Raw genomic sequence first — 57,671 nt, 5'->3', positions numbered from 1 at the left:
GCGGTTATGATGTTGGCCGGCTGTTGTCTTTCAAGGGCATTGCCGAAGGCGTCGAGAACAGCAACTTTCTCGTTCACACGGACAAGGCCTCGTTCATCCTGACGCTTTATGAAAAGCGCGTAAATCCGGACGATCTGCCCTATTTTCTCAATCTCCTGCAACACCTGGCCGGCAAGGGCCTGTCATGCCCGACACCGGTGGCCTCGCGCTCTGGCGACCTGCTTGGCACGCTGGCAGGCCGTCCCGCCGCCCTCGTAACCTTTCTGGAAGGCATGTGGGTCAAACGTCCGCGCGCCGACCATTGCGCCGAACTCGGCAAGGCCATGGCTGAACTCCATATTGACGGTTCGGACTATGATGGCTTCCGCAGGAATGCGCTTGATGTCAGTGGCTGGCGACCGCTGTTCGACCAGTGCGGTGCGCGCAGTGACACGGTGCTTGACGGCCTTGGCGCAGAGATCGGACAGGAACTCGATCATCTGGAGAAGGTCTGGCCGGGCGAGCTGCCCGCCGGTGTCATTCACGCCGATCTTTTTCCGGACAACGTCTTTTTCCTCGGCAACGAGCTGTCCGGCCTGATCGATTTCTATTTCGCCTGCAATGATGCCTTTGCCTATGACGTTGCGATCTGCCTGAACGCCTGGTGTTTCGAACAGGACCTGTCCTTCAATGTCACCAAGGCCAAGGCCCTGCTGAAGGGCTACAGCGCCGTGCGGCCGCTCACACCTGCTGAATATGACGCATTGCCGACCCTGTGCCGCGGGGCGGCGCTGCGCTTCCTGCTGACCCGGCTTTACGACTGGCTGAGCGTGCCGGAAGGTGCACTGGTAACTCCGAAAGACCCCATGGAATACGTCAAGAAGCTGCGCTTTCACCAGAGCGTCCTGTCGGCAGAAGCCTACGGATTGGCCCGATGAGCGACGACAACCGCGTCACGATCTATACAGACGGCGCCTGTTCCGGCAATCCGGGACCGGGCGGCTGGGGCGTCATCCTGCGCTTTGGTGCGCATGAAAAGGAACTCCAGGGCGGCGAAGCGGAAACCACGAACAACCGCATGGAACTGACTGCCGCGATCGAGGCACTCAACGCGCTCAAGCGCCCCTGTGCGATCGACCTCTACACGGACAGCACCTATGTGCGCAGCGGCATTCGCGAGTGGCTCGCGGGCTGGAAACGGAAGAACTGGCGCACCTCGCAGAACAAACCTGTTAAAAACGCTGACCTGTGGCAAGCCCTTGACGCAGCGAGGGAACGCCACGACGTCACCTGGCACTGGGTCAAGGGCCATGCAGGCCATCCGGACAATGAACGCGCAGATGAGCTGGCGCGCGCCGGTATGGCCCCTTATAAGGGCGGCGGATAACCCAAGGATCCTGTCTGCAAGCAGAGGGAACTGAGTGAGACTTTTCTGGCGTTCCGGTCCGGCTTCACCGCGCATGATCATGCCCGATCTTGCGGGCAAGGTGCTGATCATGGCGAACCCCACGTCGGGCGGCTACAACGCCGAGTTTCTGGACGATGTCCGAAAACGTCTGGAAGATCTTGGCTGCAAAACGGAAATCCGGCTGACGCGGCATGCAGGCGAGATCGGCGAACTGTGCTCCGATCCGGACCTGTGCGTGCGGACCCTTGTCATCGCGGGCGGCGACGGCTCGATCAACGAAGCACTGACCGGTTTTCAGGATCACCCCGATCCGCCGCAGCTGGCCGTCATCCCCTTCGGGACTGCCAATGTGCTGGCTCTGGAACTGGGCCTGCCGCGCAATCCAAGAGCGATCGCCGAGTTGATCTTTCAGGGCAAGACCCGGCCGCTTCATTTCGGCCTGGCCAACGGGCGCCCCTTCGTGCTGATGGCCTCAACCGGCTTTGATGCCGAGGTCGTGCATGCCGTGCCGCTGACCCTGAAACGGCGCTTCGGCAAGCTTGCCTATGTCATCACCGCGCTCAAGACCGGTCTCCGCCGCAAGAGTGCCGAGCTCAAGATCGAGCTGGACGGTGCCTGCCTGGCAGGGAAATTCGCCGTTGCCAGCAATGCGCGCCACTATGGCGGACCATTTGTCATCTGTCCGGGCGGCGCCACGGATCCCGGTTTGCACATGCTGGTCCTGGAAAGAGACGATCCGTGGTCGTCCTTCTGTTACGGCATTGCCCTTCTGCTCGGACGGATCCACAAGGCGCGCGGTGCGTCCGTCACGCCATTCCAGCGCGCGCGCATTTCGGCAAAAGATCATGTGGCCGCCCAGGTCGACGGCGACCCCTTCGGCGCCACGCCGCTTGAGATCCGGCAGACGGACAAGACAGTGCCGATCCTGGTGCCCTGAGGGGCAGCCAGTTGCAAGAAATTCGTAATCTCGACTGCATCCGCTCTCCTCGTCATTGCAGGGCTTGCCCCTGCAATCCATGCCGTTGCCTTGCCCCAGCAATGCCCAAGCGATTGAAAGGGAAACGGCATGGATCCCATGGTCAAGCCATGGGATGACGCATAAGAGGTGGTCCTTGTCGGCAGATACGCTGGCTCTCTGGACTACCAGAGCACTTCCCGGTCAGATTGGTTCATTCTGCCGAGGCTGGATTGGTTCAAGGTCAAGGACGTTGGCGAAGATCGTGCTGGCCGCACGCTCGAGGCAACTTCCGCTGGCATTGGGCCAAACCGGCCCGGCCCTTTGGGTTTGTGTCTGGCGGACACCTGCTTTGTCGGGCCGCTTGCCCATAGCCCCGCTATGGACTGCACGTCCCTCCGCGCGGATCGTCTCGCCAGACTTCAAACAGAATGAGCCAATCTGAGCGGGAAGTGCTCTAGAGAGCACCGCTCTCTAACTCAAGCCGTTTCCGCCGCCTCTGCCGGCATCTTGCGCAGGAGCCTTGTGGCCTCGTTGGCGGACATGGCCTCGCCGAAGAAGAAGCCCTGCGCGTATTCGCAGCCGAGCTGGTAGAGCTCCAGCGCGTCGTTTTCGCTCTCCGCGCCTTCCGCCACCACCGACATGCCGAGATCGTGCCCCATGGCCACCATGGTTCTCAAAAGGACAGGCCGCGCGGACGAACTGTTCGGCTTCACAAAGGACTGGTCGATCTTGATCGTGTCGAACGGGAAACGCTGCAGATAGGACAGCGACGAATGACCTGTGCCGAAATCATCCAGCGACAGGCCTGCCCCAAGGCCGCGCAGGCGTTCCAGCACCTTGGCGGAATATTCCGGATTGGACATGACCAGAGATTCGGTCAGTTCCAGCTTCAGCGTGCCCGGCACCACCGATGTGCGGGACAGAACCGCCTTCACATCATTGATCAGGTCCTGTTTCAGGAGCTGACGGGACGACAGGTTGACCGAGGCAAAAAGCGGCCGCGGCAGCGGGAATTCACGCTGCCAGAAGGCCAGCTGCTGCGCGCCCTTATCGAGCATGTACATGCCGAGCTCGTTGATCAGGCCGGACTGTTCCGCGACGGGAATGAATTCCGAGGGGGAAATCTTCCCGCGTTTCGGGTGGTTCCAGCGGGCCAGAACCTCGAACCCGGCAACCGCCTGGTCTTCCAGACGAATGATCGGCTGGAAGAAAACGCCAAGCGTTTCCTTCTTGATCGCCTCGCGCAGGTCGGCTTCCAGGTCGACGATGTTCTTGTCGAGCGGGCGCAGGATCGGCCGGAACACTTCCTGGCGGTCCCCGCCGAGGCGCTTGGCATGGTTCAGTGCGATCTCGGCATTGGTGAGCATGTCCTCCACGCCCTGCTTGCCGCCTTCGTAAAAGGCAATGCCGACGGAGCAGGTCAGGAAGATCTCGCGGTCGCCGAAAGTGATCGGGGCCCTGACGGCCTTGCGCAGGGCATCCGCCAGCGCAACGATCCGGTCCGGTTCCTGTTCAGACAGAAGCACAAGGCCATATTGGTCGCCCGACAGGCGGCCAAGCGTGTCCTGCTGGCCGATCAGGCGGCCGAGACGCCGGGCAACGGTGAGCAGAATACTGTCGCCAGCCGACAGGCCGATGCTGTCATTGACCTGTTTGAACCGGTCGAGATTGAGCACCAGGATCGTCGGCTTGGCCGTCTCTTCCGCCTTGGCGCGCACCACGCTGGTGCGCAGCCGGTCGACGAACAGTTCCCGGTTCGGCAGGCCGGTCAGATTGTCGTGGACGGCATCATGCAGCAGGCGTTCTTCGGCGGTGCGCTCCTCGGTCACGTCGAGCAGCGTGCCGACGCAGCGGATCACTTCGCCATCGGAGCCGATGATCGGCCGGGCACGCAGGCGGAACCAGCGGAAATGCCCGTCTTCGGAGCGCAGGCGGAACGTCTGCATGACCTTGCCGCGCCGCTGGTCGATCACGGCATCGAGCGTCGCCCGGAACCGGTCCCTGTCCTGCGGGTGCAGGATGTCGAGCCAGTCGCGTGCCGGTCCTTCGAGCGTGCCGCGTTTCAGGTTCAGGAGATCCTCGACTTCATTGCCGGTGTAGATGCGGTCGCGGTCGATGTCCCAGTCCCAGATGATGTCACCGGCCCCAGTCAGCGCCAGCGCCTTGCGTTCGATGTCGGAGATCAGGCCTTGTGCGATCGCGCCGCCAGCAAAGGCGTGCTGCATCACCGTGAAGCCGATCAGCAGCACGATCAGAACGAGACCGCCGCCAAGCGCCGGCTGGACGATGTCGTTGGAGAGATAACCGGTAATTGTCATCGCCGCGCCCACCAGCCAGGCGATCAGGAGACACCAGGTCGGGATCAGAAGGATCGCGCGGTCATAGTGCTGGAAGGCCAGGACGGCGATGGTGACGAAACCGAGCAGCCCGATGACGGCAAGCGACAAACGGGCAATGCCGGAGGCAACCGACGGATCCCAGACAGCGACCCCGAGAAGACCCAGGATCAGGATCAGCGTGGTCAGCGCCAGATGGGAATAGTGGATGTTCCAGCGATTGAGGTTCAGATAGGCATAGAGGAAGATGATCAAGCTCGCCGCCAGCATGACCTCGGCGCAGGCCCTTGCCAGCTGACTGCCGCCGCCTTCCAGATTGAAGACCATGCCCCAGAAGCCGAAATCGATGCACAGATAGGCCAGGACCGACCAGGCAAGAGCTGCGGTCGCGGGAAACATCACCGTTCCCTTGACCACGAACAGGATGGTCAGGAACAGCGCCAAGAGGCCGGAGATGCCCAGGATGATGCCCCGGTAAAGCGTATAGGCGTTGACCGTTTCCTCGTAGACATCCGGTTCCCAGATCCGGATTTCCGGCAGATTGGGTGTCGTCAGCTCGGCCACGAAAGTCACAATCGATCCCGGATCGAGCGTCACCAGGAAGACGTCGGCTTCCAGGCTCTTTTGCCGTTCGGGCGCGATGCCCTGGCTGGGCGTGATTGCCGCGATGCGGGAAGAGCCGAGGTCTGGCCAGAACAGATCCGAGCCGGCCAGCTTGTAATTGGGGGCAACGATCAGGCGGTCGATCTGGTTGTCGCTGGTGTTGGCCAGCGCAAAGACCACCCAGTTGGTATTGGCGCCATCGCGCGAGGGCACCTCGATGCGGCGGACGATGCCATCCGCACCGGGGGCTGTGGAGACCTGAAGACGCGTGCCGGCATCCCGGTGAAACTCAACGGAATTGGTGATATCGAGCGCCTCGATATCGATCGGCACGGGGATCGGTTCAAGTGCCCTGGCGGGCAGTGCCGCGGCCAGCGTCACCACCATAAACGACATGGCAATAACGATGTTGGCCAGCACGTTGCGGGCAGTATCCGGTCTCAGAAATGACATGAGGCGAAGAACTACCGGGTTGTGGCGCATGTCACAAGAATTCTTTCAAGATTCCCTCGACGCTCGGAGCGACTTTTGCGGGCCGCGACGCATGGTCTTCCGCCAAACAGGCAAACAGCAGGTGATCCTGCCAGGACCCGTTAATCAACAGATAGTTGCGCGCATAGCCTTCCCGCTGAAACCCGGCATTTTCGAGGAGACGGATGGACGGCATGTTTGTCGGCAAACAGGCCGCCTCGATGCGGTGAAGGTTCAAAACGTCGAAACAAAACGGCAGGATCATGGCGACGGCCGCCGACATGTGCCCTTTTCCCGAATGACGCTCGCCCATCCAGTAGCCAAGTGTCGCAGTCTGGCTGACACCACGGCGGATGTTGCTGAGGGTCAGCCCGCCAAGTATTTCATCCGTCTTCGCCCGGAACAGCAGGAACGACAGGCTCCGACCTTCCTTCCGGTCCCTGGCATACCGGCGCAATCGCCGGCGAAACCCGGTCTTGGTCAGATCGTCGGAGGGCCAAAGCGGCTCCCAGGGTTTGAGAAATGTCCGGCTTTCCTCGCGCAGAGCGGCCCAGGGCTTGAAGTCATACATGATCGGCGGGCGCAGATAATATCCGCCCGCCTCGATCAGCAATTCGGCATCTGGTGATGCTCCCGGACGTAGCAGCGCCATGCCCCCGCTCTCCGCCTTTTCAAGGATCCGTTGCGACGCGCACGGATCTTACATGGATGCTGCCCGCAGAACTGGGCCTTGCTGCAGGCGGTCCGCGAGTTCGCTTCTGGTCATGATACCCTCAACCGGGCCGATCGCAGTCAGGGTCGGCTCGGTTCCCACAAATGTTTCCTGAGCGACCCGACGCAGATCCGCCGCGGTGACGGCTTCGATCTTGCTGGAAATCTCGTCCGGATCAAGCACCCGGCCATGAACAAGGATCTGACGGGCGATCTGACCGGCCCGGGCGGCCGGGCTCTCAAGTGCCATCATCAGGCCAGCACGGATCTGGGCGCGCGAACGGGCGACCTCTTCATCCGTGATCGTTTGCGTCGCCGAGATCAGCTCGCCGACGATCATCGGCATCAGCGCGCCAAGATCTTCCTGGCTGGTGGCCGCGTGCAGACCGAAAAGACCCGTGTCGGAAAATGCCCAGTGGAAGCTGTAGATCGCATAACACAGACCGTGCTTTTCCCGGATTTCCTGGAACAGCCTGGACGACATGCCACCGCCCAGCACGGAGGCAAGGATCTGGATCGCATAATAGTCCTGGGACTTGTAAGGCCGACCTTCGAAACCGATCAGCACCTGGGCTTCCATCAGTTCCTTCGGCCGAAGCGTCTCGCCGCCGCAATAGTTGGCCGCCGCTTCCGTCGCCGCCTGCTCACCGCTGAACCCGCCGAATTTCTCGCGCGCCAGCGCAACGAGATCGTCATGATCGACTGCGCCTGCCGCAGCCAGAACCATGTCGGGCGCCCGGTACCGTTCGCCAAGATAGGTGTTCAGCGCATCCCGGTTGAAGCCCTGGACCGTCTCCGGCGTGCCCAGGATCGGCCGGCCGATGGCCTGATCCGGCCACGCGGTTTCCTGAAAGAGGTCAAACGCCTGATCTTCCGGGGAATCGTTGGCAGCTCCGATCTCCTGAAGGATCACGTGCTGTTCCCGGGTCAGTTCCTGTGCGTCAAAGGTCGAGTTCTGCAGGATATCGGCCAGGATATCGACGGCAAGCGGCGCGTCTTCGGCCAGAATGCGGGCATAATAGTTGGTATGTTCGATGCTGGTGGACGCGTTGAGTTCCCCTCCGACAGCTTCGATCTCTTCCGCAATGCCACGCGCTGTCCGGGTCTTCGTACCCTTGAAAGCCATGTGTTCCAGAAGATGGGTGATGCCGTTCTGGTCGACGGTCTCCGCGCGCGACCCTGTGCGCACCCAGACGCCAAGCGCCGCCGTTTTCAGATAGGGCATCTGGTCGGTCACGACCGTCATCCCGTTTTCCAGGACCGTTGTTTTTACATTCATATAGTTACACCCCAGCGGTGACGGCCCGGGCGTGTTCTTCGATGAAATGTTCCACCACACCCTGCTCGGCAGCCAATACCTGCTGACGCTCCTCCGCAGTCATCATGTCTTTCAAGTTTTCAGGCAGTTCCGGCCGCATCCCGGCGGCTTTTTCCACGGCATCCGGGAATTTCGCCGGATGCGCCGTTCCGAGCACCACCATCGGCGCCGATCCGTCGTCATGAGCCTTGGCGACATGCACCCCGATCGCCGTGTGCGGATCCAAGAGGTAGCCTGCCTCGCGCCAGGTCTCGGCAATGGTTGCCGTCGTCTCGTCCTCGTCGCAGCGGCCGGCTCCAAAGACCGCCCGCATGGCTTCAAGCGGTTCGGCGTCGATGGCAAAGCTGCCCGACTGGTTCAGCTGGTTCATCATGCGCCGGATTGACTCCCCGTCACGGCCACAGACTTCAGACAGGAGCCGTTCGAAATTGGAAGACACCTGGATGTCCATGGACGGGGAAATCGTGGGCTTAACGCCCTTCTTCTCGTAGCGACCGGTCTCCAGCGTGCGCGCCAGGATGTCATTGACATTGGTCGCAACAACGAGCTTTTCGACCGGCAGCCCCATCTGCATGGCGGCATAGCCGGCAAAGATGTCGCCAAAGTTTCCGGTCGGCACCGTGAAGGAGATTTTCCGATGCGGCGCGCCGAGCGCTGCACCAGCCACGAAGTAATAGACGATCTGTGCCAGGATCCGCGCCCAGTTGATCGAGTTGACCCCGGAGAGCGCCACCCGGTCACGGAAGGAGAAATGGTTGAACATGCCTTTGACGATGGCCTGACAATCGTCGAAGTTGCCGGTCAGGGCCAGCGCATGAACATTGTCTTCCGTCGGTGTCGTCATCTGACGCCGCTGGACATTGGAAACACGCCCGTCCGGAAACAGGATGAAGATGTCGCTCCGCTCGCGGCCGCGGAAGGCTTCAATAGCCGCGCCACCCGTATCGCCGGACGTCGCGCCGACAATGGTCGCGCGCAGCCCGCGCTCGCTCAGGACATGGTCCATCATGCGGCCAAGCAGCTGCATGGCAACGTCCTTGAACGCCAGCGTCGGGCCGTGAAACAGTTCGAGGATGAATGTGTTCGCGCCGGTCTGAACCAGCGGCGTCACGGCCGGATGACGGAAGCCGGCATAGGCTTCGTCGATCATGCCTTTCAGCACATCTTCGGCAATCGCGTCACCGACAAACGGGCGGATGACTTCCAGGGCAACGTCCTGGTAGGACTTGCCGGCAAAGGAAGCGATCGTGTCAGCGTCGAATTGCGGCCAGGTTTCAGGAAGATAGAGACCACCGTCGCGCGCAAGTCCCTGTAGCAGGACATCCGAAAATTCCAGAACCGGGGCTTCTCCCCGCGTGCTGCTGTATTTCACCGCGCAACTTCCCTTTGTTTGTTCGTTGCGGGACGCTTGCCGCCCCCTGCCTGTCGGCCAGACCTTCAGACTACTTGAAACCCGGCAGATTTGAAACAATACATGCCATTCATGCGACTTACGCGCCATAACATTCAAGCGCAAGTCGCTTTTGGCTAAAATGATGACCGTATGGGAACAGGAAAGCGCTGCCGCGTCTGGTCCTAGGCGTGGCCCGCGTCCGAGAACAGCATGGCCGGGTCGATGCCGAGCGATCCGAGCGCCCGGTGCCACTTGGAACCTGAATCGGTGTCAAACAGAATGTCCGGGTCAGCGGGCGCCGTCAGCCAGCCGTTGGACTGGATCTCGGTTTCCAGTTGTCCAGGCCCCCAGCCGGCATAACCAAGCGCAAGCATGGCCTGGGCCGGGCCATCCCCCTGTGCCAGAGCACGCAGGATTTCCAGGGTTGCCGTCAGGCAGATGCCGTTGTCGATACTCAGCGTGGACTGGTTGAGCATGAAGTCGTCGCTGTGCAGCACAAAGCCGCGTTCGACCTCGACAGGTCCGCCCTTGTGGACATTCATGTCGCGAATTTGCGGCGGAAGGCGAATGGCACTCTCGTCGTTGACGATATCCAGTTGAATGAGCAGCTCTTCCAGGGAGAGATGTCGCGCCACCTGGTTGACCACCAGGCCCATCGCGCCCTGCTCGGAATGCGAACACATGTAAATCACGGAATGTTCGAACCGGCTGTCTGCCATGCTCGGCATCGCAATCAGAAACTGTCCCTCAAGGGTGTCTGTTGCTTCGGTTCCTGCCATGCGTACCTCGTACTTGGTTGGCGCCCTCTGCCTGCCATCAAGCATAACTCCATTGCCGGGCTTTGTTAACGGCTCTTTGGGGACAAGCGGCCTTTCGTCTTCACATCGCCGTCACAAGGTTATGACCCTCCAGAACCTTCTTGACCGATGACGCTTGCCTGAAACTCGTGTAGCAAGATGACATGAAAAGACTGACCGCCATCTTCGTTGCGTTTGTGAGCTTCCTGCCAGCCGCCGCTCAGGCTGCCATGACCGACTGGACCGAAGTGAAGGGGGGCGCCGTCCGCCTGATCGCCGCCGGTCCATCGGAGGGTGGCCGTTATCTCGCCGGGCTGGAGTTTCTGCTGGAGCCGGGCTGGCACACCTATTGGCGCCACCCCGGCGAATCCGGTATTCCGCCGCAAATCTCGTTTCATGGCAGTTCCAATCTGAAGGCCGTGGAGGTGCTCTACCCGGCTCCCGAGCGCTACAGCGACGGTTTTTCGGAATCGATCGTCTATCACGACGGCATCGTTCTGCCGCTTCGGATCGAAGCGGAAGATGTGGACCGGCCCGTCTCCGTGTCCATCGACCTGTTCTTCGGTGTCTGCAGCGATATCTGCGTCCCTGGCGATGCGACCATGACACTCGAACTTGGTCCGCAAAGCGAACAGGACGCCCTGGCGGAACGCCTGATCGAGCGGGACCTGGACGCTGTCCCCGCCCCTCAGGGCTCAGCTGGACACGAGCAGCTGCAGGTAACTTCGGTCGCCCTGGACCCGTCCGGCTCGCTTCGCATCGAGGCCGAAACCGGCGACATTGCTGGCCCCGATCTCTTCGCGGCCGGGCCGGAAGGATCCTTTATCGGTCTGCCCAAACCGGCCGAAAACGCCAGTGGCACGTCGGTCTGGACGCTCTCCACCAAGGGGCTTGCCACCACACCGGAGGATCAGACCCTCAGGCTCGTCCTGACAGCCGGCGATCAAGCGGTGGAACATCTTGTCCCCATCCACCCGGACTGGGTTCGCTGACCGGCCTCACTCTCCTTTCACGCGCAGAAATTGCCGCTCACTCTCTCGACGCGCCCGGGCAAACGCCCTATCTGTGCTGCGGGCTGCCATTCTCGCGCAGCCGGTCAGACAAGGGACTGTTGCTATGACACTTAAGGTTGGGGACCGCCTTCCGGAGGCCACTTTCAATATCATGACCGGCGACGGGCCCGGCGAACTCAAGACCGGCGACCTGACGGCCGGCAAGACCGTGGTTCTGTTCGGCGTTCCGGGTGCGTTCACCCCGACCTGCCACATGAACCACCTGCCCGGCTTTGTCGAACATGCCGAAACCCTCAAGGGCAAGGGCGTTGACGAGATCGCCGTGGTCTCGGTCAATGACGTCTTTGTCATGGACGCCTGGAAAAAGGCCTCGAATGCCGGCGACAGCGTGACTTTCCTGTCCGACACCGCTGCCGGTTTCGTTGACGCGGCCGGGCTTGGCCTCGGGCCGGCACCGATCTTCGGTCACCTGCGGTCACAGCGGTTCGCCCTGATTGCCAAGGACGGCGAAGTCACGTTCCTTGCCGTGGAAGAAAGCCCGGGCGAAGCCACCAAGACCGGCGCCGCCGCAATCCTGGAAGCACTCGGCTAAGACGCTTTGGCCAGCCTCCTATTGGAAGGGCCCTCAGGGGCCCTTTTTCATGTCGGAAACGACAGCAAGAGCGCCCGGCATCGATCCGAGATAGGCCTGGCCCACTCGGTCTATTGCGCACGCCGACGTGGCCACAAAACGCTTGCGGAGTAGGTCAGGTAGACGCCGATCAGCGTTGCAGCCAGACCGAACCAGGTCAGGGCGTATCCCAGATGGTCGTTCTTGAACTGGACAATGGTCTCTCCGGCCTGCGGGAGGCCTGACGCCGGCGTGAATTCGACATCTAGATCGACGCTGTAGGGGGCAAGCTTTTCCGGTGCGATATCTAGGACCTCGCCCATGGCCTGCGTGTCGCGCGCAAACCAGAGCCCCTCACTCGGTGCCGGCGTCGTCCAGTTTGGTTTTTCGCTCAGGCGCAGCAGGCCCGTAAGACGCAATGTGCCGACTGGTGACTTTGCAAGCCGTTGACCCGCTGCCGGATCGAGATCCTGCGGAATGAACCCGCGGTTGATCAGGACAACCCAGCCGTCCTCCGTCTCGAAAGGTGCGTAGACCAGCCGTCCCGGACCACCGATGGCTCCGACCGGCTTGTTGAGGGCCGTGTAATAATAGACGGCCCCGTCGAGAAAGCGGCCGCTCAGCGCGACGTGCCGATAATCGTCTTCCAGAGCCATGCCAGACCAGGCCACGGGACCTGGGGCGTCCACAGGGGCCGCCGACACCCCGGCTTCCACCTGTTCGATGAGCTTTTCCTTCCAGGCCAGCCGGTCCAGCTGCCAGAAACCCAGATTGAACAGGATGGCGAGCGCCACGGCAGTCGCGAGTGTCGGAAAAAGCAGTTTGCGCATGGGCGCCTTGTCCTGGTTTTCTGAACGGGTCATTCCGAACCGTCGTCCAGACGTCCCTCTTCCGCCTGGTGGCGGAACTGCAGCGCAATCATCAGTCCCTTGAGAGGACGCAGGACGAGGCCCGCCAGCAGAACCGTCAACGGCAGCCAGAGCAACAGGTGCAGCCAGATGGGCGGCTGGAAGGAAAGTTCGACAAAGAGAACCAGGCCAACAACGACAAAACCAACCAGCATGATCACGAAGACGGCCGGACCGTCGCCGCTGTCCGCAAAGGAATAATCCAGACCGCAGGACAGGCAAGACTTCTTCACGCTGAGGAAGCCGTCAAACAGGTTCCCCTGACCACAGCGAGGGCATTTGCCTGACAGCCCCGCGGTAACCGGATTGACCGGCGGGAAATGCGCCTTGTCTTCCATCCTGCGACATCCCTTCTTCAAAAGTGAAAACGCCCGGTCCGTTGTCCGGACCGGGCGTTGATCTGCCGATTGGGCAGGTCCTTAGTGAGCGGCCGGTGTGCCTGCGCCCCAGATGTAGATCGAGACGAACAGGAACAGCCAGACAACGTCAACGAAGTGCCAGTACCAGGCAGCGGCTTCAAAGCCGAAATGCTTCTGGACAGTCATCTGGCCCATCATGGCACGGACCAGGCAGACGACCAGGAAGATCGTGCCGACAATCACGTGGAAGCCGTGGAAACCGGTCGCCATGAAGAAGGTCGCGCCATAGATGTTGCCGCTGAAGTCGAAAGCCGCGTGCGAATACTCGTAGCCCTGGACGAAGGAGAACAGGATGCCGAGCAGGACGGTCAGCGTCAGACCCCATTTCAGGCCTTCGCGGTCATCGTGCAGCAGAGCGTGGTGGGCCCAGGTGACGGTGGTGCCGGAGCAGAGCAGGATCAGGGTGTTGAGCAGCGGCAGGTGCCAGGGATCGAAGGTGGCGATGCCATCCGGCGGCCAGTGACCACCCGTTGCCTCGACGCGGGCAAACTGGATCGCCTCGCCGGCATAGAGCGACGCATCGAAATAGGCCCAGAACCAGGCAACGAAGAACATCACTTCGGAGGCGATGAACAGCAGCATGCCATAGCGCAGGTGCAGGGAGACAACGCGCGTGTGGTGACCGGCAAGCGATTCGCGAACCGTGTCACGCCACCAGCCGAACATCACGTAAAGGACGATCAGCAGGCCGACGGCAAACAGGCCCCAGCCGGTGAGGTTCATGCCGAGCAGCACGAATTCGGTGCCGTTGGCGTATTTCATGAAGCCGATGGCGCCAAGCGCCATGATGAACGCACCAATGGATGCGATGAACGGCCACGGACTTGGATCCACCAGGTGGTAGTCGTGATTAGCGGTATGTGCCTCAGCCATCGGCAAGCTCCCCAAAGACAGTCATTTCATGCACGTTGCCGTGCAAATCGCTTACAAATTCGTTTCAGTCTCGGCCGCGTCGGCCCTTGCTGCAACAGGACGTTCCGGTTGTTCTACCGGGAAGAAGGTGTAGGACAAAGTGATTTCCTTCACTGATTTCAGCTCCGGATCCTTGTCCATTTCCGGGTCGACGAAGAAGACGACCGGCATTTCGACGGTTTCACCGCTTTTCAGCGCCTGCTCGGTGAAGCAGAAGCAGTCCAGCTTGTTGAAGTAGGCGCCGGCGGTTGGCGGCGACACGTTAAACGTGGACGTTCCGACCGTCGTGTTCTCACTGACATTGGTCGCGACATAGGCCAGCTGCGCGGTTTCACCCATCTTGAGCGTCACGGACCGCTGCTCCGGCTTGAAGGACCACGGCAGGCTGTGGTTGACGTTGCCGTCAAAGCGAACGGTGATCTTGCGGTCGATCACGACATCGCTGGCAGCTTCGGCCACCTGGGTCGTGCCACCAAATCCGGTAACGCGGCAGAACAGATCGTAGAGCGGCACAGCGGCGTAGGAAGCCCCGATCATCAGGGAAAAAATGCCGACGCAGGTCACCGCGAGCTTGCGGTTGCGGCGGGCAAGATCCTTGCTGGTATCCATCTCCGTCACGGTATCCTTCCTCAAAGCGCCCGGTCCATCACTTCAGGCCCGAGCTTGATGATGGTGACCACGTAAAAAAGAATGACGAGTGCCGCGAGAGCCAGGGCAATCGCAACAGAGCGCGACCTGCGCTTTTTCTTCTGCTCTTCGGTCAGAGCAATACCCTTGTCGTCTTCCGCCATCATGCAATCACCCCGGCAAGCAGGCTTTCGCCGAGCAGCAAAGCAAACAGCATGAACAGGTAGAAGATCGAGAATTTGAACAGGCGCCAGCAGGCTGCCTTGGCCACGTCGCCCTCACGCTTGCGCCAGATGTCCGCGGCAAGTGCGAGGAAGATCAGACCGAGGACCGTGGAAGCGACGCCATAAAAGGGGCTCGCAAAACCCAGCAGGTAGGGCGCAACGCCAACCGGTGCCAGCAGAACCGAATAGGCGAGAATGTGGTGCCGGGTGCTGGTCTCACCGGCCACCACCGGCAGCATCGGAACCTTGGCAGCCGTATAGTCGCCATTCTTGACGAGCGCGAGCGCCCAGAAATGCGGTGGCGTCCACATGAAGATGATCAGGAAGAGGACAAAACTTTCCAGGCTGACAGTGCCTGTCACGGACGCCCAGCCGATCATCGGAGGAAAGGCGCCAGCAGCGCCGCCGATCACGATGTTCTGCGGTGTCGAACGCTTCAGCCACATCGTGTAGACGATGACGTAGAAGAAGATGGTGAAGGCAAGGAAGGCGCCAGCAAACCAGTTGACCAGAAGGCCCAGGGTGACAACCGAGCCGATGGACAGCGTCACGCCGAAGGCCAGCGCTTCGTCAGGCGTGATCTTGCCGGCCGGGATCGGCCGTTTGCGGGTACGCGACATGATCTCGTCTATGTCGGCGTCGTACCACATGTTGAGCGCACCGGACGCACCGGCACCGATGGCAATACACAGGATCGCGACCGCGCCCAGGACGGGATGCACGGTGCCCGGTGCCAGCATCAGACCGACAAAGGCGGTGAAGATCACCAGGGACATCACACGCGGTTTCAGGAGCGCCACATAGTCGCTCACCGATCCCATTCCGCCGTTCCAGACGGCACTGTCCTGGCTCAAATTGTCCTGGCGCTCAACGAGCGACATGGGCGCGTCCTTCGAATTCTTGTTTCTGTCTGCGGTCTTGCCGCATCCGGGTGCACAGCCCGGCAGAGTTTCTTGAAAGTCTGCACCGCGCCGGTTCCGGCGCGGTGCAAATCAGCAAGGGAGGCATTTCCTCCCGCCACGCATTACTTGATGCGCGGCAGCGTTTCGAACTGGTGGAACGGCGGCGGAGAAGACAGGGTCCACTCCAGGGTCGTCGCTCCTTCGCCCCACGGATTGTTGCCAACCGCGCGCTTCTTGGAGAAGGCTTCAACGATGCCGAACAGGAACACCAGGACCGCGAAGGCCGAGATGTAGGATCCGATCGAAGACACGTAGTTCCAGCCGGCCAGCGCATCCGGGTAGTCGGCATAGCGGCGCGGCATACCGTTCAGGCCCAGGAAGTGCTGTGGGAAGAACACGAGGTTCACGCCGACAAAGGTGATCCAGAAATGGGCCTTGCCGATGGTCTCGTTGTACATGTAACCGAACATTTTCGGGAACCAGTAGTACCAGGCCGCGAAGATCGCGAACACGGCGCCCAGCGACAGCACGTAGTGGAAGTGAGCCACGACGTAGTAGGTGTCGTGGAACGCGCGGTCGAGACCGGCGTTGGCCAGCTGCACACCCGTCACACCACCGACGGTGAACAGGAAGATGAAGCCGATTGCCCAGACCATCGGGGTCTTGAACTCGATGGATCCGCCCCACATCGTCGCGATCCAGGAGAAGATCTTCACCCCGGTCGGAACCGCGATCACCATGGTGGCAGCCACGAAGTAGGCCTGCGTCTCGGAGGACATGCCGACGGTGTACATGTGGTGTGCCCACACGATGAAGCCGACGACGCCAATGGCGACCATGGCATAGGCCATGCCGAGGTAACCGAAGATCGGCTTGCGGGCAAAGGTGGAGATGATGTGGCTGATGATGCCGAAGCCCGGCAGGATCAGGATGTACACTTCCGGGTGACCGAAGAACCAGAACAGGTGCTGGAACAGGATCGGGTCACCGCCGCCGGACGGCGTGAAGAAAGTCGTGCCGAAGTTACGGTCGGTCAGCAGCATGGTGATGGCGCCCGCCAGAACCGGCAGGGACAGCAGCAGCAGGAAGGCGGTGATCAGAACGGACCAGGCGAACAGCGGCATCTTGTGCAGGGTCATGCCCGGCGCACGCATGTTGAAGATGGTCGTGATGAAGTTGATCGCACCCAGGATGGACGATGCACCGGCAACGTGCAGCGCCAGGATCGCCAGATCCATTGCCGGGCCTGGCTGACCGGAGGTGGACAGCGGCGGATAGATAGTCCAGCCACCACCAACACCATAGCCACCCGGAGGGCCTTCAACGAACAGCGACAGCAGCAGCAGCAGGAATGCCGGCGGCAGCAGCCAGAACGAGATGTTGTTCATGCGCGGGAACGCCATGTCCGGCGCACCGATCATGATCGGCACGAAGTAGTTGGCGAAGCCGCCGATCATGGCCGGCATGACCATGAAGAAGATCATGATCAGACCGTGAGCGGTGGTGAACACGTTGAACATGTGTGCATTGGCGAAGATTTGCATCCCCGGCTCCTGCAGCTCCATCCGCATGCCAACGCTGAGCGCGCCGCCAACGATCCCCGCGAAGATCGCGAAGTAGAGATACAACAGGCCAATGTCTTTGTGGTTGGTCGAATAGACCCACCGGCGCCATCCATAGGGATGGTCATGTGCCGCATGTGCTTCGGTCGCAGCCATTTGGGGCTCCCTCTTTCAATCTTTTTCAGCGGCGCTGCGTGTCATCGCGCGCAATCGCCAATCAGGCTCGCCGCCGCGTTATTTCGCGGCGACGGAAATCTGCTCCAGTGCACCGGTGGCAGCGACCTTTTTCGAGGCGGCCACAGCGGCATAGAGTTGCTCGTTGGCGGTGTCCAGGTCGTCCTGTGCGGCCGTGGCCCAGGTCTGGAACTGCTCCTTGGAGACAACGCGCACAGCGATCGGCATGAAGGCGTGGTCCTTGCCGCACAGTTCGGAACACTGCCCGTAATAGACGCCTTCCTCGCGAGCGTGGAACCAGGTCTCGTTGAGGCGGCCCGGGATCGCATCGATCTTGACGCCGAAGGTCGGCATCGCGAAGGCGTGGATGACGTCTTCGGAAGTCACCTGCAGGCGGACGGTGGTGTCAACCGGGATCACCAGGTCGTAGTCGACGGCGAGGAGGCGGGGTACTTCGTTGATGCCGACACCGCGCGCTTCCGCGACAGCCTGACGATCTGCCAGATCAGCCTCGGGATCGGTCGAGCTGCCAACCATGATGGAGTCGAAATAGAGATCGCCCATGCCTTCGTCGGTATACTCGTAACCCCAGTACCACTGGTAGCCGGTGGCCTTGACGGTCATCTCGTATTCCGGAATGTCGAGTTGCTTGTACAGCAGGCGGAAGGACGGGATTGCAATCACGACCAGGATCAGGATCGGCACGACCGTCCAGACAATCTCGATCATCGTGTTGTGCGATGTCCGGGACGGAACCGGGTTGGCCTTGGCGCTGAAGCGCGTCATGCAGATCAGCAACAGCGCCAGAACGAACAGCGTGATGACGGTGATGATGATCAGCGTGAAGCTGTTGAACCACGTGATGTCATCCATCACGTCAGTAGTCGAGGCCTGAAACCCTAGCTGCCAGTCAGTGAAACCGGGTTCTGCTGCCAGGGCCGCCGTGGACGCTCCTGCAAATGTCGCAGCCACACCGGCCATAGTCATGAGACGCTTGAAGATTGCCTTCACGTCCGCGCTCCCTTCCCTCAGCCGCCAGTTCGGCGGCAAATGCATCAAATCCGGACTCAGATCCGGGCCAATCCGGTGCGGCAGTAGCGGGCTTGGCGCGACTGCGCAAGCTCAATCTGCTGCGTCCTGGCTTCTGGCCGGGTCATGAGAATGCCGGACTATAACCACAAACTCACATAAAGGGCGATGGGGACCATCGGGCAGAGCGGCGATGTGCCGCATCATCCCACCAACACCTTCGTGCCGCACAAAAACCACAAGAAACGCCGACCTGCAACGGAATTTCCAACTTTTCACAGGCCCCTGCCGGCCTTTGGCTTTTGACAAGGGTCAAGGACATGCCGATTTTCGACAAGAATTGCAATTAAACGTGGCGATCTTCGCCGGGCCGGACTGGAATCGCACGCCATCATGCGGCAATGTCTGCCCGGATCACATTCATGATTCGCTGAACAGGCCGTTTGCCCTTGGGCCGGCCGTGGCGGACCGGACATCGATTGACTGGAGGATTTCTTGTCAACCCAATTGCTGCAGTCCATTTCTGCCCGCCTGACCGGACGCTCAGGATCTTTCTTGACCAAAGTTGCTGCGCTCGCCGGGATCGCACTCGGAACGCTTGCGCAGGCACAGCTGCCCGCCCTCGCACAGGGAGAAGTGCGTTCGGCCCATGGCGACTGGCAGATGCGCTGTGACACCCCACCCGGCGCTACCGGCGAACAATGCGCGCTCATTCAGAACGTGACCGCCGCCGACCGTGAGAATGTCGGTCTCTCGGTGATCATTCTGAAGACTGCCGATCAGCAGGCCCGCATCCTGCGCGTGCTGGCGCCGCTTGGTGTGCTATTGCCCTCAGGCCTTGGCCTTCGGGTCGACAATGCCGATATCGGACGCGCCGGCTTCGTGCGCTGCCTGCCCAACGGCTGTATCGCGGAAGTCATTCTGGAAGACGATCTCCTGAACAAGCTTCAGTCCGGCGCCCAGGCAACCTTCATCATCTTCCAGACGCCGGAAGAAGGCATCGGCATTCCGATTTCACTGAACGGATTTTCAGCGGGTTTCGACGCCCTGCCCTGAACAATCGACAGATCAGCCCAAAGGAAAAGGCGCCGATCGGCGCCTTTTTTGTACCTGCCGCTATTCGGCGGCGGCGTCGTGCTCCCCCTTGGACACGCCCCTGCGCGGTGTGACCCGATGCAGTTTCTCCGCTCCGGCATACATTCCCTGGGCCAGTTGTTCAGCCAGGCGTTCCTCGTCCCGATAACGCACATCCTCTTCGATCTGGTCAATTCGATCGAGAGGCGTTCCAAGGGCTTCTAGCGCGGCCCGACCGAACACCACGCTCGATTCGAACGTTTCGCGGATCTGGAAATCCACTCCCCGCTTGGTGAGATCCAGAACATGGGCCCTGTCAGTCGCCCGGCAGAAGATCAGTGTTTCAGGAAAGCCTTCCCGGATCAGGTCAATGGCCTTGCCCATGACCTTGTCATTCTCGATGCACATGGCCACCATGGTGGCCTTTCCGGCACCGGCTGCGGCGAGAACATCTGCACGTGTCGCGTCGCCGTAATAAACCTTGTAGCCCTGTTTGCGGGCATATTCGATCCTGTCCGGACGGTTGTCGATGGCAGTGATTTCCAGCCCCTCCGACGTCAGGATCTGGGCAACAACCATGCCGAAGCGGCCAAAGCCGATGACCAACACGGTGGGCGTTGCTTCTTCGAAGGTTTCGATGGAGGGATTTTCAACTCCCTTGGCCTTTGCACGCTCCGCCAGCTTGTCGAGACCGAGGCACGCGAGCGGGGTCAACAACATGGTCAAGATAACAATGGCATTGAGGAGGTTTGCGTCCTCGTAGTCCAAAAGGCGGTTGCTGATAGCGGCCGTGAACAGAACGAATGCAAACTCTCCCCCCTGCGGCAGCGTCACCGCCACGCGCATGGCATCGGAGTTGGGCGACCCGGTGCCACGGGACAGACCCCAGAGAAACCCTCCCTTGACCACCATGACAATGACAACGCCACCCGCCACGAACATCCAGTTGTCCATGACGAGGGCGACGTTGAGCGACATGCCAACGGCGACGAAAAACAGCCCCATCAGCAAGGAGCGAAAAGGTTCGATATCCGCCTCGAGCGTATGACGAAAACTGGATTCGGCGAGCAACACACCCGCCAGGAACGCCCCGAGTGCCATCGACAGGCCAACCGCATGCATGATGCCGGCGCTGCCGAGCGCCACCAGCAGGGCTGCTGTCAGCATGACCTCGCGCGCCCGGCTGGCAGCCAGCAACAGGAAAATGGGTGATATCAGATAACGGCCGGTCAGGATGACGGCGGCAACCGCCGCCGAGACAATCAGGATTTCCCGCGAGACAGCTGCAAAGGTCGACACCTCTTGCCCTGGTGCCAGAATTGCGACCATTGCCAGCAAGGGCACGATGGCAATGTCCTGCAGCAACAAAATCCCGAAGGCGCGCTGTCCGTAGGCAGAAGACAGCTGACCGCGCTCCTGCAGTATCTGCAAGGCAAAGGCCGTGGACGACAGGGCAAGGCCGAATCCGGCCACAAGCGACGTTGAAAAAGAATAGCCGGCCAGGCGGCCGATGCCGAACAGCGTAATCCCCGTCAGAACGACCTGTGCAGTGCCAAGTCCAAAGATATCGCGCTTCATGCGCCAGAGTTTTTGCGGGTCGAGCTCCAGCCCGATCACGAACAGCAGCAACACGACGCCAAGTTCGGCCACATGCAGGACGTCTTCACCGGATCCCAGAAGCTGCAGACCATGCGGACCAATGGCTGCGCCCGCCGCAAGATAGCCCACCACCGAACCAAGCCCCAGGCGCTTGGCGATCGGCACAGCCACGACCGTCGCCGCCAGAAACACGATCGATTCTGCAAAAAACGGAGGGGCTCCTTCTGCGGCCATTCTCGCTCCCTTGCTGCCCGCTGCGGCATTCTCCCACAGAACGCCATCGAAATCGCGGGTTTCAGACTATCAAAGAATACGCGCGATCCCTGCCTGAATTCCAGCACACACGGCACAAAAGTGCTTTGTTTTCAGTCAAAAGGCACTGGAAAGATCAATTTTGAGCAAATTGGCTCAAAGAACGTCACGCATTGAAGCAAAACGCCAGCTCAGCGCATGAAAAAGTCGCAGGATCAAATCAGGTCATGGTGCGCCAGGAAGACCCTGAAACCGCTGATACCTTCGAACACGTGTCCTGTCAGGCCGGCCTTCTCGGCACCGAGAACGTTTTCCGGCTTGTCATCGACAAAGGCGCTCTCCTCTGGTGCATAGCCGTAGGTGTCGCACACAACGCGAAAAAGCTCCGGATCCGGTTTGCGCAACTTGAATTCGGCCGAGACATGGGCCTTGTCGCCAAAGATCTCGATTGTTTCAGGGGCGCAGACCGGCAGTGCTGCTTTCAGCATCATGCCGTTGTTGGTCAGCAGGGCAACATCGGCCGATGCCTTCAGGTCCCGGACAAGATCCAGAACCTCCGGTCTCGCCCGCATCATCTTGCGTCGGATATCGCACCAGGTATCGAAATCGATCGGATAGCCGAGCAACTTACCATACTGGGCAAGATAGGCGTCCGCCGTTGCCGGATCACCGGCCTCGGCGGCTTCTTCATGCGGACCGCCCCAGACAGCCACGTCGATCTCGGCCGCCGGACGTCCCGTCAGCTCTTCAAGAAGACGCAAGCGGACCGCGTGCTCGTAATCATAGAGCACCTGGTCCATGTCGAAGATAACGAACCTGATCCGTGGCATGACCTGGCAACTGCCTCCTGCCAATCAGACCGCCGTGCCGCCAACCGTCACCGCGTTGATACGCATGGAGGGCTGACCGACACCAACCGGAACACCCTGCCCCTGCTTGCCGCAGGTTCCCATGCCCGGATCGAGTTTCATGTCATTGCCGATCATGGAGACCCGCGTCAATGCATCAGGGCCATTGCCGATCAGCATCGCCCCTTTCAGTGGGGCGCCGACCTTGCCGTTCTCGACCTTGTAGGCCTCGGTACAGGAGAAAACGAACTTGCCGGAGGTGATATCCACCTGGCCGCCGCCAAAGGAGACGGCGAAGATACCGTCCTTGACCGAGCTCAGGATTTCCTCCGGCTCCTTGTCGCCCGCCATCATAACCGTATTCGTCATGCGCGGCATCGGGATATGGGCGTAGGACTGGCGCCGGCCGTTTCCGGTGGGCTCCATTCCCATCAGCCGGGCATTCTGCCGGTCCTGCATGTATCCTTTCAGGATGCCGTCCTCGATCAGCACCGTGCGGCTGGCCGGTGTGCCTTCGTCATCGACGCTCAGGGAACCGCGGCGATCCGGAATGGTACCGTCATCGACAATGGTCACCCCGGGAGCCGCCACGCGCTCGCCCATCAAGCCGGCAAAGGCCGAGGTTTTCTTGCGGTTGAAGTCGCCTTCCAGACCGTGTCCGACAGCCTCGTGCAGCAAGATACCGGGCCAGCCCGGTCCGAGCACGACATCGAACGTTCCGGCTGGTGCCGGCACGGCTTCAAGGTTGACCAGCGCCTGGCGCAAGGCCTCATCGACACCGCCCTGCCAGTTCTCCGTGGTGATAAAGCGTTCAAAACCTTCGCGGCCACCACAGCCGAAAGATCCGCTTTCCTGGCGATCGCCCGACCCGGCGACTACGGAAATGCTCAGGCGCACCATCGGACGGACATCCCGCACAAGGTGACCGTCGGCCCGCAGTATTTCGACCACCTGCCAGGAACCGGCCAGCGAAGCAGACACCTGCCGAACCCGCGGATCCTTCGCCCTTGCATAGGCATCGATCTCCTGCAGCAGCTTGACCTTGTCCTCGAAGCTTGGTCCTCCAAGCGGATTGGCATCGCTGTAGAGCGACACATTCGTGCGCGCCGGCGGCGCGGCATAGGTCCCTGAATAGCCCTTCTTGACCGCACTCACCGCGTCGGCAGCCCGTTTCAAGGCGCCTTCGGAAATGTCACCGGCATGGGCATAGCCGGCAGCTTCGCCTGCAACTGCCCTCAGGCCAAACCCTTGTGCCGTATCGTAATTCGCGCCTTTCAGACGTCCGTTGTCGAAAACAAGGCCCTCTGTCTGCCGGTACTCGACAAAGAGTTCGCCGTCATCCGCTCCTGAGAGCGCCTCTCCCGTGATCCGTTTGGCGGCCTCCAGGCCAAGGCCCGAGGATTCGATGAGTTCGTTCGTGGAAAGCGTCATGAGCCTGTCCTGATACTTCTGGCGCCACCGACCCGCCTCGTTTGCCGGTTCGTGCAGCAGCCTGTTCGTCTGATCCTCAACATAGGTGATTTGCTGCACAATTCACCCCAAATCCAGTGAAATCCACTTGCTACTTTTTAAACCTGAACTTAAAACTCATATTAATTGACGGACGCAGCTGCCGCCGTTTGACAGCCTGACCCACCTCTGGTCTCCGCCATCTTTCCCTTTCCAGTCAAAAACAAGCGCCGCCAATCAAGCGTGGGCGCAAGAAAGTACATGCTCATGCCAAACTTGCCACGGCAGCCGATCGCGACCACGTTTTCGGGCTTCCATGACATCGCCGCGAGCCGCGGCGACGGCTTGCACCCGCGTCTGCTTGAGGCGCTTTGCAAGTCCGGAACGGTTTCAGGACCGCCGGCCTCTTCGCAACAAAATTTCGACAATGTCGTGCACCCGGATTTTTCCCGAAAGCAGGAAAAACCTTGCGAAAACAGGAGTGTGCAGACATGAAATCCGTGCTGATCGCAATGCATCTCGTTGCCTGTGAACCGGACCTCCTGATCTGTCGGGACATTTCTTCTACCCTCAGCCGTTGGTCAGACATCGCGGCCTGCCGGCAAGATCAGGCAATCCGGATCGCGGAGGCAGAACGGGCCCTGCCGGAACGGATTGTCGTCATGTCCCGCTGCCGTTACCTGATCGGACGGGACCAGCGGTCGGCCCCGATGTTCTGATAAAGCGAATTTGAAACACGCCGCCCCGTGTGCGGGACTTGCCCGGAACCGGCCGCATGCCGTAAAAGACTGGGACAGAACAATACCAGACAAGGCCCCAGTTCCGCCAATGATGAACCGCTACGAAAACCCGCGCATTCCAAGTGAAGCACGTGTCCGCTATCTGGATGGTGACTATCAGGTGGAGACACCGGGCACCTTCGTGCGCTGTGCCGTTACAGGGACTGCCATTCCGCTTGACGAATTGAAATACTGGTCGGTCGAACGTCAGGAAGCCTATGTCGATGCGCAGGCATCGATGACGCGCTACCTGGAAGGCAAATAACCGGCCGCGTGCAGGCTGTTCAGCCAGCCAGTTTCTTCAGGCGCAGTTTTTCCTTGATCAAACCTGCGAGACGGTCCTCGTTGTCGATCTCCATGCGCACGTCCAGCACTTCGGTGCTGGAGGCAATCCAGTGAAACAGCTCACCGTCTGACGTTTCCAGCCGGGCCATGTCCTTGGACGTGGTCACCAGGGTCAGCCCTGCTTCTTCTGCTTCGGTCAAGAGCGCCTTGACGTCCGCCAGGCTATAGCCGTGGTGGTCCGGAAAGGTGCGGGTTTTCCGGACTTCAAGTCCAAGCCCCTTGAGCGTCTCGAAAAACTTCTGCGGCCGGCCAATCCCTGCAAAGGCAAACAGCCTGCGCGCCACCAGGTTTTCATTTGCCTGGGGCCTCAGATGCGCATGCAGGATCGGCAGGCCCTTGCGCCCTGCCAGGTGCACGGCATCTTCCGCCGCTTCCCCTTCGCCAACCAGGATCAGACAGTCGGCCTTCAGCATCTGTTTATCGGCCGGTGCGCGCATCGGGCCGGCAGGCAGACACCTGCCATTGCCGAACCCGGTCGAACAATCGACCAGCACCAGGCTGAGGTCCTTTGCCAGTGCGGGGTTCTGAAACCCGTCATCCATGATGAGCACGTCAATCGGCTGCTGTTCCGCCAGCTTCGCGCCGGACGGGCGGTCTGCGGCAATCACGGTCGGACCGTATCGGGCAAGCAGCAGGGCTTCGTCGCCAACCTCGTCGGCATTGTGCCGCTCCGCGTCGACCAACAAAGGGCCTTTCGCACTGCCGCCATACCCGCGCAACAGAAATCCCGGATTGTGGCCGTCTTCCTGAAGACGATAGGCCAGTTCGATCGCAAAGGGTGTCTTGCCGGTGCCGCCGACCACAAAATTGCCGATGCAGATCACCGGCAGGCGGCTTTTGTAGGCGGGCCGCTTCAGAATGCGGCGGCCGGCGACAAGGCCATAGATCCAGCCGACCGGGGAAAGCAACAATGCCGGAAGTGAAAACACGGTCTTCCACCAGAAGTCAGGCGCCGTCTTCACGCACGGCCTCCGGCGCTGATCCGGCACTGTTCAAAGGCAGATATGCCGTCAGATGTGTCAGCGTCTTGTCGAGGGCGCCGCGCCCCGCAGCCACCAGTTGCCGCGCCCGCTCGGCCTGCTGGCGGGCTCCATCAGGGTCCAGAAGAAGGGGCTGAAGACGCCTTGCTAGGTCTTCGGCATTCTCAACCCTAACCGCGGCATTTTCGATCCAGAATTCCTTGTAGACGGCTCTTGCATTGGCAACGCGTGGTCCGGTGACCAGCGCCGAGCCGGACAGAGCCGCCTCCAGGGGATTGTGTCCCCGGCATCGTTGAAAGACCCACCGAGAAACGTCACCGGCGCGAGCTTGTAGTAAAGTCCCATCTCGCCGAGTGTATCACCAAGATAGACGTCCGTGGAGGAGGAGATTGCCTCGCCGAGCGAACGCCTTGTGACCGACAATCCCCGGTCGCGCACCAGATCCGCAACAGCGTCCGCCCGTGCAGGGTGGCGCGGCACCAGCACCAGCAACAGCTCCTTGAATTCCTGGCGCAGCTGCTCGAACGCGGTCAACGCAATTTCGTCTTCGCCCGGATGGGTCAGGGCCGCCAACCAGACCGGCCGTCCACCAATCTCGGCAGTGAGGGCCGCAAGGCTATCGGCTTCCGCGGCTGGCTCAGGAGCGTCAAATTTCAGATTTCCCGGTGAGACAACCCGGCTGCAGCCGAGGCGTTGAAACCGCGACGCATCCGCATCGCTTTGCGCCAGCACGAGGTCAAGACAGGAGAAGAGATAACCGGAAAGCGCCGGCAGCCGTGCCCAGCTTTTCTGTGACTTGTCCGACAGGCGTCCATTGAGCAGCACAAACGGCGTCTCAAGCTGCCGCATCTCGTCGAACAGGCACGGCCAGATTTCGCTTTCCACCACCATCACCAGATCGGGAGACCAGTGAGACAGGAACCGGCTGACAGGCCCGGGCGCATCGTAAGGTACGAACTGGTGAATGGCGCCGTCCGGCAGCCGTTGCTCCGCCAGTTCCGCGGCCGTCACCGTGACGGTGGTCAGCAACACCTTGACGCCCGCAGACGCAAGCCTGTCGATCAGTGGCAGCACCGACATGGTCTCGCCCACGCTGGCTGCATGGATCCAGGCCAGTTTTCCCTCGGGGCGCTGACGCGCTGCGTAGCCGAAACGTTCCCCCTTGCGCTCGGGCAGTTCCTTTCCGGACCGGCTGCGCAGGGCAAAAAGCAGATTGAAGAAAGGGGTGAGGCCACGCGCGAGGCCCCGGTAGGCGCTGACCAGAAATGGGCGCCGCTCAGCCATCAGACCTGCCGACAAGTTCATAGGCCCGTTTGGTGGTCGCGTTGAGGCCTTCTTCCACCTTGAGGCGGTAGGCCTCCAGTGCGTCGTCGTCCGTATCGCCAGGCACCCAGATCAGGTCGCCAACAGCAATGCTGCCGCGCCCGAAGGGCAGATTGACGCTTGCCCTGTCCCAGCTGTTCAGCTCCCTGGACCGGCTGGTCGCGACAGCAACCGGCAGAATGGGGCGGCCGGAGTGTTTTGCCAACTGCACGATGCCGACGCCCGATTGACGTGCAGGCCCCTTGGGGACATCTGCTGTCATCGCGATGGAATAACCGTCCTTGAGTGCCCGCAGCGCTTCGATAAACCCTTTCATGCCACCGCGTTTCTTGATCTGGCGGGCATTGCGGCCACCGGAGGCACGGATCAGGCCAAGTCCGAACTTGCTGGCGGCGATGGCGTTCACTTCACCGTCGGCGGATCGGGAGATCATCACCTTGGCCGGCCAATGGGACGGCTTGGCGAATGGCACCATGAAATGCTGGCCGTGCCACATGGCAACGATCACCGGCAGGTCCTCTTCCATGCGCGCATGGACGCCTTCCGGTTCAATAACGAACCGGTTGGTATGATAAACAAGTTTCAGATAGCCGGCGAGCAGCGAGCCCACACCCGACAAAACCCAGGGATGGCGGCCGAGGCGTTTGATCATTTTTCTTGTCGCCTGAGGTTAGCGTGCTTCAGTCGGCCGTTTCCGGGTCGAGCAGACGGTGCATGTGAACGATGAAATAGCGCATGTGAGCGTTGTCGACCGTGGCCTGGGCCTTTGCCTTCCAGGCAACATAGGCTTCGGCATAATTGGGATAGATGCCGACGATATCCAGCTCGTCCAGATCGCGGAAAGTCAGCCCTTCCGGCGATTCCAGTTCGCCGCCAAACACCAGATGCAACAGCTGTTTCGGGGTGTCGGTCTCGCTCATGAGTTTCCTCTTACATTGTCACTCTGACAGGCCTGTCAGCCAATCGCGCTGCGCAGCGCCGCGCGCGCGGCATCAATCAGCGCGTCCGGTGCCGCGATCAGGCCGGGGTGTCCGGTCTTGGGGCGGTTATAAGTCAGAAGCCGGCCTTTGACATCCGTCAGTTTTCCGCCTGCTTCCTGCACCAAAAGATCGGCCGCTGCAAGGTCCCAATCGCTTGGCCCGCCACGCGCAGTTCCGATATCCACGCGGCCGGCCGCAACCGTCACCAGCCGATAGGCGAGCGATCTGAGAATATCCGTTCCGACAAACCCGGCGGCAATGACGTCGCTGTTCGCGACGATGGAATGCGGTCCGGTCAGGGTCGCACCGGACACGGAGCGCCGGCTGGACACGCTCATCCGCGTGCCGTTGAGAAAGGCGCCCCCACCTGCACGGGCCAGAAACATTTCATCGCGCACCGGACAATAGACCGCTCCGGCAACCGGCCTGCCACTGTCAACCACCGCGATGGACACCGTCCATTCGTCCCCACCGGCCAGAAACGCGCGGGTGCCATCGATTGGATCGACAATGAAAACGCGTGTGTGATCGAGCCGAGACCGGTCATCCGCCGTTTCCTCCGACAGCCAGCCATAGCCAAGCCGCGCACCCCGAAGGTCTTCAGCCAGGAGCTTGTCAACGGCAAGATCAGCTTCCGAGACGGGCGACATGCCCGGCTTGCCCTTGAACCAGGTCTCCGGATTCTTGCCAAAAAAGGTCAGAGCAAGTTCACCCGCCCGGCGTGCGGCCGTCTCCAGCAGGAGGAGATCCGCCTCCGCCGAGGCGCCGTCCGGCCCCGTGTCAGCTTCCGGCAAGAGCCATTCCTTCGATCATCACGGACGGAGCCGCCGCTGAGTAGCGGTTGTCCAGATCGCTGCCCGGGATCAGCCGGGCAAACATGTCCGTCAGGTTGCCTGCAATGGTGATTTCGCTGACCGGTTCGACGATCTTGCCGTTTTCGAACCAGAAGCCAGATGCCCCCGGGAATAGTCACCGGTGATGCCGTTGACACCGTGCCCGATCAGGTCAGTGACCAGAAGCCCCTCGCCGGCATCGCCCATCAGCTCTTCCAGCGACTTATCGCCCGGCATCAATGTGATGTTGGTCGGTCCCGGAGACGTGCCGCTGCCACTTCGATGGGCACGGCCATTCGGGGTCAGGCCAAGTTCGCGCGCAGAAGCGCCATCCAGGAACCAGTGTTTCAGGACGCCATCCTCGATGACATTGAGCACGTCTGCCCGCGTCCCCTCACCATCGAAGGGCCGCGTTGCGGCGCCGCGCCGCTTGAACGGATCGTCGACGATCTGAATGCCTGGTGCAAAGACGGCCTCATTCATCCTGTCTTTCAGGAAGCTGGTCTTGCGCGCGATTGCAGCGCCGTTGATAGCACCGGTCAGGTGGCCAAGCAGGCTGCGGGCTGCCCGGGATTCATAAATGACGTTGGTGGTGCGGGTGGACAGCTTTTGCGGGTTCAGGCGTCGAACGGCCCGTTCGCCGGCCCGGCGGCCGATCTCCGCCGGAGCTTCCAGGTCTTCAAAGAAAGTGCGGCTGTCAAAATCGTAATCCCGCTCCATGGAAGTGCCCTCGCCGGCCACAGCTGTCATGGACATGCCATAGCGCGACGACATGTAGGCCCCTTCAAAGCCGTGACTGGTTGCCAGTACAACACCGGCAAGCCGCCAGGACGCACCGGCGCCGCCCGACTTGCTGACACCTTCAACGGCCAGTCCGGCCTCTTCCGTTGCCAATGCGATCTCCGCCAGGCGGTCGGCGGCCAGTTCGGTCTTGTCCAACAGCTCCAGGGCCGGAAAGTCCCTGACCAGCAATTCCGGATCGGCCAACCCTGCATAGGGATCTTCCGGAGCGACTTTTGCCATCGCCACCGCCCGTTCCGCCAGGCTCGCAGGATCATCAAGCCGGTTGGCGGAAACGGCAGCCGTGCGCTTGCCGACAAATACGCGCAGGGTAACGTCGTCACCTTCGGCCCGCTCGGTTTCCTCAATCTTGCCTTCCCTGACATCGACGGAGAGCGATACGCCTGTAACCGCAATTGCGTCGCAGGCGTCCGCTCCGGCCTTTCTGGCCGCATCGACAAGCCGCGCCGCGCGAGATTGCAATTCGCTCTGGTCAATCAGATCCGACATGGTGTTCGCTCATCCGTCTGCTGGGTTGGCGTCAATTTGGTCAGGCTGTTGTTTACGCTCAGCCGGGCCGAGCCGCAACCGCCGGGCAGATTTGCCAACAATGAAGTGCCGTCCGTCCCGGTCAGGGACACCGGAATTCACGTATCCACCGGGACATGGGTCTGGAACGGACAAACGGCAAGAGGTTGCAACGCTGCAATGCGGACCGGAAATTTCGCAGCGACTTCCGCGAGATAGAAAACAATGCATTCACTGAGAAAAGCACGCAATGATTGCATTCACGCTCCGTCGCCGCAGACCTGAACGAGACGTTACCGCTGTCGTTACAATCCGGTAACCCTCTTAGAAATCAGACTTTTTTAACTCTGTCTCTTAAGCGGATCACGACATTTTTTCGCTAGGTTAGAGCCCATCGAGAGACCAGAAAGGTCCGACCAAAAGGTCCGGTGGAGAGTCATTTGAGACGTCAAACAGAAATGCAGGAAACGGCGGCAATCGGGACGAGTGCTTCAGAAGCACCTCAGCCCGGTTGCCTTCCGGCAAGGTTCGAGCAGCGACTTGAATCGCGCCCCGGAACCCCCTCCCTGCCCGCAGAAATCTTTCTTGACCGCGACCGGGCGGTCATCAAGCGCCGGGTCGCCGGCGTCCCGGTTACCGTCGTCGTGCCTGCCCAGGGATTTGACGGCGTCATGGTACGCATCGTTCCCGGTGCTGCGCCGGGCGAAATCGTCGCCGCCCTGATCCTGAAGCATCCCGACAGCGCCCTGTCGATCACGCTTGCAGAGACAGAGCATTCCGACGATCTCGCCGTACTTTGGAGCCGGTGGGCGCAGACCTTCAACCTGCCGATGCTGGTTTGTGACCTGGGTGGCAAGGTCAAACCAATTGAAGCCTTCAGCGCCGTTCCGGCAGCCCTGCCCGCTCCGCGCCGCAAGTTGCGGCTGCTGACGGGCCGCCGTCCGCGCTTCTTGAACCGGCGCGCGCCCGGTCGCCTTTCCGGCGCACCGGCCGTCCATGCCAACGAACGGGAAATCATCGCGCGCTCGTGAAACTTGGCGCCTGTGAGTTCTTCCACAGACAGGAGGCTTCGCTCAGCGAAGCCTTTTTCCTTTAAAGCCAGCCAATCAGGGCATCAGCCACGAATCCGCCAAAGAGGATCCAGCCATAGGTGCCGTTGGAGCGGAACAGCTTCAGGCACTGGTCGCCGTCATCAATGTCCAGGACCAGGATCTGCCACCCCAGATGCACGACGCCGGCCAGGATGCCGAAAAAGGCCGCGGGACCGGCATCGGCAAAGACGGCGGCCAGTCCGAACAGGACTGTCGCGGCGCTGTAGAGCAGGACCAGCGCCAGTTTGGTATGACCACCGAACAGGCGCGCCGTCGATTTTACCCCGACAAGGGCGTCGTCTTCCTTGTCCTGATGCGCATAGATCGTGTCATAGCCGATGGTCCAGCAGATACCGCCGAGATACAGCAAGACGGGTGCCACACCAAGCGAACCGAAGGTCGCCGACCAACCCATCAGCGCGCCCCAGGAGAAGGCGAAACCAAGAAAAAGCTGGGGCCAGTTGGTGATGCGCTTCATGAAAGGATAGATCGCCACCGGCACCAGGGAAACTATTCCGAGCCAGATCGAGAAGCTGTTGAACTGGAGGAGCACCAGAAGACCCAGAAGCGCCTGGGCGATCAGAAACACCTTCGCCTGGGTCTTGCTGACCTGGCCGGCCGGAATCGGCCGAGAACGGGTACGCTCCACCTTGGCATCGATGTCAACGTCGACGAGATCGTTATAGGTGCACCCCGCCCCGCGCATGGCAACAGCGCCGACAAAGAACAGAACCAGGTGCCAGGGATTGGGCCAGCCATTGCCGGCAGCAATGGCTGCCAGCGCCGCCGACCACCAGCAGGGCCACAACAGCAGCCACCAGCCGATCGGACGCTCCCAGCGCGCCAGCCGGGCATAGGGGCGAAAGGCCGGCGGCAGCCTGGTGTCGACCCAGTGTCGCTTGACGGCATCAGCTACTGGACCGGTGTCCTTGGTCGTGAAGATCATCGTTCTGTCCATCTGGATTGGCCGGGACGGCGTACTGTTCGCCGGTTCCTGCCCCTGCAGTTCTACCGATAATTCAGATGAAATTCACCCCGCAACAGGTCATAGTGCCGCTGTCGAGGGGCATTGTTGATGGGACCGGGCGCAAATGTCCTGGCCCTGTTCGGAACCGGAGAATACTGTGAGCTTCAGCGCAGACCACGCAAAACATCTTTTCCTTACGCTCATCCTTTGCCTTTCCACCGTTCCTGCTGGCGCCTTCGCCCAGCAGCCCCCTCCACCACCACGTCCGGGTGATGACAATCGACCACCCCGCCCCGGAGGTGGCAAGGAGGTCAACGAAAGCGTGATCGAATCCTCCGGCTCGCAAAAAATCCTCGGCGAGGTCTGGGTCGACAACTGGTTCAAGCTGTATGTCAACGGGGCGCCGCTCCTGGAAGACAGCACGCCATACAAGACCGAGCGATCCTTCAACGCCGAACGGTTCGAGTTCAATGCCGACCTGCCGATGACGCTTGCCTTCGAATTTCGGGATTTCATGGAGAACGACACAGGCCTTGAATACATTGGCACGCGGCGCCAGCAAATGGGGGATGGCGGTGCGATCGCCCAGTTCAAGGAGACCACGAGCGGCAAGGTCCTGGCTGTCACCGGGTCCGACTGGCGTTGCCTGACAGTCCAGAAGGCACCGGCTGATGCCGCTTGTGCAAGAGAACGCAATCCGGATGTCTCGCAGGCCGTTTGTGCAGAAACCCGTGTCTCGGTTCCGGACACCTGGACGGCGCCTGATTTCGACGACAACTCCTGGCCGAAGGCAACCGTGCACAGCGCCCGAGACGTTGGTCCCAAGGACGGTTACGACCGGATTGACTGGGACCGCTCGGCAGAGCTGATCTGGGGCCCTGATCTGAAAGAGGACAACATCCTTTATTGCCGGGTGATCGTCGGCGGGTGAAGCAATCCGGGCGTTGGAAATTTCCGACGCCCGTGCTAGACCCCGCCCGAAGCTGGACTGCGGCCTGCAGATCCCGCGTTTCCGCGTCAACCTGCTCGAAGAGGCAGCTCCTTCATGAAACTCCTCCTGATCGGATCCGGCGGCCGCGAACATGCGCTGGCCTGGGCCCTGGCGAAATCTCCCAAACTCACCAAGCTCTACGCCGCGCCGGGCAATGCCGGGATTGCCGACGTCGCGGACCTTGTCGAACTGGACATTTCGGATCATCAGGCCGTGATCGGATTTTGCCGGGACAACGCGGTTGACCTGGTTGTCGTCGGACCCGAGGCGCCGCTTGTGGCAGGACTTGTTGACGACCTTGACGCTGCCGGCATCAAGGCATTCGGCCCGACACGGGCAGCTGCACAGCTGGAGGGGTCCAAGGCCTTCACCAAGGGTGTCTGCGACGAAGCGAATATCCCGACCGCAGCTTATGGCCGGTTTGACGCGGCAGAAGACGCCCTGGCCTATGTGCGCAAACAGGGCGCTCCGATCGTGGTCAAGGCGGACGGCCTTGCCGCCGGCAAGGGCGTTGTCGTGGCAATGACCCTGGAAGAGGCCGAGGACGCGGTGAAGGCCTGCTTTGAAGGCTCTTTTGGTGCGGCCGGTGCGGAAGTCGTCATCGAGGAATTCCTGGAAGGCGAGGAAGCCAGTTTCTTTGTGCTTTCCGACGGCACCAACGCCCTGCCGCTCGCAACCGCGCAGGACCACAAGCGGGCGTATGACGGTGATGAAGGCCCGAACACGGGCGGCATGGGGGCTTATTCACCAGCGCCTGTCCTGACTGACGCGCTTGTTTCTGAGGTGCTGAAGACCATCATCGAACCGACGATCGCCACGCTTGCCGCACGAGGAACGCCATTCAAGGGTGTTCTTTACGCAGGATTGATGATCACGGCGGCTGGTCCCAAGCTGATCGAATACAATACCCGGTTCGGCGATCCGGAATGCCAGGTGATGATGATGCGTCTTGAAAGCGATCTGCTGGATCTGGTGCTGGCCAGCGTCGACGGCACGCTCGATCGCGCACATGCAAGCTGGAAAAAGGACGTTGCTCTCACCGTTGTGCTGGCAGCGAACGGCTATCCGGGAAGCTATGAAAAGGGCACGGAAATCAAAGGGGTGACGGCCCCTTCCGGAGATGCGCAGGTCGCGGTGTTTCACGCGGGCACCAAACGGGACCAAGATCGGCTGTTGGCAAATGGCGGCCGCGTCCTGAACGTGACCGCCCTTGGCGCAAGCGTCGGTGAGGCGCGCGATCAGGCCTATCGCGCGGTTGAGAGCATCTCGTGGCCCGAGGGCTTCTGCCGCTCGGACATAGGCTGGCGCGCCATTGCACGCGAAAACGAAGCCTGACGCTCCTGCGCCAAGTTCACAATATGCACTTGGCAGACGGCAAAAACCGCAGTTAGTCTTTCTCCGCAACGGGTTGGGGAGAGAGATTTGAGGAACAACTTGCCGGACCTGTTCCCGGGCTTCGACAGTCTCACCGTCGAAGTCGAGGACGAATGGCTGTTTTGCCGGACCGGCGGGTCCGGCCCTCCCCTGTTGTTGTTGCACGGCTATCCCCAGTCCCATGTGTGCTGGCACAAGATTGCGCCGCGCCTTGCAGAGCATTTCACGGTTGTTGCGGCCGATCTTCCAGGTTACGGCCAATCCTCGGTGCCGCCGCTCTCGGATGACCACGCGGCCTATTCGAAACGCAGCATGGCCACCGCCCTGGCAGAAATGATGCGCATCCTCGGACACGAGCGTTTTTTGCTGGCTGGACATGACCGCGGCGGACGCGTCGCCTACCGGATGGCTCTGGATCATCCCGGCCTGGTCCAGCGCATCGCTGTGCTCGATATCCTGCCGACCAGCGCCTATTGGGACAGGATGGACCGGCAGTTTGGCCTGAAGATCTATCACTGGATGTTCCTGGCCCAACCTGCCCCGTTTCCCGACAAGATGATTGCCGCCTCGCCGATACCGTTTCTGGAACATACGCTGCGAAGCTGGACCGCCGGGAAGGACCTGACGTGTTTCACGTCCGACGCCATGACGCATAACAGGGCCTGGTTCTGCGATCCCGACCGGATTGCGGCGACCTGCGAAGATTACAGGGCCGGTGCCCATATCGATGACGCACATGATCGGATGTCACTGGACCTCGGCCACCAGATCGAGGTGCCAACATTGGTGCTTTGGGGAGACAAAGGCATTGCGAACAGCGTCGAATCTCCACTCGACGTCTGGCGGACCTGGAGCCCGGACGCAGAAGGCCTTGCCTTGCCCTCCGGTCATTTTCTTCCGGAAGAAGCCCCGGAAGAAACATTCGAGGCGCTTTATCGCTTTTTTGGAAATTAACACCCAGAATAATACTTCTTTACTCATCTCAGTTCCGCCATCCGAAAATGGGATTACCAAGCGTCCTGCACAAATTTTGGGACGAAAGACGCTTCTATTCTTAATAAGATTTAAGAAAGCCATTCAATACAATTTAACCATTCAACACTATTGAGAAAATTGGCGGTACTCGTTTGCGTAAAACACGAAAGCCCGGTGGCTCATAAACCAGCGGACGTTTCCTGCCGGATGGGTTCAGCGACTGCTGGCCGGGGGAACGGGTGCAACGCGTGGCAAAGCAAGGGTCAAGGCAACGGGAAGACTGGCGAGAAGGCAGACAGAAGCCGCGCGACTTCAACGCGGCGCTCGACCGGTTGCTCGACAGATGGTGTGGTGACGAAACACGGTTTGAGAAACCGCTGCGTGCGGTTTTTCTGGCGTTTCTTGGCCTGACCGTTGCCGTACTCACCCTGCAAAACATCATTTCGGAATACAGAAGTCTGCAGGAACCGCAGGATGCCGCACTGCAGACCGCCGAGAGGCTGTTATGGCATCAACGCGAACTCGGCTCTGAAGTTCTGGACCAGGCCGTTGCCGCCGTAAGCGCCAATGAAGACCTTCTGACCGCCATCCGCACAAAAGACCAGAACCAGATCAAGCAGGTCGCCGACCGGGTGTTTGTGCGCAAGGCTGCCGATCTCAACATCGCCGAGCTTGCCATTTATGCGGCAGACCAGGAACTGGTCTACAAAGCAAGCGGACACTCGGAAGCGGCATCGCTGCAGGAAGACATTCCGGCCGATCTCGCAGCCGGCCCGCTCCACCAGTCGAACACGATCGAGCTGGGCCCCAAAAACGAATTTGTTGTCAGCGTGCTCCGCCCCTGGATCGCAGACGGAATGCTGATCGGGTACCTGAAACTTGCCATCAACATCGAACAGTCGCTTGCCCTTGCCAGTTCCGCAGTCAATGCCCAGATCGTAAAACTGTGTGAAATCACAAGTGCAGACGGATCCGGCGAACCCAAGATCGTCTACCGCGCCCTTGGCGACTATTCCTCAGGCGGCCTTGATCTCGATGCGGCACTGTCGGGACGGAAAAACACGGCCACGCTCAACCGTTTCCTGATCCAGGACGGCAGCGTTTTCATGGTCCGCAATCTGCCGATCCCGGTTGTCAGCGATACGCATGATGTCCACCTCATCCTGGTCAAGGACATCACTGGCAACGTCTGGACCTTCCTTGAAGGAACCGTCCTGTCCCTCATGGCAGGGATTGGACTGGCGCTTGTCGCCTGGGCCGTCGTGTTCCGACTTTTGTCCCGACTTCAGTCTTCTGTCCATAGAACCCGTCTACGCCTGGAAGCGGAGGTTCTGGACAATACCCGCAAGCTTGAGGAAAGCGCCTTGCAGCTGACCGAGGCCCAGCACATCGCCAATGTCGGCAGCTGGGTGCGTGACCTGTCGACCAATCAGATCAGGGGATCGGAGGAATTCTTCCGCATCATGGGGATCCGTCCCGATCTGCCCGCGGTCGAGATCCAGAAGCATATTTTCTCCCGCATCCCGAGCCATGAACATCACGCCGCGATGGGAGTCGTTCGCAATGCGATCGAGGCCTGTGGTGAGTTCGAGGTCGAACACACGCTCATTCAGGAAGACGGCAGCCACAAGTACCTGCACCTGCGCGGTTATGTTCCCGCCGGCGCGGACGGCAAGGCGTCCAAGGTAGTGGGCATCGTGCATGACATCACTGACCGCCGTCAGGCCGAACAGCGCAATCATCTGCTGGCGAGCATTCTGGAATCGTCGCTTAACGAGATCTACATCCTGGATGCCAGCACCTTTCACATCGAGCACGCCAACCAGTGCGCGCTCAGCAATCTCGGTTACACGCTCGAAGAACTGAAGAGCCACCGCATCTGGGACATCGATCCGATCTATGACCTGGAAACGGTGCGCAGCCACATGACCCCTCTCCTCAATGGCGTCGAGGTCAGCCTTTCGGTGGAAAGCATGCACCGGCGCAAGGACGGCACCGAGTATCCGGTCGACCTGAGGGTCCAGATGATCAAGGACCGGGACCGTGATCTGATCGTGGCCATCGCCAACGATGTTTCCGAACGGGTGCAGCGTGAAAACGAGACCCGGGAAGCCAAGGTCCGGGCGGAACGCCTTGCCTATTTCGACCCGCTCACCAAACTGTCCAATCGCGCAGGCTGCCAGCGCGATGCCAAGATGCGGTTTGAAAGCGAAGACAAACCGGCGTTTCTCGTCCATGTCGACATGGATGGCTTCAAGCGCGTCAACGACACGCTTGGCCACCAGGCGGGCGACCATTGCCTGGAAGAGACCGGCCGGCGGCTTCGAGAAGTCTGCCGGGGCCTGGGCACCGCCTATCGCTGGGGCGGTGATGAATTCGTGATCCTTGCCGAGGACGGCGTTGCCGATCCAAACGAGTTGTGCGAGCGCGCCCGGCGGCTGATGCGCCAGCCCATGGACTACAACGGCAACCGGTTCTGGCCAACGGTCAGCATGGGGATCGCTCTTTGTCCCGATGACGGTGCGGATTTCGACACGCTTCTGGTCAACGCGGATCTGGCGCTCTACCAATCGAAAGCCAACGGCAAGGACCGCTACACGTTCTTCAAGCCCGACATGCGCGCCGACAGCGAGGCGGAAGCCAGGATCGAGCGCGAGCTGAAAGAAGCCGTCACCAATGACGAATTCTTCCTGGTCTTTCAGCCCCAGGTCAATCTGCGGTCCCAGGCAGTGACCGGGGTCGAGGCACTGATACGCTGGCAACATCCCGAACGCGGCACCGTTTCACCGGGCGAATTCCTGCCTGTGGTCGAGAAATGCGGCCTGGCACCGATCGTCGGTGAAATCGTGATCGACAAGGCCCTTGCCGCTGCACGTGCCTGGCTCGACAGCGGGCTGAATTTCGGCCGGGTCTCCATCAACATTTCGCCGGCACACCTGGCCTCCGGAAAGCTGCTGGACCATTTCAGGGCGGGCATGGAGAAATATGACATCGGGCCGGAGAAGATCACTGCCGAGGTTCTGGAATCGGTCTTCCTGAACGACACGAGATCCGGACACCTGTCGATCCTGAAGACCCTTTACGACCTTGGTGTCCATGTCGAACTTGACGATTTCGGTACAGGTTATGCGTCCCTCTCCCATGTAACCGATTTGCCGATCAACGGCCTTAAGGTCGACCGGTCCTTCACCAAGCAGATGCTGAGCGATCAGAAGAAGGAAATCGTGGTCAACCAGCTGGTTCACCTGGCGCGTTCGCTGAATATCGGCGTTGTCTGCGAAGGCGTGGAGACCGAAGCGCAATATGACCGGCTGCGCATGATGGGCGATTTCTCGATCCAGGGTTACCTGATCGCCCGGCCAATGCCTTTTGATCAGGCAACCGACTGGATGTCTGAATCTGCTGACGACCTGTATTTCGTGGTCTGACGTCAAGCCAATCGCGAGACGCAAATTTGCTTCTGGCCCGGTCCTTGAAGTTTTTTTCCACTCAGCCTTGGAATAGAAGACGCGGCCCCTTAAATAAAGTGAACAGTGTTCACCAAGGGAAACGCGACATGCTCACCTCCTCCCCTTCTCCTCGCATCGGTCTTGCTCTTGGCGGCGGCGGCGCCCGTGGGCTCGCCCATATCCCGGTTCTGGAGGCCTTTGACGATCTCGGCCTGAGACCGGCGCGCATCGCCGGCACGTCCATCGGCGCCATCATGGGAGCGGTCTATGGCAATGGGCACAGCGGTGAGGAAATCCGCGACATAACAAGAGCCCTGTTTGCAGACCGAAACAGCGTTCTGTCCCGCCTCTGGCAACTCCGGCCGAAGCGCTTCAGCGACGTCTTCCGGTCCACGCCGGTCCAGTTCGACCCGCAGCGTGTCCTGGACGTGTTCATCGGCGACTATCTGTCGGAACGGTTCGAAGACATAGATATTCCACTGCGCATGCATGCCACGGACTTTTATGGCTGTGAGGAAGTTGTCTTCGACAGCGGACCGATTCTTCCAGCTCTCGCCGCTTCCATTGCAATGCCTGCAGTTTTCCGTCCGGTGCAGCACCAGGGCCGCTTCCTGGTCGATGGCGGCATCGTCAATCCACTGCCCTTTGACGGCCTGCGCGCGGATTGTGACATCGTGATCGCGGTTGATGTGGTCGGCGCACCTGTCCCCAGGGACGACAAGGATGACGTTGCCATTCTGGACTCGCTTTTTGGCTCGTCGCAGATCCTGATGCAGACGATCACCAAGCAAAAACTCAAGATGGAACAACCGGATATTCTGATTCATCCGCCGCATGACCCGATCCGGGTGCTGGATTTCATGAAAGCGGAGAGCATTCTCGCGCGGGCGGAGTCCCTGAGAGCAGTAACACGGGAACATCTGACAAAACTGACAAAAGAGTCAATGGAAGTTACTTGAAAGCAACATCCGCACAATTCACCAGATAAACCGTATTTATTGGGTCAAACTTCGCTTTTAATAAAACATTAAGAAAACTCCCAAATAATTTTCTTAAGTTATTTGGAGAAAAGCGATGCGGCCTGCCGGTTCAACAGATTTGGAAACATGCCCCGTTTCGGACGATTTGTTGAGGCGTTTGCTGTCCACAACGGTCAACGCCGTTGCCGAACTCGGCAGTCAGTTGCCAGAGCACCAGCGTGCGGCGCTCGCGGTCTACTGTTACCGCCGCGCTCATTTCCGCCGCCTGGGTCTGGCGCTCGCAGGTCTTTGCAGCCGGCACGCGCTCATCACGGAAGCCGGGCATGCAGGTGATCTGATCCACCGGCAGGCAGCCAACGGCCTGCCGTCCGAACTGGACAAGGATATTCGTCACAAGGGGAGCAAGGCCTCAGTCAGCCTCCACGTCATTTGAACCTCCAATCCGGGGCTGGTCCTTCCTCCCACCCGCCCCCACCTCTGGCAACCGCCTTCGCAGGATCTGCGCAAGCCGGTTGCCTTTTCTTTTGGCAAATCACAAACATGTTCGGCTTCGAGCTTGCCTGCGCCCCGCAGGCCCCTACCCTTATTCCAAAGGTTCCGGACACGGGTGGCGCATGATGGCTTCGTTGTTTTCCGCTTTTCTTGGGCTGGTTTGGCTCCGGCTTCGTATCGGTATGACCGTTGGCTCGGCAGCCCTCTCACTGCTAGCTGCAACGCTGGTCCCGGCCCATGCGATTTGCCAGCTGGTCGCCAAGGCTCCCTATATTCAAGCACCTGCCGGGGAAGCCCGCGTCTGGAAAGCTTCCATTGCGGAGGGGAACGTCCAGATCCGGTATATCGGACATTCAACCTTTGAACTCGAGACGCCCAAGGGCGTGCGGATCGCAACGGATTACAACGACATCCATCGCCCGTTCCTGCCGCCAACCGTTGTGACCATGAACGGTGCACACAGCACACACTATTCCCTGAACCCGGATCCGAATATCGAACATCTGCTTTATGGCTGGAACCCGAAAGGCGGCCCCATGGATCACGACCTGACGGTCGGTGACGTGCGGATCCGCAACATCCAGACCAACATTCGGGGCTGGGACGGCGAAAACCGGCGCCTGGGAAATTCCATCTTCATCTTTGAAGTTGCGGATTTATGCATGGCCCATCTCGGCCACCTGCATCACCGGCTGACAAAGGAAGATCTCACACGGCTCGGTCAGATCGATGTGGTGTTCGCAGCCATCGACAATTCCTCGACCTTGCGGCTCGACAGCCTGATGGATGTGCTGGCCAATATCGGTCCGGCCATGATCATCCCGATGCATTTCCATTTCGCAGGTGCGCTGCCGGCCTTCACGAAGCGGTCCGAGGAAGCGGGATACGACATTGTGCAAGCCCCGGCGTCATCGGTCACCGTCAGCCGTTCGACCCTGCCCGCCAAGACAACTGTTTACATCATGATGCCCGGCGGCGCCTGACCCCGGTTCAGCCCATATAGCGGAGGAACAGCACCTGGCTGTCACCGGCCTGACGCCGGTCGAGGAGTTCAAAACCGTCGGGCTGGTCTATGTCGGCAGAAGACCTTTCTTCCAGAACACAGACAGCTCCGGGTTTGAGCCAGCCGCCCGCGCCCGCGGAGACAAGCGCTTTTTCACCGAGCCCCTTGTCATAGGGCGGATCGGCAAAAACGATATCAAAGGGTGCGATGGTGCCTGTTGCGCCGAGACGGGTGGCATCCCGTCGAAAGATTTTCGCCGCGCCGTTCAGGCCGAGCGTTTCCATGTTGCGGCGGATCACGCCGCGTGCTTCCGCACCTTCTTCAATGAATGTGCAATGGTTCGCACCACGGCTGATCGCCTCAAAACCGAGCGCGCCCGTACCGGCGAAGAGGTCCAGAACCCGGGCACCGTCCAGATCCGTCTCAAGGCCGTGCGCCAGAATGTTGAAAATGGTTTCGCGAAGACGATCGCTGGTTGGCCGGGTGCCCTGGGACCTTGGCGCTGCCAGCGCCGTGCCCTTGAAGCGCCCGGCAACGATCCTCACGAACGGTCTCCACCGTCACGCGGGCCGCGACCACCCTTGGGTGGGCCGTTCCGATCACGTTTGTCGCGCCCGGTGCGTGTCTCCTGCTGCTTGTCATCGACAAGCCCGTCCTCGCTCCAGATCCGGCGCGGGGGCGGCGTCCGCTGTTCCTCACCAAAATCCTTGCGCGGCCTCGGCTCGGACGTCATGCGAAATCGGGAACGCGGCGAGACCTTTTCCTGGCGCGGACCGCTGTTCTTGCGAGGGCCTTGCGAAGGTCCCTTGCTCCGGTCCTGCTTGCGTTCGGAGCGCTCGGCCTTGGCTGCCTTGCGCCGGTCGGTTTCGCTCTGGCCTTCCCGCGCGGTCAGCCACTTGCCCTGTGTCCCTTCGCGGCGCTCACCGGCCCGGCCGCCACGCTTGGCGCCGCCGGATTTCTTCTCCGGCTCCTGCTTCGGCGTATGAAAGATCGGGGCATCGAAATCCGCTCCGGCCTCTTCGGCAAGGGTTTCACCCAACTGGTCACGCAGCACCCGGCCGCGGATCTCGCGGACATCGTTTTCCGGCAGGTCCATCAACTGGAAAGGCCCATAGGAGAGCCGGATCAGGCGGTTTACCGCCAGGCCCAGATGCTCCAGCACCCGCTTGACTTCGCGGTTCTTGCCTTCGCGCAGGCCGACCGTCATCCAGACATTGTCGCCCTGTTCCTTGTCGAGGGTGGCCTCGATGGCCCCGTAGAGCACACCATCAATGGCAACCCCATCCTTCAGGCCATCGAGATCCGCCTGGGTCACCTTGCCGAAGGCGCGCACGCGGTAGCGGCGCAGCCAGCCTGTTGCAGGCAGTTCCAGAACGCGGGCGAGGCCGCCGTCATTGGTCAGAAGAAGCAGGCCTTCGGTGTTGATGTCGAGCCGGCCGACGGTCAGCACGCGCGGCAGGTCGTCCGGCAAGCGGTCGAACACGGTCGGACGGCCTTCCGGGTCCTTGTTGGTGGTCACCAGGCCACGGGGCTTGTGATAGAGCCACAGGCGCGTGCGCTCACGCATCGGCAGCGGCTCGCCGTCGACCAGAACCTTGTCCTCAGCCGTCACGGTCACGGCCGGTGTGGTCAACAGCTTGCCATTCAGCTGGACGCGGCCGTTCTCGATCCAGGTTTCGGCCTCACGGCGGGAGCAAAGCCCTGCCCGTGCCATCACCTTGGCAATACGCTCACCGCGTTCGTCAGTGCCTTCCTGAGCCCGCACAGCCGCGGGCTTCGGTCCGGAGGTTTTCGGCCCCGGCTTCTTGAAACCCGTCTTCCTGGGACCGGACTTCCTGTCGTCTGCGTTATAGGCGGCACCTGAAGCGGGCCGGCGCTTGCCCGGAGCACGCTTGTCGCGTCCCGGACCGTTGCCGCGGCCGGAGCGTTCTGAAGATTTTCTTGTCGTCATGCGCGCGTCATAGCAGAGCTTGGGCCGTTCGGGAATCGCTTGTTTTCACCATTTTTGCATGGGTCCTCTTCGGAGACCGCATGCCTCGTGGTTTCCGGGGGCTGACGATTGGCTGAAATACGGCTAAGAAGACGGCACAACTCCTTGAAACCGCGGCTTTCTTCTCGCCAATGAGCATATCTGCACCTGACCATCACAAGACCTCCTACATGGACCTTGCTCTGGAAGAAGCCGAAAGGGCTGCGGAGCGCGGAGAGGTTCCGGTTGGTGCGGTTCTGGTCCGGGATGGCGTTGTTCTTGCGCGAGACGGCAATCGAACGCTTGAGCTCAACGACCCGACCGCGCATGCGGAAATCCAGGTCATTCGGGCCGCGTGTTCAATGCGCGGGTCTCAGCGACTTCCCGACTGCGACCTCTATGTAACCCTGGAACCCTGCCCGATGTGCGCAGCGGCAATCTCCTTCGCCCGCATCCGGCGGCTTTACTTCGGAGCCGGAGACGAAAAGGGCGGCGCGGTCGAAAACGGGACGCGTTTTTTCAGCCAGCCGACGTGTCATCATGCACCGGACGTCTATTCGGGCATCGGCGAAAATCGCGCAGCAAGATTGCTCAAGGCCTTTTTCCAGTCGCGTCGTTAAGCAGTTAGCGCGTTGCACTGAGGCAACACCTACAACCAAAATCACTCCGGGGCGCCTGGAAAGGGATCCTGTTAAAAGTTTCTGTCACTTCCGGACGCGATACTTGTCGCTAGGGAAATTCTGCTTCTCACGGAGTGTCACATGAAACGTTTTGCTGTTTTTGGGACCATTGCCGGCCTGATGGCCGCTGCCAGTCCGGCTCAGGCCGCCGACCTGCCGGTCGCGCCGGAGCCGATCGACTATGTCCGGATTTGTGACGCCTACGGCGCCCGTTTCTACTACATCCCGGGCACTGAAACCTGCTTGCGTGTCGGCGGCCGTGTCCGCTTCGACGCAAGGTTCCGAAATTTCGGCAAGGCCGAAAATGCCTGGGGCGACCGCGACACGGATGGCTTGCAGTTGCGGTCCCGCGGCTACCTCTATCTCGATGCCCGCACGGCAACCGAATTCGGAACGCTGCGGTCGTTTATCGAACTTTACGGCACGGTGACCGGCGCAACGACCTCCTTCACGCTGGACAAGGCCTATATTCAGTGGGGTGGGTTGCTTGCTGGGCGAAGCGGCTCGAATTTCGATTTCTTCACCGGTTATTCCTTCAACGCACAGATCGAGAGCTACAGCGACCGGAAGACCAACCAGGCCGCTTACACCTTTGCGTTTGGCAACGGCTTCAATGCAACACTTGCCGTAGAAGACCAATCGGGCCGGGAGACCAGTCTCGGCCTGAACGGCGGAACGGTCGGCTACGGCGGCACGCGCATGCCGGACTTTGTCGCGGCCTTTGGCCTGACGCAGGGCTGGGGTTCGGCACAGGTCATGGGGGCCATCCATCAGGTCTACCCGAACGCCACCTATAACGGCGTCACCGGGGGCAGTGAAGATGAACTCGGCTGGGCCTTGGGCGGTGGCGTCCAAGTCAAATTCGGCGGTCTTGCCAATGGCGGCAGCGTGGCTCTGCAGGCCGTTTATACGGATGGCGCCAGCGGTTACGGCTCGACCGGCTGGAACAGCCGGATCACCGATGCCGTCTGGGACGGCAACAGCACCGAAACCACAAGGACCCTGAACATTTTCGGTGGTCTCAATCTCGGCGTCACCGACACGATCGACGTCAACGTGGAAGGCGGTTATCACAATGTGGATGGTGGCACGAGCGCTTACGACTTTACCCAGTGGGATGCATCGGCGAACGTGGTCTGGGAACCCGTTTCAGGCTTTATCATGGGCCCCGAAGTTCAGTACCGCAATCTGGACTTCAGCCGCGCCTCCGGCCTGAGCGACACTTATGAGCTTTATGGCACGTTCCGCATGCAACGGACTTTCTGAGCCTTTCCAACAGCCAGTCTGATGCGACGAATCGAAAAACCCCGGATCGTCGATCCGGGGTTTTTCCGTGGCGCGTTTCCGATGGAAGGCGTCATTTGACTGAGCGATCAGGTGCCCCTGTCGAGGCCTTCCCAGACCGAGCGCACCTTGTCCCAGAGCCCTCTGGTCCAAAGGTCTCCATGACCACCACCCTCCACGATCACCAGCTCTTTCGGGTTCTCTGCAAATTCGAACAGCCTTCTGCCGTGCGCGACCGGAATGACCCGGTCTTCAGTACCATGCAGGATCAAAACGGGAGCCTCGATAGCACCGATCCGTTCACGCGTCGGCATCTGGTCCTTCATCAGGAAGGCGACAGGCAGCCAGGGATATTGTTCGGACGCTATATCGACGAGTGCGGTATAGGGCGCCTCGAGCACCAGAAGATCTGCCTCCGGCCTCTGAGCAGCTACGGCGGTCGCAACACCGGTGCCAAGGCTTTCACCATGCAGGACGATCGGCTGGCCGGTTTCCGCGGCCCGGTCAAAATGCTCCAGGGCGTCGGCAATCAATGCAGTTTCGGACGGGCTGCCTTCGGCGCCGGCATAACCGCGATAAGTTGGCGCATAAAGGCCGTAGCCGCTTTCCACGATTTGCTGGAATCGCTTCCAGCGGCCAGACAGATTGCCTGAATTGCCGTGCAGATAAAGGACGGTCGGCGCGCCTGCTTTTGTCGGCGCCACTCGCCAGACCGTGACTTTCGTGCCATCGGCCATCGTGGCCTGCTCGACCGCTATGCCTTCCAGCCCCTTTTCCCGGGGCGTCGACAGGTCTCCGGTCGGAACAAACACAAACCCGCGCTGATTGATGTACATGTAGCCTGCCGCCATGACATAGGCGATCGCAATGACGATGGCGACCTTGATCAGAAAACGCAGCGTCTTTCCGGAAAGGCTGGCTCCTTTGTCCAGGTCCGGGTCAGGTTGGGTCCGTCCGGTTCCAGCCTCGGCCATGAATGTCACTCCCCTGTCAGACTGTGTCCGATAGCTTTACCGTTTGCCTGCCGATCACACCGGCATTACTTGCGACCAAACAGTTTTTCAATGTCGCTCAGCTTCAGCTCCACCCATGTCGGCCGGCCATGATTGCACTGGCCCGACAACGGCGTTGCCTCCATGTCGCGCAGCAGCGCGTCCATTTCCTCAGGTCGCATGCGCCGGCCGGCCCGGACGGAGCCATGACAGGCCATCGTGGCGGCAACATGGTCAAGCTTTTCCTTCAGCCCATCCGCCGTATCCCATTCGGCAAGTTCATCGGCAAGATTCTGCACAAGGCCCTGAATGTCCATGTCGCCCAGGATGGCCGGCGTTTCCCGAACCGCAATCGCACCGGGGCCAAAGGCCTCCAGCGAGAGCCCTACCTTTTCAAGGTCCGGCGCGCGTTCGGCAAGCCGGGCAGCATCCTCTTCCGGAAGTTCGACTATTTCCGGGATCAGCAGGATCTGCCGGGCAACTTCCTTTTTCGCCAGGGCCTCCTTCAAACGTTCATAGACGAGCCGTTCATGGGCCGCATGCTGGTCAACGATCACCACTCCGTCGCCGGTCTGGGCGATGATGTAGGTCTCGTGGACCTGGGCCCGCGCCGCTCCGAGCGGCAACGCCGTCTTTTCGACTTCCACCGGTACGTCATGAGCACGTGCATCGGCAGACGGGACCGCAAATTCAGAAAATCGTTCCTGGTCCAGGGGGGCCTGCCGCGCCGCTTCGGCGAAACCGGCGACAGGTGCATCGACCGTTTCCAGGGGCCGGAACACATCCGGTGCCCAGCGCGGCTCGGCCGCCGTCCGGCTCTGGCCTGCAAATCCACCCTGGGGCGCATATCCGGCCGATGGTCCCGCGTAGTGAGCCGCTCCCGGCTGAGACCGGATCGCGTCGAGGGCGACAGCTGCATTCGAGGTGGAGGATCGGTGTCTGGACTGGACCAGCGCATGCTTGATCGCCCCGACCAGAAGGCCGCGCACCAGCTGGGCATCGCGGAAGCGCACATCCGCCTTGGCCGGGTGCACGTTGACATCCACCTGCGCCGGATCGAGATCGATGAACAGGACAACAACCGGATGCCGGTCGCGGGCCAGCACATCCGCATAGGCGCCCCGCAGACCGGACAGGAGCAGCTTGTCCTTCACCGGACGGCCATTGACGAAAAAGAACTGGTGCTGGGCATTGCCGCGGTGATGGGTGGGCAGTCCGGCAAATCCCGACAGGCGCACGCCTTCGCGTTCGGCGTCGATCTCCATCGCGTTGTCAACGAAGTCCTTGCCCAGGATCTGGGCGATGCGGGCCAGATGCGGGTCGCTGCCACGCGCGGCCGGCCAGCTCTGGGCCTGACGATCCGCACCCGACAGCGAGAAGCCGATTTCCGGATAGGCAAGTGCGATCCGCTTGACGATTTCGGTGATCGCCGCAGCTTCTGCACGGTCCGATTTCAGGAACTTCAGACGTGCGGGTGTTGCAAAAAACAGATCCCGCACCTCGACCTGCGTGCCCTTCGTCCGGGCCGCCGGGACCGGCGCTTGTTCCTTGCCGCCTTCAACGGCGATCGCCCAGGCATGGTCCTCGTCCTTGTGCCGGGTCTGGATCGCAAGGCGCGCGACAGAGCCGATGGAGGGCAGCGCCTCTCCGCGAAAGCCGAGCGTACGGATGTCGAACAGGTCGTCGTCAGAGATTTTCGATGTGCAATGCCGGCGGATCGCCAGCTGCAGGTCTTCCCGCCGCATACCGCTGCCGTCATCGGACACCCGCATCAGCGTCTTGCCACCGGCGGCCGTCACGATTTCAACTTGCGTTGCTCCGGCGTCGACGGCGTTTTCGACCAGCTCCTTGATAACGCTGGCCGGCCGCTCGATGACTTCCCCGGCCGCGATCTGGTTGATTATCTGTTCGCCAAGCTGTCTGACTGCCATGTCACTGCCTTAAGCCAAAGAGCCGTTACCGGTGCACTTTGGTATTTGATCTTCTTTGTGTCGCAGGTTTCGCACGTGGACTTGTTCCTATATGGTCCGCGCCGAGTTCATTGCGATTCTTCGCGCGCAGCTTATCAGACCCACCGTGATCCGAGTGCCCCGCCATGACTGTTTCTGCACCGCTTCTTGTTGACGGGCTCCACGCCCTTGCGCCGTCCTATAAGGGCATCCTGTGTGATGTCTGGGGCGTGTTGCACAATGGTGTATCGGCTTTTGACGGCGCACACAAAGCCCTGGCGCAATACCGAAAGGAAACAGGCGGCAAGGTGGTCCTGATCACCAACGCCCCGCGCCCTGCCAAGGAAGTCGGCGAAATGCTCTCCGACATGGGTGTCTCCAAAGATGCCTATGATGACATCGTCACCTCCGGCGATGTCACACGGGTCATCCTGGCGGCGGAAAGCGACAAGACCCTTCTGCACATCGGGCACAATCAGCATCAGCCGCTTTACGACGGCCTCAACGCCACCTTCACGGAAAACGACGATGAGGCCGAGCTGATCAGCTGCACCGGTCTGACCAATGACGAAGTCGAAACGCCGGACGATTACCGGGACCGCCTGCAGAAGCTGGTCGAGCGGAAGCTGACCATGATCTGCGCCAATCCGGACATCGTCGTGGAACGCGGCGACCGGTTGATCTGGTGCGCCGGGGCCCTTGCCCGTCTTTATGAAGATCTGGGTGGCGAAGTCGTCATCCTGGGCAAACCGCATGCACCGATTTACGATGCCGCCATGGAACGCCTGGCAAAGCTTGCGGGCGCGCCGGTGGCAAAGGAAGACGTGCTGGCAATCGGCGATGGCCTGCCGACGGACATCCGCGGTGCCGTCTCCCAGGACATCGACGTCCTGTTCATCACCGCCGGCATCCACGCTTCCGATTTCGGTCCGAGCGACGCGCCGGATGAACATCTCATCCGCCGTCGGCTCATTGAAGAGGGCTTGAGAGCCCGCGCAGCGCTGCCGCGGCTCTGGTGGTAACAGGCGTACGGGTCGTCAGCCGGGTTGCAGGCCCTGATGGCCCTGCAAGTAGGTTTCGACATAGTCGTTGAGATCCAGCCCGGGATGCCCGGGCCCAATCCCCAACTGGTTCAGAAATCCGACCATGGCCAGCGGTGCGATCAATTCGACCGCGAAGCGGATCGGATTGCCGGGCCGAATGCGGCCCTGCGCCTGATGATGCGCCAGGACACCGGCAACATTTTGCAGGTTCTCCATCAGTGCCGGTGTGGTGCCGGCCAGTTCCGGGTGCTGCGGCAATTGCGAGAACAACGTCAGTGCAAGTCCGCCATGGCGCTGGTAAGTGGCAAGATACGCTTCAACGATCGTCGACAGATCCGACGTCACATCCGCGCTCGGCGCCACTTGCCCGAAGGGGGCTTCCGCCAGCGCATCGATGATTGCAGCCTCCATCAGCGCCGCCTTTGACCCGAAGCGCCGGAACAGGGTGACTTCATTGATGCCGGCCCGGTCGGCAATCTGCCGGGTCGTGGTGCCGCCAAAGCCGCGCTCGCAGAACAATGCGATCGCCGCAGCATAAATATCTGCTGTGTCTACACTTTTTGGCACTTCCCCTCTCACCTGACCTGCAACGATTCCGGTAAGCGACCTAGAGCTAACCCGGACCACAGCCTGTTTGCAAGCAAACACTTGCAATCAAGTTCATGATCGCCTATTTGCAAGCATACACTTGCATTAGCCCGTTCATTAAGGTTGCCGCGAATTTGGCAAGGGCTTGCAGGAAATCGGATGAAGACCGCGTTAGGCTGTCGTGACAGCCAGGAGAGAAGACATGTCCGTGTTGCGCAAAGCCTTGATCCTGCCGCCCATCGCCCTTGGGGCCGCGGCGCTCTATGTGGCCGTCAGCGGCAAGGAAGCCCCCAAAAGACTTGATATCGGGGAAACGGCGACCGTGGTTCGCGTGGTCTCCGTCTCCCCTCAGACCTTCGTGCCCCGCGTGATCGGCTACGGAACCGTGGAACCTGCGCGCACACTCGATGCGATTGCCCAGGTTGCCGGCAGGGTCATTTACATCAACCCGAGTTTCAAACGCGGCGATTTCATGGCGGCAGGCGACGTGCTCATCAAGCTGTCGCCGGAAGACTATGAGCTCGAGATCGCCGAAGCGGAGACCGATATCGCCAGCGCTGATGTTGATCTTGAGGAACTTGCGGTGACGCTGGAGACCCAGAAGAAGTCGCTGGAAATCTCCAAGGCCGTTCTGGACCTGGAGGAACGCGAACTCACCCGGCTGAAAACGCTTCTGGAGCGCAAGGTCACCTCGGAACAACAGGTTGAAAACCAGGAAGCCGTCGTGCTGCAGCAACGCTCCGACGTGCAGGACCTCGAGAACGAAATCGCGCTCAATCCCGTCAAGCAAAAGGCCCTGGAACAGGCCAAACGCAAGAATGAGGTTCGCCTTGAAACAGCGAAACTGAACCTGGCCCGCACCACGATCAAAGCGCCCTTTCCTGCCCGCGTCTCCGAGGTTTCTGTCGAGATCGACCAATATGTCGGCGCGGGAACCTCCATTGGCTCCCTGGACGGCATCGAGGCTGCGGATATCGATGTCCAGATCGCGCCGGCGAACATGTCCGGCTTCGCCAATCTTGCCTTTCCAGGGCAACTGGACACGGAAGAAGGTGTCCGACACGCGCGCCAGTCGCTGGACAGGCTGTCGGCAAGGGTCAAGGTCGGTTCGGTTGGCGACGCTGCCACCTGGCAGGCACGGGTCAAACGGGTCAGCGATACGGTCGATCCCGACACCAGATCCGTCGGCCTGATTGTCACCGTCGACAAGCCCTATGACACGCTCCGGCCAGGCGTACGGCCACCTTTGGTCAAGGGCATGTTCACGGAGGTTGAGCTGTCCGCGCCGGCCGTGGAGGACAAAACCATTCTGCCACGCAGTGCCGTTCTGGACGGCAAGGTCATGACGGTGACGAAGGACAACCGGCTTGAACTGAAAGATGTCGACATTGCCTACCGGTTTGATGACATCGTGCTTCTCAAGCAGCCGCTTGCCGACGGAACGCGCGTGATCGTCAGCGATGTCTCGCCCGTGATCGACGGCATGCTTTTAAAACCGGTCGAGGACAAAAGCGTGCAGACCCGGCTGGAAGCAGCCACGGGTCTGGCAGCCTCACCGGGTGAGGTGCAGCAATGATCCGCTACTTCGCCAAGCACCCGACGGCCGCCAACCTCCTGATGGCCGGCCTGATCATCCTCGGCCTGTTGAACGTGCCGAACCTCCTGATGGAAACCTTTCCGCAGATCCCGATCAAGGAAATCACCGTCAATGTAGCCTATCCGGGCGCCACGTCGGCTGATGTGGAGCGCACTGTCTGCCGGCGGATCGAAGATGCGCTGGATGGCATTGAAAATATTGACGAACTGACCTGCGACAGCCGGGAAAACCTGGCACTTGCCACAGTCCGGATCGTTGAAGGCAAGGACATCGACCAGCTGATGCTGGATGTGGATCGGGAGATCAACGCAATCTCTGACTTTCCCGATGGGGTCGAAGACCCGATCCTTGAGAAGAAGGGCCGGCTGAGCGACGCGGTCTCCGTTGTCATCACCGGGATTGAAGACAAACCTCAGCTGAAGAACTACGCCGAAGACGTCAAGGAGCGGATGCTGCAATTCGGCGGCATTCCGCAGGTAGAGGTGTCCGGCTTCTCTGACCGTCAGTTCCGGATCGAAGTGCGCGATGCCGCGGCCCGCGAGCTCGGACTGACGCTCTCCAAAATTGCCGATACCCTGTCGCGGCAGAACATCAACGCCCCATCCGGTGAAATCACCACATCCGGCGGTTCCATCCTGCTGCGGTTTGCAGACGAGCGCCTTGCCGCCGACGCCTATGCCTCCGTAATCGTCGCCTCTTCCGCACAGGGCGGGCAGATCAAGCTGGGCGATATCGCCACCATCACCGATCTCTTTGAAGATGAAGAGGTCGAGACCCGTCTGAACGGCCGGCTGGCGGCCGTGCTGGATATCTCCATGACACGCAGCGACGACCTCATCCAGGTGGTCGACCGCGTCAGGGCCTTTGCAGAGGAAGAAGAAGCCCGCGCAGCACCCGGCGTGACGCTGACCGTCATCAATGACGGCTCGATTGCGTTGAAGGACCGGCTCTGGATGCTGGTCAGCAATTCCGGTCAGGGCCTCGCACTTGTCGTGGCCGCCATGTGGATCTTCTTTGGTGGCCGCCAAGCCTTCTGGATCGGCATGGGGCTGCCGGTTTCCTTTCTGGGAGCCCTGGCGATCATGTCCCTCCTCGGCCTGACCATCAACATGCTGTCAATGGTCGCGCTCCTGATCGTGGTCGGCATCATGATGGACGATGCCATCGTGATTTCGGAAAATATCGCCACCAAGCGTCATCAGGGCCTGAATGCCCTTGAGGCCGCCGTTCAAGGCACGCTGCAGGTGGCGCCCGGCGTCTTTTCCTCGTTCCTCACGACCGCCGCCATCTTCGGTGCACTTGCCTTCATCAGCGGCGATCTGGGCGATCTCCTGAGGGTCATTCCGATTGTCATGCTGCTGGTGCTGATCATCTCGCTGATCGAGGCCTTCCTGATCCTGCCGAACCACCTGTCACATGCGGCGAAAGACAGGCCGAACCTTGTGACCCGCAAGGCTGAGGCCGGTGTCTCCTGGCTCCGGGAGCATGTCGTCGGCCCGTGCGCCACATGGTCCGTGCGCAACCGCTATTTCACGGTCGGGATCTCTATCATGCTGTTCCTGTCGACACTGGCACTGGTTGCCGGCGGCCTGGTGAAGTTTCAGGCCTTTCCGAATGTGGAAGGCGACCAGATCGAAGCGCGGATCGAATTGCCGGCAAGCGCGACGCTGCAAGACACGCGTCTGGTTGTCGCCGAGGCGGTCGCGGCTCTGGAGCGCATGGATGCGGCCCTGTCGCCACGCAATCCGGAAGGCGTATCGCTCCTGAACAACGTGCTGGTTCGCTTCAATGAAAACACGGATGCCGGCACGAATGGCGCCCATCTGGCAACGATCAATGTCGATCTGCTGGAAGGTGCAAAGCGGGATGCCGGCAACCAGGAGATCCTTAGCGGCTGGCGGCAGGAAATGTCACCGACCCTCGATGTCCGCCGGATCATCCTCGCCGAATCCAGCATCGGTCCTGCGGGCCGTGCGATCGAGTTGCGCCTGGCACATTCCGACCCGGCTGTTCTGGACAAGGCGTCCGCCGACCTGCAGACGTGGCTGAACGGCTATGAGGGTGTTTACAACATTTCCGACGACCTCAGCCTCGGCAAACCGGAACTCGCCCTCTCCCTGAAGGACGGCGCCGGCGCGGTCGGTCTCGATGCCAAGGAAATCGCCGACCAGCTGAAAGGGGCCTATAACGGCATCACAGCCGACGAAGTCCAGGTCGGGTCCGAAAGTTTCGAGGTTGACGTCCGCCTTGATGGCGTCGATCGCAACAGCCTCGGTGACCTGGAACTGTTCACCATCGAGACGCCTTCGGGCCACCGGGTCCCTCTCGGAACCGTTGCCAATGTCCTGTCTGACCGGAGCTACACGCGGATCAACCGGATTGACCGTGTTCCGACCGTGACGATCACCGGGGACGTGCTCCTCGGCATTGCCAATGCCAACGAAGTTGTCAGCGACACGCAGACCCGTTTCCTGCCGGAGTTGCTTGACCGCTATCCCGGCCTGGCCGCCTCGACGGAGGGCCAGAATGCGGAAGGCGCCAAGACCCAGGCCTCCATGGCAGCCGCGCTCGGTACCGGCCTGATTTTCGTCTTCATCCTGCTCAGTTTCCAGTTTCGCAGCTATACAGAGCCGGTCGTCGTCATGGTCCTGATCCCGTTTGCCCTGATCGGAGCAGTCTGGGGCCATCTCCTTCTGGGCATCGACTTTGCGCTGCCGAGCATGCTGGGCTTCATTTCGCTGGCCGGGATCGTGGTCAACGATTCCATCCTTCTGGTTCAGTTCATCAAGGATGAACACGCCCCGGACATGGAAAATGTCGCCGACATCGCACCGCTCGGCGCCAAGGCCCGGTTCCGCGCGATCCTCCTGACCTCGGTGACAACCATTGCCGGCATGTTGCCGCTGCTGTTCGAAACCAGCCCGCAGGCCCAGGTGCTGGTTCCGCTGGTGACGTCGATCTCCTTCGGTCTGATCGGCACCACCTTGATGATCGTGTTCGTGGTTCCGGCCTTCTACACCATCCTTGACGATTTCGGCCTGACGTCACTGGCGGCAGAGCGGCGGGCAAACCGGGAGGCCGTCGCGGAGGCGGGGTGAACCAAGTGGTGGCATCCCGGTTTGGCCCAGCCAGGACCGGGATCCGGTAGTCACTGACAACAGTTTTTCAGACGGCGAATGCCGGGCTTGCCGGGTCCCGGTCTTGACGCTGCCGCGTCAATCCGGGATGGCAACCGAAGGGACATTGCCAGACTCAAAAAAGGCTCCCGAACCGGAAGCCTTTTGAGCGTTTATCCTGTCTGTCGCCTGGGATCAGTCGAACAGCTTGTCGATATCCGCCTGGGCGTCGCCGAGCATGGCGTCGATGTCGTCCTGGGAAACCCCCTCGCCGGAATGCTGAGGACCGTGCAGGATCAGTTCGCGCTGACGGCGCTGCTCGTCGGTCTCTTCAAGCTCCGCTTCAAGATCTTCGGGAATGCGCAGATGCTCGATGAACGAGCTCACGCGTTCGTCGATATAGCGGAGGGTGCCGACGACCTTGGAAATGCGCTGACCGGTGATGTCCTGGAACGTACAGGCCTCGAAGATGCCGATCATCTTGTTGCTGACCAGTTCCTGATAGGCTTCCGGGTCGCTGGTGTCCGCGCCCATGATTTCCTCGGCCGCTTCCATGATGGTGTTGGTGGCCTCTTCCGTTGCCTCGACGATGGCGTCAAGTTCACGGCCGGCATCCGGGATCTTGTTCCCGGTCATGTCGTTCGCGCGCAATTGGGAGATTTCCTCCTTCATGCGCGTGATTTCCTTTGCGATCATCGTCAGCTCTTCGGTCACGGCCGGCTGAACGGTCGAAAGAAAATCATGCATGGAACCGGACATGACCTCTGCGAGATGCATCACGTCTGTGAGCGATACCTCGCCTTGCCGGTTCTTGTTTTCTTCGAGAAAGTCGATGACGCGGGCAATGTTTTCCTGTTTCATATTTGCCACCAGGTCGAGCCTTTCCATACGAGGCATCCTCCCAAAACGGTCCTCTGTTCGCGGACCGCTATAACTCCGCGGATGCGCTGACTCTGACCCGGCCTGCCTGCCCAGCAAGACCGTGCCGATCACTCACATCCGTCTGGCACCGGCGGAGGCGCGCCCCAACGCGGGCTCCGCCAAGTGCAAGATATTAGTCGGAGAAGACTGCCTCGATCTTGCCTTTCAGCGTCTGAGCGTTGAAGGGCTTCACGATGTAGTTGTTCACGCCGGCCTTCTTGGCGGCGATGACGTTCTCTGTCTTGGATTCAGCAGTCACCATGATGAACGGTGTCTTGCTGAGGCTGCCGTCGGCACGCACCTGCTTGAGCAGTTCGTAACCGGTCATCGGCTCCATATTCCAGTCGGAAATCACCAGGCCATAGCGGCGCTGCTTCATTTTTTCCAATGCTTCGGTGCCGTCCGCAGCATCATCGATGTCTTCGAAACCAAGTTGCTTGAGCAGGTTCCGGATGATGCGAATCATCGTTTTGTAGTCATCGACCACGAGGACCGGCATCTGAAGATCAAGGGCCATTGTCTACTCCATACTGTCAATTTGCGCGGCCCCTGGCCGTGGGCCGTTGGAACGCGTTATGACCTCGAAGGAGAGCGACACATTTATTTGTGTCCTCACCTCCCCACACTCAACGCAATTTACCCACCGCCCCTGAAAAGACCGTTAATAACAGGCGCTTTTTTTCTTCACCCAAAGCACAATTGCCAGAAATCCTTAGTACGCCTAGCGTCCGCGTTGCTTGAAAAACCCAAATTCAGGACGGAAAACGCAATGCTTGAGCTGCAAAAACTCTGTTTCGAGGATCTTTCGGTCGGAATGAGCGAAGAACTTGTCAAACACGTCAGTTCTTCAGATGTGGTCGGCTTCGCGGAAGTTTCCGGCGATCGGAACCCCATCCATCTTTCGGAACACTTTGCGGCCAGAACACCGTTCAAGACCCGGATCGCGCATGGCCTTTATACAGCCAGCCTGATTTCCGCCGTGCTCGGGACCCGGCTGCCAGGCCCGGGCGCGATCTATCTGTCCCAGACGCTCAACTTCAAGGCACCGGTGCGAATCGGTGACGACGTCACGGTGGTCGTGACCGTGGAAGAATTGATGGAACGCGGCAACCGGGCCCGCCTGTCCTGCATCTGCCGGGTCGAGGACACTGTCGTTCTGGAAGGCGAAGCCCTCGTCAAGGTGCCGAGCCGGGACGAGGACCGCTCCGGGCTCTAGCCTTCAATCGCATTTCGTGGATCATCCGTCGGTCAACGGGCGCTGAAGAGCGGTCCCTGCGGCTGAGACCTTCCGGAGCCCTACAACCCGCGCCACACCCATAAGTACATACCTTCTCAGAATCCCGCAAAAGTTGCTCGCGCCGCCGATCCATTGTTAAGTGTCGGGGACCGAAAATCGTCTCGCGTATTCTGGAGGGGGAAATGTCCGAGGCTGTTGCGGAAAACGGTGCGGCTGAAAACGGCCAGAAAAAACCCCGGAGCGGGCAAACGGCGTCAAACCTGGTGATCGGGATCTGGCTCGTGCTGCTCTATGTGGTAACGATCTCGATCTCGATCCTGATGCTGAGCAGTTATCAGATCCAGTCGCGCATCCAATATGTCAACATAAGCGATACGCGACTGTCGATCTGGCGGCTGATCGAACTGTCCAATGTCTATTCCGTTGAAAAGAACATCCTGGAGAACAGGCTGCAGGAACTGCAGCAAATGCAGGCGCGACTGGACGGTATTGTCGCAAGACGCATTGAGCTCGACGCTGAATACACCAAGATTTTCGACCCTTTCTACAAGGACATCAGGGCCTTCAAGTCGATCGTCGAAAACTCCTATGAGGGCTTTTCGTTCAAACCACTTCCGAAACACCATCTCAGTGTGAAGATCCTTTATACGGATGTCGCCCAGCAGCTGGAGGGCCTGACTCTCACCGAGGACCATCAGGCGATGCTCAAGGAGCTGGAGCAGCGTCAGAAGCGTGGTGATGACGTGTTCCGAAATCTGGGAGGAACAAAGCGCAATGAAGACGAGACACGCGCTGAAGTCAGTGAGTATAAATTCGCCCTGAAGACGATCTCGGACAAGATACGCGCCG

At 60.5% G+C, this 57,671-nt stretch carries 53 protein-coding genes and 1 pseudogene (2 of these 54 only partly in view); 23 read left to right on the top strand and 31 right to left on the bottom strand.

What is annotated here, in order from left to right; genetic code table 11:
• The 3 genes in view from thrB to CHH27_RS25680 are tightly spaced (at most 34 nt apart) and all read left to right on the top strand, a layout consistent with a single transcriptional unit that may run on beyond the window.
• A protein-coding gene (thrB, locus tag CHH27_RS25690) for a homoserine kinase (RefSeq protein ID WP_094074129.1) crosses the window boundary here: on the top strand, window positions 1-917 show its 3' portion. The gene continues 49 nt to the left of window position 1, outside the view; 917 of the gene's 966 nt are visible here — the last part of the coding sequence; its start codon lies off the left edge, out of view; it ends in the stop codon at window positions 915-917.
• A complete protein-coding gene (gene rnhA / locus CHH27_RS25685) occupies window positions 914-1,366 on the top strand; it encodes a ribonuclease HI (protein ID WP_094074128.1) in 453 nt (150 codons plus the stop codon). The genes thrB and rnhA overlap by 4 nt, the downstream gene beginning before the upstream one ends.
• A 34-nt stretch (window positions 1,367-1,400) precedes the next feature.
• Entirely contained in the window at window positions 1,401-2,324 is a 924-nt protein-coding gene (locus CHH27_RS25680; protein ID WP_208988376.1) for a diacylglycerol kinase family protein, read from the top strand.
• Window positions 2,325-2,821: 497 nt separating this feature from the next.
• Here CHH27_RS25680 and CHH27_RS25675 read toward each other — a convergent pair whose 3' ends face one another.
• The 5 genes from CHH27_RS25675 to CHH27_RS25655 form a co-directional block, all read right to left on the bottom strand.
• Window positions 2,822-5,737, bottom strand: coding sequence for an EAL domain-containing protein (locus tag CHH27_RS25675; RefSeq protein ID WP_094075012.1), 2,916 nt, complete (start codon window positions 5,735-5,737; stop codon window positions 2,822-2,824).
• Between the two features lie 31 nt (window positions 5,738-5,768).
• Window positions 5,769-6,407 carry a GNAT family N-acetyltransferase gene (locus CHH27_RS25670; RefSeq protein WP_094074127.1) on the bottom strand — a complete coding sequence of 213 codons (639 nt, stop codon included), beginning with the start codon at window positions 6,405-6,407 and terminating at the stop codon, window positions 5,769-5,771.
• Window positions 6,408-6,455: 48 nt separating this feature from the next.
• Window positions 6,456-7,745 (bottom strand): pitrilysin family protein, encoded by a 1,290-nt coding sequence (locus tag CHH27_RS25665; RefSeq protein WP_094074126.1) that lies wholly within the window; start codon window positions 7,743-7,745, stop codon window positions 6,456-6,458.
• A 4-nt stretch (window positions 7,746-7,749) separates the two neighbouring features.
• Window positions 7,750-9,156, bottom strand: coding sequence for a threonine synthase (gene thrC, locus CHH27_RS25660; protein WP_094074125.1), 1,407 nt, complete (start codon window positions 9,154-9,156; stop codon window positions 7,750-7,752).
• 203 nt (window positions 9,157-9,359) lie between these two features.
• Window positions 9,360-9,956 (bottom strand): YqgE/AlgH family protein, encoded by a 597-nt coding sequence (locus CHH27_RS25655; protein WP_094074124.1) that lies wholly within the window; start codon window positions 9,954-9,956, stop codon window positions 9,360-9,362.
• 182 nt (window positions 9,957-10,138) lie between these two features.
• On the opposite strand from CHH27_RS25655, the gene CHH27_RS25650 reads away from it, so the two are divergent.
• Together CHH27_RS25650 and CHH27_RS25645 are read left to right on the top strand one after the other, a co-directional pair.
• The gene (locus CHH27_RS25650) at window positions 10,139-10,966 is read left to right on the top strand and encodes a protein-disulfide reductase DsbD domain-containing protein (RefSeq protein ID WP_094074123.1); all 828 of its coding nucleotides are present in this window, start codon (window positions 10,139-10,141) and stop codon (window positions 10,964-10,966) included.
• Window positions 10,967-11,090: 124 nt separating this feature from the next.
• A complete protein-coding gene (locus CHH27_RS25645) occupies window positions 11,091-11,579 on the top strand; it encodes a peroxiredoxin (protein WP_094074122.1) in 489 nt (162 codons plus the stop codon).
• A 110-nt stretch (window positions 11,580-11,689) separates the two neighbouring features.
• On the opposite strand, the gene CHH27_RS25640 is transcribed toward CHH27_RS25645, so the two are convergent.
• The 8 genes from CHH27_RS25640 to coxB form a co-directional block, all read right to left on the bottom strand.
• Window positions 11,690-12,460 carry an SURF1 family protein gene (locus tag CHH27_RS25640; RefSeq protein ID WP_208988375.1) on the bottom strand — a complete coding sequence of 257 codons (771 nt, stop codon included), beginning with the start codon at window positions 12,458-12,460 and terminating at the stop codon, window positions 11,690-11,692.
• Entirely contained in the window at window positions 12,457-12,843 is a 387-nt protein-coding gene (locus tag CHH27_RS25635) for a DUF983 domain-containing protein (RefSeq protein WP_094074121.1), read from the bottom strand. The genes CHH27_RS25640 and CHH27_RS25635 overlap by 4 nt, the downstream gene beginning before the upstream one ends.
• An 81-nt stretch (window positions 12,844-12,924) precedes the next feature.
• On the bottom strand, window positions 12,925-13,797 hold the full coding sequence (locus CHH27_RS25630; RefSeq protein WP_094074120.1) for a cytochrome c oxidase subunit 3: 873 nt from the start codon (window positions 13,795-13,797) through the stop codon (window positions 12,925-12,927).
• A gap of 51 nt (window positions 13,798-13,848) precedes the next feature.
• Window positions 13,849-14,445 (bottom strand): cytochrome c oxidase assembly protein, encoded by a 597-nt coding sequence (locus CHH27_RS25625; RefSeq protein ID WP_094074119.1) that lies wholly within the window; start codon window positions 14,443-14,445, stop codon window positions 13,849-13,851.
• Window positions 14,446-14,465: 20 nt separating this feature from the next.
• The gene (locus CHH27_RS27820) at window positions 14,466-14,630 is read right to left on the bottom strand and encodes a hypothetical protein (protein WP_157739107.1); all 165 of its coding nucleotides are present in this window, start codon (window positions 14,628-14,630) and stop codon (window positions 14,466-14,468) included.
• The gene (locus tag CHH27_RS25620) at window positions 14,627-15,568 is read right to left on the bottom strand and encodes a heme o synthase (protein ID WP_094074118.1); all 942 of its coding nucleotides are present in this window, start codon (window positions 15,566-15,568) and stop codon (window positions 14,627-14,629) included. The genes CHH27_RS27820 and CHH27_RS25620 overlap by 4 nt, the downstream gene beginning before the upstream one ends.
• Before the next feature lie 143 nt (window positions 15,569-15,711).
• Window positions 15,712-17,307, bottom strand: a complete 1,596-nt coding sequence (gene ctaD / locus CHH27_RS25615) for a cytochrome c oxidase subunit I (RefSeq protein ID WP_094074117.1) — start codon at window positions 17,305-17,307, stop codon at window positions 15,712-15,714.
• A 78-nt stretch (window positions 17,308-17,385) separates the two neighbouring features.
• Window positions 17,386-18,312: a cytochrome c oxidase subunit II gene (coxB, locus tag CHH27_RS25610; protein WP_094075010.1), complete on the bottom strand. Its 927-nt coding sequence runs from the start codon at window positions 18,310-18,312 to the stop codon at window positions 17,386-17,388.
• 597 nt (window positions 18,313-18,909) lie between these two features.
• On the opposite strand from coxB, the gene CHH27_RS25605 reads away from it, so the two are divergent.
• Window positions 18,910-19,410 carry an invasion associated locus B family protein gene (locus tag CHH27_RS25605; protein WP_094075009.1) on the top strand — a complete coding sequence of 167 codons (501 nt, stop codon included), beginning with the start codon at window positions 18,910-18,912 and terminating at the stop codon, window positions 19,408-19,410.
• A gap of 60 nt (window positions 19,411-19,470) precedes the next feature.
• On the opposite strand, the gene CHH27_RS25600 is transcribed toward CHH27_RS25605, so the two are convergent.
• The 3 genes from CHH27_RS25600 to tldD all read right to left on the bottom strand — a co-directional run bounded on the left by CHH27_RS25600 (window position 19,471) and on the right by tldD (window position 23,558).
• Window positions 19,471-21,261 carry a monovalent cation:proton antiporter-2 (CPA2) family protein gene (locus CHH27_RS25600; RefSeq protein WP_094074116.1) on the bottom strand — a complete coding sequence of 597 codons (1,791 nt, stop codon included), beginning with the start codon at window positions 21,259-21,261 and terminating at the stop codon, window positions 19,471-19,473.
• Window positions 21,262-21,494: 233 nt separating this feature from the next.
• Window positions 21,495-22,109, bottom strand: coding sequence for an HAD family phosphatase (locus CHH27_RS25595; RefSeq protein ID WP_094074115.1), 615 nt, complete (start codon window positions 22,107-22,109; stop codon window positions 21,495-21,497).
• 24 nt (window positions 22,110-22,133) lie between these two features.
• Window positions 22,134-23,558 carry a metalloprotease TldD gene (gene tldD, locus CHH27_RS25590; protein WP_094075008.1) on the bottom strand — a complete coding sequence of 475 codons (1,425 nt, stop codon included), beginning with the start codon at window positions 23,556-23,558 and terminating at the stop codon, window positions 22,134-22,136.
• A 509-nt stretch (window positions 23,559-24,067) separates the two neighbouring features.
• Between tldD and CHH27_RS25580 the strand changes: the two genes are divergently transcribed.
• The gene (locus CHH27_RS25580; protein WP_094074113.1) at window positions 24,068-24,295 is read left to right on the top strand and encodes a hypothetical protein; all 228 of its coding nucleotides are present in this window, start codon (window positions 24,068-24,070) and stop codon (window positions 24,293-24,295) included.
• A gap of 109 nt (window positions 24,296-24,404) precedes the next feature.
• On the top strand, window positions 24,405-24,620 hold the full coding sequence (locus tag CHH27_RS25575) for a DUF2093 domain-containing protein (protein ID WP_094074112.1): 216 nt from the start codon (window positions 24,405-24,407) through the stop codon (window positions 24,618-24,620).
• A gap of 19 nt (window positions 24,621-24,639) precedes the next feature.
• Here the strand turns inward: CHH27_RS25575 and lpxK are convergent, their stop codons facing one another.
• The 7 genes and pseudogenes from lpxK to CHH27_RS25545 form a co-directional block, all read right to left on the bottom strand.
• Entirely contained in the window at window positions 24,640-25,662 is a 1,023-nt protein-coding gene (lpxK, locus tag CHH27_RS25570; protein ID WP_094074111.1) for a tetraacyldisaccharide 4'-kinase, read from the bottom strand.
• Window positions 25,646-25,924: a hypothetical protein gene (locus tag CHH27_RS28400; RefSeq protein WP_247646345.1), complete on the bottom strand. Its 279-nt coding sequence runs from the start codon at window positions 25,922-25,924 to the stop codon at window positions 25,646-25,648. The genes lpxK and CHH27_RS28400 overlap by 17 nt, the downstream gene beginning before the upstream one ends.
• Window positions 25,828-26,964: a 3-deoxy-D-manno-octulosonic acid transferase gene (locus CHH27_RS25565; RefSeq protein ID WP_208988374.1), complete on the bottom strand. Its 1,137-nt coding sequence runs from the start codon at window positions 26,962-26,964 to the stop codon at window positions 25,828-25,830. The genes CHH27_RS28400 and CHH27_RS25565 overlap by 97 nt, the downstream gene beginning before the upstream one ends.
• Window positions 26,957-27,655 (bottom strand): lysophospholipid acyltransferase family protein, encoded by a 699-nt coding sequence (locus CHH27_RS25560; RefSeq protein WP_094074110.1) that lies wholly within the window; start codon window positions 27,653-27,655, stop codon window positions 26,957-26,959. Before CHH27_RS25560 ends, CHH27_RS25565 begins: the two co-directional genes overlap by 8 nt.
• 28 nt (window positions 27,656-27,683) lie before the next feature.
• Window positions 27,684-27,923 (bottom strand): DUF4170 domain-containing protein, encoded by a 240-nt coding sequence (locus CHH27_RS25555; protein WP_094074109.1) that lies wholly within the window; start codon window positions 27,921-27,923, stop codon window positions 27,684-27,686.
• A gap of 35 nt (window positions 27,924-27,958) precedes the next feature.
• Window positions 27,959-28,777, bottom strand: a complete 819-nt coding sequence (locus CHH27_RS25550; RefSeq protein ID WP_094074108.1) for a 3'(2'),5'-bisphosphate nucleotidase CysQ — start codon at window positions 28,775-28,777, stop codon at window positions 27,959-27,961.
• Window positions 28,764-30,106 (bottom strand): annotated as a pseudogene (locus CHH27_RS25545) (TldD/PmbA family protein). The gene CHH27_RS25550 and the pseudogene CHH27_RS25545 overlap by 14 nt, the downstream one beginning before the upstream one ends.
• A 458-nt stretch (window positions 30,107-30,564) precedes the next feature.
• Here CHH27_RS25545 and CHH27_RS25540 point away from each other — a divergent pair.
• Window positions 30,565-31,155, top strand: a complete 591-nt coding sequence (locus CHH27_RS25540; protein WP_208988373.1) for a DUF6101 family protein — start codon at window positions 30,565-30,567, stop codon at window positions 31,153-31,155.
• Between the two features lie 61 nt (window positions 31,156-31,216).
• On the opposite strand, the gene ubiA is transcribed toward CHH27_RS25540, so the two are convergent.
• Window positions 31,217-32,161 carry a 4-hydroxybenzoate octaprenyltransferase gene (ubiA, locus tag CHH27_RS25535; RefSeq protein WP_247646161.1) on the bottom strand — a complete coding sequence of 315 codons (945 nt, stop codon included), beginning with the start codon at window positions 32,159-32,161 and terminating at the stop codon, window positions 31,217-31,219.
• A gap of 343 nt (window positions 32,162-32,504) precedes the next feature.
• Here ubiA and CHH27_RS25530 point away from each other — a divergent pair, with 343 nt between their 5' ends.
• From CHH27_RS25530 to CHH27_RS25500, 7 genes are all read left to right on the top strand, one after another.
• Window positions 32,505-33,113 carry a hypothetical protein gene (locus tag CHH27_RS25530; protein WP_208988372.1) on the top strand — a complete coding sequence of 203 codons (609 nt, stop codon included), beginning with the start codon at window positions 32,505-32,507 and terminating at the stop codon, window positions 33,111-33,113.
• A 114-nt stretch (window positions 33,114-33,227) separates the two neighbouring features.
• Window positions 33,228-34,508, top strand: a complete 1,281-nt coding sequence (purD, locus tag CHH27_RS25525; RefSeq protein ID WP_094074105.1) for a phosphoribosylamine--glycine ligase — start codon at window positions 33,228-33,230, stop codon at window positions 34,506-34,508.
• Between the two features lie 87 nt (window positions 34,509-34,595).
• Entirely contained in the window at window positions 34,596-35,501 is a 906-nt protein-coding gene (locus tag CHH27_RS25520; RefSeq protein ID WP_094074104.1) for an alpha/beta fold hydrolase, read from the top strand.
• A gap of 269 nt (window positions 35,502-35,770) precedes the next feature.
• Complete coding sequence (locus CHH27_RS25515) at window positions 35,771-38,950, top strand: bifunctional diguanylate cyclase/phosphodiesterase (RefSeq protein WP_094074103.1); 3,180 nt, start codon at window positions 35,771-35,773, stop codon at window positions 38,948-38,950.
• A 128-nt stretch (window positions 38,951-39,078) separates the two neighbouring features.
• Window positions 39,079-39,930, top strand: coding sequence for a patatin-like phospholipase family protein (locus CHH27_RS25510; protein ID WP_094074102.1), 852 nt, complete (start codon window positions 39,079-39,081; stop codon window positions 39,928-39,930).
• Window positions 39,931-40,099: 169 nt separating this feature from the next.
• Window positions 40,100-40,384, top strand: a complete 285-nt coding sequence (locus CHH27_RS25505; RefSeq protein ID WP_208988371.1) for a hypothetical protein — start codon at window positions 40,100-40,102, stop codon at window positions 40,382-40,384.
• 241 nt (window positions 40,385-40,625) lie between these two features.
• Window positions 40,626-41,426, top strand: a complete 801-nt coding sequence (locus tag CHH27_RS25500) for an MBL fold metallo-hydrolase (RefSeq protein WP_094074101.1) — start codon at window positions 40,626-40,628, stop codon at window positions 41,424-41,426.
• A 7-nt stretch (window positions 41,427-41,433) separates the two neighbouring features.
• Here the strand turns inward: CHH27_RS25500 and rsmD are convergent, their stop codons facing one another.
• Both rsmD and CHH27_RS25490 read right to left on the bottom strand, forming a co-directional pair.
• Window positions 41,434-41,991, bottom strand: a complete 558-nt coding sequence (gene rsmD, locus CHH27_RS25495) for a 16S rRNA (guanine(966)-N(2))-methyltransferase RsmD (RefSeq protein ID WP_094074100.1) — start codon at window positions 41,989-41,991, stop codon at window positions 41,434-41,436.
• A complete protein-coding gene (locus tag CHH27_RS25490) occupies window positions 41,988-43,397 on the bottom strand; it encodes a pseudouridine synthase (protein WP_094074099.1) in 1,410 nt (469 codons plus the stop codon). The genes rsmD and CHH27_RS25490 overlap by 4 nt, the downstream gene beginning before the upstream one ends.
• 170 nt (window positions 43,398-43,567) lie before the next feature.
• Here CHH27_RS25490 and CHH27_RS25485 point away from each other — a divergent pair, with 170 nt between their 5' ends.
• Both CHH27_RS25485 and CHH27_RS25480 read left to right on the top strand, forming a co-directional pair.
• On the top strand, window positions 43,568-44,035 hold the full coding sequence (locus CHH27_RS25485; protein ID WP_094074098.1) for a nucleoside deaminase: 468 nt from the start codon (window positions 43,568-43,570) through the stop codon (window positions 44,033-44,035).
• A 141-nt stretch (window positions 44,036-44,176) separates the two neighbouring features.
• Entirely contained in the window at window positions 44,177-45,361 is a 1,185-nt protein-coding gene (locus tag CHH27_RS25480; protein WP_094074097.1) for a porin, read from the top strand.
• Window positions 45,362-45,468: 107 nt separating this feature from the next.
• Here the strand turns inward: CHH27_RS25480 and CHH27_RS25475 are convergent, their stop codons facing one another.
• Both CHH27_RS25475 and mutL read right to left on the bottom strand, forming a co-directional pair.
• Window positions 45,469-46,353, bottom strand: coding sequence for an alpha/beta hydrolase (locus CHH27_RS25475; protein WP_094074096.1), 885 nt, complete (start codon window positions 46,351-46,353; stop codon window positions 45,469-45,471).
• Between the two features lie 65 nt (window positions 46,354-46,418).
• Window positions 46,419-48,302 carry a DNA mismatch repair endonuclease MutL gene (gene mutL, locus CHH27_RS25470; protein WP_094074095.1) on the bottom strand — a complete coding sequence of 628 codons (1,884 nt, stop codon included), beginning with the start codon at window positions 48,300-48,302 and terminating at the stop codon, window positions 46,419-46,421.
• 164 nt (window positions 48,303-48,466) lie between these two features.
• Between mutL and CHH27_RS25465 the strand changes: the two genes are divergently transcribed.
• A complete protein-coding gene (locus CHH27_RS25465) occupies window positions 48,467-49,342 on the top strand; it encodes a TIGR01459 family HAD-type hydrolase (RefSeq protein WP_094074094.1) in 876 nt (291 codons plus the stop codon).
• A gap of 15 nt (window positions 49,343-49,357) precedes the next feature.
• Here the strand turns inward: CHH27_RS25465 and CHH27_RS25460 are convergent, their stop codons facing one another.
• Window positions 49,358-49,930, bottom strand: coding sequence for a TetR/AcrR family transcriptional regulator (locus tag CHH27_RS25460; protein ID WP_198338297.1), 573 nt, complete (start codon window positions 49,928-49,930; stop codon window positions 49,358-49,360).
• A 223-nt stretch (window positions 49,931-50,153) separates the two neighbouring features.
• Between CHH27_RS25460 and CHH27_RS25455 the strand changes: the two genes are divergently transcribed.
• The gene (locus tag CHH27_RS25455; protein WP_094074092.1) at window positions 50,154-51,527 is read left to right on the top strand and encodes an efflux RND transporter periplasmic adaptor subunit; all 1,374 of its coding nucleotides are present in this window, start codon (window positions 50,154-50,156) and stop codon (window positions 51,525-51,527) included.
• A complete protein-coding gene (locus tag CHH27_RS25450) occupies window positions 51,524-54,646 on the top strand; it encodes an efflux RND transporter permease subunit (protein WP_094074091.1) in 3,123 nt (1,040 codons plus the stop codon). Before CHH27_RS25455 ends, CHH27_RS25450 begins: the two co-directional genes overlap by 4 nt.
• Before the next feature lie 213 nt (window positions 54,647-54,859).
• On the opposite strand, the gene CHH27_RS25445 is transcribed toward CHH27_RS25450, so the two are convergent.
• A complete protein-coding gene (locus CHH27_RS25445) occupies window positions 54,860-55,525 on the bottom strand; it encodes a chemotaxis protein (protein ID WP_094075005.1) in 666 nt (221 codons plus the stop codon).
• A gap of 193 nt (window positions 55,526-55,718) precedes the next feature.
• Complete coding sequence (locus CHH27_RS25440; protein WP_006935666.1) at window positions 55,719-56,102, bottom strand: response regulator; 384 nt, start codon at window positions 56,100-56,102, stop codon at window positions 55,719-55,721.
• 252 nt (window positions 56,103-56,354) lie between these two features.
• Here CHH27_RS25440 and CHH27_RS25435 point away from each other — a divergent pair, with 252 nt between their 5' ends.
• Both CHH27_RS25435 and CHH27_RS25430 read left to right on the top strand, forming a co-directional pair.
• Window positions 56,355-56,801: a MaoC family dehydratase gene (locus tag CHH27_RS25435; RefSeq protein ID WP_094075004.1), complete on the top strand. Its 447-nt coding sequence runs from the start codon at window positions 56,355-56,357 to the stop codon at window positions 56,799-56,801.
• 203 nt (window positions 56,802-57,004) lie between these two features.
• Window positions 57,005-57,671 carry the 5' end (the start) of a hypothetical protein gene (locus CHH27_RS25430; RefSeq protein ID WP_094074090.1) on the top strand. It continues 728 nt past the right edge of the window, so only the first 667 of its 1,395 coding nucleotides appear in the window; the start codon lies at window positions 57,005-57,007; the stop codon falls past the right edge of the window.

This window comes from Labrenzia sp. VG12, from assembly GCF_002237595.1.
Lineage (GTDB): Bacteria > Pseudomonadota > Alphaproteobacteria > Rhizobiales > Stappiaceae > Roseibium.
This window is presented reverse-complemented; position numbering and strand designations above follow the sequence as displayed.

Bases quoted from the DNA above. Each gene is read 5' to 3' on its own strand.
- CHH27_RS25670 (WP_094074127.1), bottom strand. From the start codon at position 6,407: ATGGCGCTGCTACGTCCGGGAGCATCACCAGATGCCGAATTGCTGATC.
- CHH27_RS25665 (WP_094074126.1), bottom strand. From the start codon at position 7,745: ATGAATGTAAAAACAACGGTCCTGGAAAACGGGATGACGGTCGTGACC.
- coxB (WP_094075010.1), bottom strand. From the start codon at position 18,312: ATGACTATGGCCGGTGTGGCTGCGACATTTGCAGGAGCGTCCACGGCG.
- CHH27_RS25655 (WP_094074124.1), bottom strand. From the start codon at position 9,956: ATGGCAGGAACCGAAGCAACAGACACCCTTGAGGGACAGTTTCTGATT.
- CHH27_RS25490 (WP_094074099.1), bottom strand. From the start codon at position 43,397: ATGACGACAAGAAAATCTTCAGAACGCTCCGGCCGCGGCAACGGTCCG.
- CHH27_RS25480 (WP_094074097.1), top strand. From the start codon at position 44,177: ATGAAACGTTTTGCTGTTTTTGGGACCATTGCCGGCCTGATGGCCGCT.
- CHH27_RS27820 (WP_157739107.1), bottom strand. From the start codon at position 14,630: ATGATGGCGGAAGACGACAAGGGTATTGCTCTGACCGAAGAGCAGAAG.
- CHH27_RS25445 (WP_094075005.1), bottom strand. From the start codon at position 55,525: ATGAAACAGGAAAACATTGCCCGCGTCATCGACTTTCTCGAAGAAAAC.
- CHH27_RS25435 (WP_094075004.1), top strand. From the start codon at position 56,355: ATGCTTGAGCTGCAAAAACTCTGTTTCGAGGATCTTTCGGTCGGAATG.
- CHH27_RS25580 (WP_094074113.1), top strand. From the start codon at position 24,068: ATGAAATCCGTGCTGATCGCAATGCATCTCGTTGCCTGTGAACCGGAC.
- CHH27_RS25645 (WP_094074122.1), top strand. From the start codon at position 11,091: ATGACACTTAAGGTTGGGGACCGCCTTCCGGAGGCCACTTTCAATATC.
- CHH27_RS25565 (WP_208988374.1), bottom strand. From the start codon at position 26,964: ATGGCTGAGCGGCGCCCATTTCTGGTCAGCGCCTACCGGGGCCTCGCG.
- CHH27_RS25450 (WP_094074091.1), top strand. From the start codon at position 51,524: ATGATCCGCTACTTCGCCAAGCACCCGACGGCCGCCAACCTCCTGATG.
- CHH27_RS25510 (WP_094074102.1), top strand. From the start codon at position 39,079: ATGCTCACCTCCTCCCCTTCTCCTCGCATCGGTCTTGCTCTTGGCGGC.
- CHH27_RS25475 (WP_094074096.1), bottom strand. From the start codon at position 46,353: ATGGCCGAGGCTGGAACCGGACGGACCCAACCTGACCCGGACCTGGAC.
- CHH27_RS25620 (WP_094074118.1), bottom strand. From the start codon at position 15,568: ATGTCGCTCGTTGAGCGCCAGGACAATTTGAGCCAGGACAGTGCCGTC.
- CHH27_RS25560 (WP_094074110.1), bottom strand. From the start codon at position 27,655: ATGATCAAACGCCTCGGCCGCCATCCCTGGGTTTTGTCGGGTGTGGGC.
- CHH27_RS25555 (WP_094074109.1), bottom strand. From the start codon at position 27,923: ATGAGCGAGACCGACACCCCGAAACAGCTGTTGCATCTGGTGTTTGGC.
- CHH27_RS25455 (WP_094074092.1), top strand. From the start codon at position 50,154: ATGTCCGTGTTGCGCAAAGCCTTGATCCTGCCGCCCATCGCCCTTGGG.
- ctaD (WP_094074117.1), bottom strand. From the start codon at position 17,307: ATGGCTGCGACCGAAGCACATGCGGCACATGACCATCCCTATGGATGG.
- CHH27_RS25635 (WP_094074121.1), bottom strand. From the start codon at position 12,843: ATGGAAGACAAGGCGCATTTCCCGCCGGTCAATCCGGTTACCGCGGGG.
- CHH27_RS25600 (WP_094074116.1), bottom strand. From the start codon at position 21,261: ATGGCCGCAGAAGGAGCCCCTCCGTTTTTTGCAGAATCGATCGTGTTT.
- ubiA (WP_247646161.1), bottom strand. From the start codon at position 32,161: ATGATCTTCACGACCAAGGACACCGGTCCAGTAGCTGATGCCGTCAAG.
- mutL (WP_094074095.1), bottom strand. From the start codon at position 48,302: ATGGCAGTCAGACAGCTTGGCGAACAGATAATCAACCAGATCGCGGCC.
- CHH27_RS25640 (WP_208988375.1), bottom strand. From the start codon at position 12,460: ATGACCCGTTCAGAAAACCAGGACAAGGCGCCCATGCGCAAACTGCTT.
- CHH27_RS25440 (WP_006935666.1), bottom strand. From the start codon at position 56,102: ATGGCCCTTGATCTTCAGATGCCGGTCCTCGTGGTCGATGACTACAAA.
- rnhA (WP_094074128.1), top strand. From the start codon at position 914: ATGAGCGACGACAACCGCGTCACGATCTATACAGACGGCGCCTGTTCC.
- CHH27_RS25575 (WP_094074112.1), top strand. From the start codon at position 24,405: ATGATGAACCGCTACGAAAACCCGCGCATTCCAAGTGAAGCACGTGTC.
- CHH27_RS25650 (WP_094074123.1), top strand. From the start codon at position 10,139: ATGAAAAGACTGACCGCCATCTTCGTTGCGTTTGTGAGCTTCCTGCCA.
- purD (WP_094074105.1), top strand. From the start codon at position 33,228: ATGAAACTCCTCCTGATCGGATCCGGCGGCCGCGAACATGCGCTGGCC.
- CHH27_RS25630 (WP_094074120.1), bottom strand. From the start codon at position 13,797: ATGGCTGAGGCACATACCGCTAATCACGACTACCACCTGGTGGATCCA.
- CHH27_RS25675 (WP_094075012.1), bottom strand. From the start codon at position 5,737: ATGTCATTTCTGAGACCGGATACTGCCCGCAACGTGCTGGCCAACATC.
- CHH27_RS25465 (WP_094074094.1), top strand. From the start codon at position 48,467: ATGACTGTTTCTGCACCGCTTCTTGTTGACGGGCTCCACGCCCTTGCG.
- tldD (WP_094075008.1), bottom strand. From the start codon at position 23,558: ATGACGCTTTCCACGAACGAACTCATCGAATCCTCGGGCCTTGGCCTG.
- CHH27_RS25595 (WP_094074115.1), bottom strand. From the start codon at position 22,109: ATGCCACGGATCAGGTTCGTTATCTTCGACATGGACCAGGTGCTCTAT.
- CHH27_RS25485 (WP_094074098.1), top strand. From the start codon at position 43,568: ATGAGCATATCTGCACCTGACCATCACAAGACCTCCTACATGGACCTT.
- CHH27_RS25500 (WP_094074101.1), top strand. From the start codon at position 40,626: ATGACCGTTGGCTCGGCAGCCCTCTCACTGCTAGCTGCAACGCTGGTC.
- CHH27_RS25625 (WP_094074119.1), bottom strand. From the start codon at position 14,445: ATGGATACCAGCAAGGATCTTGCCCGCCGCAACCGCAAGCTCGCGGTG.